This window comes from Gilliamella sp. GillExp13, assembly GCF_001690815.1.
GTDB lineage: Bacteria > Pseudomonadota > Gammaproteobacteria > Enterobacterales > Orbaceae > Gilliamella > Gilliamella bombi.
Map to the genome: position 1 here is coordinate 1 of NZ_LZHJ01000156.1, position 51,206 is coordinate 51,206.

General features: G+C 32.6%; 43 protein-coding genes, 1 pseudogene and 1 other annotated feature. Of the genes and pseudogenes, 19 read left to right on the top strand and 25 right to left on the bottom strand.

What is annotated here, in order from left to right; genetic code table 11:
• The 12 genes from A9G37_RS11040 to A9G37_RS11090 all read left to right on the top strand — a co-directional run.
• Positions 1 to 379 (top strand): IS3 family transposase (locus A9G37_RS11040; RefSeq protein WP_176701910.1); only part of this gene is annotated, 379 nt, incomplete at its 5' end.
• 23 nt (positions 380 to 402) lie between these two features.
• Positions 403 to 987 carry a hypothetical protein gene (locus A9G37_RS11045; RefSeq protein WP_065575527.1) on the top strand — a complete coding sequence of 195 codons (585 nt, stop codon included), beginning with the start codon at positions 403 to 405 and terminating at the stop codon, positions 985 to 987.
• 897 nt (positions 988 to 1,884) lie between these two features.
• Positions 1,885 to 2,604, top strand: a complete 720-nt coding sequence (locus A9G37_RS11050; RefSeq protein ID WP_065575528.1) for an epoxyqueuosine reductase QueH — start codon at positions 1,885 to 1,887, stop codon at positions 2,602 to 2,604.
• Between the two features lie 137 nt (positions 2,605 to 2,741).
• Positions 2,742 to 2,924, top strand: a complete 183-nt coding sequence (locus tag A9G37_RS11055; RefSeq protein WP_065575529.1) for a hypothetical protein — start codon at positions 2,742 to 2,744, stop codon at positions 2,922 to 2,924.
• Between the two features lies 1 nt (position 2,925).
• The gene (locus tag A9G37_RS12935) at positions 2,926 to 3,081 is read left to right on the top strand and encodes a hypothetical protein (protein ID WP_176701911.1); all 156 of its coding nucleotides are present in this window, start codon (positions 2,926 to 2,928) and stop codon (positions 3,079 to 3,081) included.
• A gap of 376 nt (positions 3,082 to 3,457) precedes the next feature.
• Positions 3,458 to 3,673, top strand: a complete 216-nt coding sequence (locus A9G37_RS11060; RefSeq protein WP_065575530.1) for a hypothetical protein — start codon at positions 3,458 to 3,460, stop codon at positions 3,671 to 3,673.
• Positions 3,674 to 3,770: 97 nt separating this feature from the next.
• A complete protein-coding gene (locus A9G37_RS11065; RefSeq protein WP_065575531.1) occupies positions 3,771 to 4,373 on the top strand; it encodes a CDP-alcohol phosphatidyltransferase family protein in 603 nt (200 codons plus the stop codon).
• Between the two features lie 16 nt (positions 4,374 to 4,389).
• Positions 4,390 to 6,141 carry a bifunctional alpha/beta hydrolase/class I SAM-dependent methyltransferase gene (locus tag A9G37_RS11070; RefSeq protein ID WP_065575554.1) on the top strand — a complete coding sequence of 584 codons (1,752 nt, stop codon included), beginning with the start codon at positions 4,390 to 4,392 and terminating at the stop codon, positions 6,139 to 6,141.
• Positions 6,141 to 7,472: a phosphatase PAP2/dual specificity phosphatase family protein gene (locus A9G37_RS11075; protein ID WP_065575532.1), complete on the top strand. Its 1,332-nt coding sequence runs from the start codon at positions 6,141 to 6,143 to the stop codon at positions 7,470 to 7,472. The genes A9G37_RS11070 and A9G37_RS11075 overlap by 1 nt, the downstream gene beginning before the upstream one ends.
• Positions 7,466 to 7,948, top strand: a complete 483-nt coding sequence (locus A9G37_RS11080; RefSeq protein WP_065575533.1) for a hypothetical protein — start codon at positions 7,466 to 7,468, stop codon at positions 7,946 to 7,948. The genes A9G37_RS11075 and A9G37_RS11080 overlap by 7 nt, the downstream gene beginning before the upstream one ends.
• Positions 7,949 to 8,011: 63 nt before the next feature.
• Positions 8,012 to 8,950: a phosphatidate cytidylyltransferase gene (locus A9G37_RS11085; protein ID WP_065575534.1), complete on the top strand. Its 939-nt coding sequence runs from the start codon at positions 8,012 to 8,014 to the stop codon at positions 8,948 to 8,950.
• 138 nt (positions 8,951 to 9,088) lie between these two features.
• A complete protein-coding gene (locus A9G37_RS11090) occupies positions 9,089 to 9,352 on the top strand; it encodes an HPr family phosphocarrier protein (RefSeq protein WP_034913021.1) in 264 nt (87 codons plus the stop codon).
• Between the two features lie 121 nt (positions 9,353 to 9,473).
• Here A9G37_RS11090 and A9G37_RS11095 read toward each other — a convergent pair whose 3' ends face one another.
• Entirely contained in the window at positions 9,474 to 10,850 is a 1,377-nt protein-coding gene (locus A9G37_RS11095) for an APC family permease (RefSeq protein ID WP_065575535.1), read from the bottom strand.
• Positions 10,851 to 11,356: 506 nt separating this feature from the next.
• Entirely contained in the window at positions 11,357 to 13,045 is a 1,689-nt protein-coding gene (locus A9G37_RS11100; RefSeq protein WP_065575536.1) for an amidohydrolase, read from the bottom strand.
• A gap of 147 nt (positions 13,046 to 13,192) precedes the next feature.
• Between A9G37_RS11100 and matP the strand changes: the two genes are divergently transcribed.
• The 3 genes from matP to cysB all read left to right on the top strand — a co-directional run bounded on the left by matP (position 13,193) and on the right by cysB (position 17,435).
• Entirely contained in the window at positions 13,193 to 13,657 is a 465-nt protein-coding gene (gene matP / locus A9G37_RS11105; RefSeq protein ID WP_034913031.1) for a macrodomain Ter protein MatP, read from the top strand.
• Positions 13,658 to 13,686: 29 nt separating this feature from the next.
• Complete coding sequence (gene topA / locus A9G37_RS11110; RefSeq protein ID WP_065575537.1) at positions 13,687 to 16,296, top strand: type I DNA topoisomerase; 2,610 nt, start codon at positions 13,687 to 13,689, stop codon at positions 16,294 to 16,296.
• Between the two features lie 167 nt (positions 16,297 to 16,463).
• Positions 16,464 to 17,435 (top strand): HTH-type transcriptional regulator CysB, encoded by a 972-nt coding sequence (gene cysB / locus A9G37_RS11115; RefSeq protein ID WP_065575538.1) that lies wholly within the window; start codon positions 16,464 to 16,466, stop codon positions 17,433 to 17,435.
• Positions 17,436 to 17,511: 76 nt separating this feature from the next.
• Here cysB and hisIE read toward each other — a convergent pair whose 3' ends face one another.
• Genes hisIE through hisG form a run of 8 tightly spaced genes read right to left on the bottom strand, consistent with a single transcriptional unit; the run spans position 17,512 to position 24,582 of the window.
• Positions 17,512 to 18,138, bottom strand: coding sequence for a bifunctional phosphoribosyl-AMP cyclohydrolase/phosphoribosyl-ATP diphosphatase HisIE (gene hisIE, locus A9G37_RS11120; protein ID WP_065575539.1), 627 nt, complete (start codon positions 18,136 to 18,138; stop codon positions 17,512 to 17,514).
• Positions 18,132 to 18,908, bottom strand: a complete 777-nt coding sequence (gene hisF / locus A9G37_RS11125; RefSeq protein WP_065560084.1) for an imidazole glycerol phosphate synthase subunit HisF — start codon at positions 18,906 to 18,908, stop codon at positions 18,132 to 18,134. Before hisF ends, hisIE begins: the two co-directional genes overlap by 7 nt.
• Positions 18,890 to 19,627, bottom strand: a complete 738-nt coding sequence (hisA, locus tag A9G37_RS11130) for a 1-(5-phosphoribosyl)-5-[(5-phosphoribosylamino)methylideneamino]imidazole-4-carboxamide isomerase (RefSeq protein ID WP_065575555.1) — start codon at positions 19,625 to 19,627, stop codon at positions 18,890 to 18,892. The genes hisF and hisA overlap by 19 nt, the downstream gene beginning before the upstream one ends.
• A 17-nt stretch (positions 19,628 to 19,644) precedes the next feature.
• Positions 19,645 to 20,232 carry an imidazole glycerol phosphate synthase subunit HisH gene (gene hisH / locus A9G37_RS11135; RefSeq protein ID WP_065575540.1) on the bottom strand — a complete coding sequence of 196 codons (588 nt, stop codon included), beginning with the start codon at positions 20,230 to 20,232 and terminating at the stop codon, positions 19,645 to 19,647.
• Positions 20,233 to 21,300: a bifunctional histidinol-phosphatase/imidazoleglycerol-phosphate dehydratase HisB gene (hisB, locus tag A9G37_RS11140; RefSeq protein ID WP_065575541.1), complete on the bottom strand. Its 1,068-nt coding sequence runs from the start codon at positions 21,298 to 21,300 to the stop codon at positions 20,233 to 20,235. It lies immediately after the preceding gene.
• Between the two features lie 8 nt (positions 21,301 to 21,308).
• Positions 21,309 to 22,367 (bottom strand): histidinol-phosphate transaminase, encoded by a 1,059-nt coding sequence (gene hisC, locus A9G37_RS11145; RefSeq protein WP_065575542.1) that lies wholly within the window; start codon positions 22,365 to 22,367, stop codon positions 21,309 to 21,311.
• Between the two features lie 9 nt (positions 22,368 to 22,376).
• Positions 22,377 to 23,678 carry a histidinol dehydrogenase gene (gene hisD / locus A9G37_RS11150; RefSeq protein ID WP_065575543.1) on the bottom strand — a complete coding sequence of 434 codons (1,302 nt, stop codon included), beginning with the start codon at positions 23,676 to 23,678 and terminating at the stop codon, positions 22,377 to 22,379.
• A 4-nt stretch (positions 23,679 to 23,682) separates the two neighbouring features.
• A complete protein-coding gene (hisG, locus tag A9G37_RS11155; RefSeq protein WP_034913062.1) occupies positions 23,683 to 24,582 on the bottom strand; it encodes an ATP phosphoribosyltransferase in 900 nt (299 codons plus the stop codon).
• A 38-nt stretch (positions 24,583 to 24,620) separates the two neighbouring features.
• Positions 24,621 to 24,741: a sequence feature (His leader region), on the bottom strand.
• 862 nt (positions 24,742 to 25,603) lie between these two features.
• Between hisG and A9G37_RS11160 the strand changes: the two genes are divergently transcribed.
• Positions 25,604 to 26,587: an AEC family transporter gene (locus A9G37_RS11160; RefSeq protein WP_065575544.1), complete on the top strand. Its 984-nt coding sequence runs from the start codon at positions 25,604 to 25,606 to the stop codon at positions 26,585 to 26,587.
• Between the two features lie 453 nt (positions 26,588 to 27,040).
• On the opposite strand, the gene A9G37_RS11165 is transcribed toward A9G37_RS11160, so the two are convergent.
• The 5 genes from A9G37_RS11165 to A9G37_RS11185 form a co-directional block, all read right to left on the bottom strand.
• Complete coding sequence (locus A9G37_RS11165) at positions 27,041 to 27,763, bottom strand: outer membrane protein (protein WP_034915625.1); 723 nt, start codon at positions 27,761 to 27,763, stop codon at positions 27,041 to 27,043.
• A gap of 497 nt (positions 27,764 to 28,260) precedes the next feature.
• Positions 28,261 to 29,784 (bottom strand): Ppx/GppA phosphatase family protein, encoded by a 1,524-nt coding sequence (locus A9G37_RS11170; RefSeq protein WP_218059377.1) that lies wholly within the window; start codon positions 29,782 to 29,784, stop codon positions 28,261 to 28,263.
• A 10-nt stretch (positions 29,785 to 29,794) separates the two neighbouring features.
• Positions 29,795 to 31,852, bottom strand: a complete 2,058-nt coding sequence (gene ppk1, locus A9G37_RS11175) for a polyphosphate kinase 1 (RefSeq protein ID WP_034913843.1) — start codon at positions 31,850 to 31,852, stop codon at positions 29,795 to 29,797.
• Positions 31,853 to 31,964: 112 nt separating this feature from the next.
• Entirely contained in the window at positions 31,965 to 33,377 is a 1,413-nt protein-coding gene (gene pykF / locus A9G37_RS11180; RefSeq protein WP_065575546.1) for a pyruvate kinase PykF, read from the bottom strand.
• Positions 33,378 to 33,700: 323 nt separating this feature from the next.
• The gene (locus tag A9G37_RS11185; protein WP_065575547.1) at positions 33,701 to 34,120 is read right to left on the bottom strand and encodes an META domain-containing protein; all 420 of its coding nucleotides are present in this window, start codon (positions 34,118 to 34,120) and stop codon (positions 33,701 to 33,703) included.
• 111 nt (positions 34,121 to 34,231) lie between these two features.
• Between A9G37_RS11185 and hrpA the strand changes: the two genes are divergently transcribed.
• On the top strand, positions 34,232 to 38,071 hold the full coding sequence (gene hrpA, locus A9G37_RS11190; RefSeq protein ID WP_141671197.1) for an ATP-dependent RNA helicase HrpA: 3,840 nt from the start codon (positions 34,232 to 34,234) through the stop codon (positions 38,069 to 38,071).
• Between the two features lie 48 nt (positions 38,072 to 38,119).
• Here hrpA and A9G37_RS11195 read toward each other — a convergent pair whose 3' ends face one another.
• The 3 genes from A9G37_RS11195 to A9G37_RS11205 form a co-directional block, all read right to left on the bottom strand.
• On the bottom strand, positions 38,120 to 39,163 hold the full coding sequence (locus tag A9G37_RS11195; protein ID WP_065575549.1) for a YdgH/BhsA/McbA-like domain containing protein: 1,044 nt from the start codon (positions 39,161 to 39,163) through the stop codon (positions 38,120 to 38,122).
• A gap of 49 nt (positions 39,164 to 39,212) precedes the next feature.
• Positions 39,213 to 39,842 (bottom strand): helix-turn-helix domain-containing protein, encoded by a 630-nt coding sequence (locus A9G37_RS11200; protein ID WP_065575550.1) that lies wholly within the window; start codon positions 39,840 to 39,842, stop codon positions 39,213 to 39,215.
• Positions 39,843 to 40,185: 343 nt separating this feature from the next.
• A complete protein-coding gene (locus A9G37_RS11205; RefSeq protein WP_141671196.1) occupies positions 40,186 to 40,458 on the bottom strand; it encodes a protein L in 273 nt (90 codons plus the stop codon).
• Between the two features lie 72 nt (positions 40,459 to 40,530).
• Here A9G37_RS11205 and A9G37_RS13270 point away from each other — a divergent pair.
• Positions 40,531 to 41,064: pseudogene (locus A9G37_RS13270) on the top strand (phage/plasmid replication protein, II/X family).
• 48 nt (positions 41,065 to 41,112) lie between these two features.
• Positions 41,113 to 41,364: a phage/plasmid replication protein, II/X family gene (locus A9G37_RS13710; protein ID WP_065575552.1), complete on the top strand. Its 252-nt coding sequence runs from the start codon at positions 41,113 to 41,115 to the stop codon at positions 41,362 to 41,364.
• A gap of 238 nt (positions 41,365 to 41,602) precedes the next feature.
• Here the strand turns inward: A9G37_RS13710 and A9G37_RS11220 are convergent, their stop codons facing one another.
• The 7 genes from A9G37_RS11220 to A9G37_RS11250 form a co-directional block, all read right to left on the bottom strand.
• On the bottom strand, positions 41,603 to 43,540 hold the full coding sequence (locus tag A9G37_RS11220) for a peptidase U32 family protein (RefSeq protein WP_065575553.1): 1,938 nt from the start codon (positions 43,538 to 43,540) through the stop codon (positions 41,603 to 41,605).
• Positions 43,541 to 43,668: 128 nt separating this feature from the next.
• The gene (htpX, locus tag A9G37_RS11225; protein ID WP_034913830.1) at positions 43,669 to 44,544 is read right to left on the bottom strand and encodes a protease HtpX; all 876 of its coding nucleotides are present in this window, start codon (positions 44,542 to 44,544) and stop codon (positions 43,669 to 43,671) included.
• Between the two features lie 157 nt (positions 44,545 to 44,701).
• Entirely contained in the window at positions 44,702 to 46,390 is a 1,689-nt protein-coding gene (locus tag A9G37_RS11230) for a Stealth CR1 domain-containing protein (protein ID WP_034913825.1), read from the bottom strand.
• A complete protein-coding gene (locus tag A9G37_RS11235; RefSeq protein ID WP_051634269.1) occupies positions 46,383 to 47,471 on the bottom strand; it encodes a glycosyltransferase family 4 protein in 1,089 nt (362 codons plus the stop codon). Before A9G37_RS11235 ends, A9G37_RS11230 begins: the two co-directional genes overlap by 8 nt.
• A 26-nt stretch (positions 47,472 to 47,497) precedes the next feature.
• Positions 47,498 to 48,586, bottom strand: coding sequence for a stealth family protein (locus tag A9G37_RS11240; RefSeq protein WP_034913823.1), 1,089 nt, complete (start codon positions 48,584 to 48,586; stop codon positions 47,498 to 47,500).
• A 34-nt stretch (positions 48,587 to 48,620) separates the two neighbouring features.
• A complete protein-coding gene (locus tag A9G37_RS11245; protein ID WP_051634268.1) occupies positions 48,621 to 49,847 on the bottom strand; it encodes an acyltransferase in 1,227 nt (408 codons plus the stop codon).
• Positions 49,848 to 49,870: 23 nt separating this feature from the next.
• A complete protein-coding gene (locus A9G37_RS11250) occupies positions 49,871 to 51,019 on the bottom strand; it encodes a capsule biosynthesis protein (RefSeq protein ID WP_162162658.1) in 1,149 nt (382 codons plus the stop codon).
• Between the last annotated feature and the right edge of the window lie 187 nt (positions 51,020 to 51,206).

The following is a 51,206-nucleotide window of genomic DNA, read 5'->3' on the forward strand; positions in this document are numbered from 1 at the left end:
AATAGTGGGGCGAAGTGCTGGCAGGCATAAAACAGCGGCACTGGTCATGCAAGCTATGAGTCAAATTCCAATGAACTTACAGACGATTGAGTTGTTTCATTCTGATAGAGGAAAAGAGTTTGATAATCATTTGATTGATGAATGTTTAACAGCATTTGGAATTAAACGGTCTTTAAGTCGCAAAGGCTGCCCCTATGATAACGCAATTGCAGAAAGCACATTCAAAGCAGTGAAAACAGAATTTGTGTCAAATACTATTTTTGATTCACTGGCGCAACTTAAATTGGAATTTAATCACTATGTGGATTGGTTTAATTATAATCGACTTCATTCAACATTAAATTACCAGTCGCCGATTGAATACAAAAGAAATCGATGACCTTATCTTTTTGGTACTAAAAAGTGTGGACATACCATTTTAATCTATTTATAACAGGGGCATCAACTAACAATATCACTTACAGCAAATCGCCTGAAAGCTCAAAACTCAGTTTAGAAATCACACCAAAAGCTAATAATAATGCACAAATTGTACTACATGGCCCTAAAGATGTCGCCCAAGCAACCACGTTTACCATTTATGCCGATAAAGCAAAAACTCAAGTAATATATCGCTTTAAGATAAAAGATTGGTATGTTTACGTAGCTGAAGATAAGGCGCGCAATGTTTTAAAATCGGATGATAACATTGAGCGCTATTGTCAGAGTAAAGCAGGAAAAGGTTATTCTTTACGTAATGTCTCAAATAATAGTATGCGTAATAAAGGTGGTCGATTTCGTCACAAAATTGATTTCACTTTAATGGGAGAATGGGGCAATTTAGAAAAAGTGATAGGTGGTTCGCCGAATATTTTAATTGCTCATTATTTTGCTGACGAAATCTCGCTGGTTGGCCACTATCGTTTTTATAATAAAACAAATGGAGAAGTCTCTAAAGGTAAGGGGGAAAATTACTCAAATATTGTATGTGCTAAAACGCTAAAATAACATTTATGGTTATGTCAAGATAACCATAAATGTAGGGAAACGCCGAGTTGTTTACACTTCATGGTTAAAATAATCCTTTAAAAACTCATAAGGCGTTTTCCAAAAAACGCTTTATACAGTTTAACGGTATTATAAAAATTAATAAAGCGTTTAAACTTTTGTTTTCTCTTTTTTGAATCGCTAAATATTTGCTGATTATGCCACATCGTAATTCAATGTCGTATCACTCTTTCGGCTTTCCCATTGGTTTGTGGGCAGATGGGTTTGGTGAATTTTTGATTAATACAATGGTTATTACACGTTTTAACAAATAAGTGTTCACTTGAGCCTTGATACTCACAGCCCATTATCGGAATAAATACATTCAATGGTATAAGGACATTGGGCTAATATATCATTTTGTAAAAATGGTGCTGAGCTAAATTGGGGTTTATCGGGGTAATATCGGCATAAAGCTTACGTAAAAAATCATCAATATCGAAAAATAAATATTCTCTAGTTTGCTGTTTCGTTTCATTTTTAAGTAAAGGTAAACATTTGATATCAACGTGTAGCATTTCACTCGGAGATTTTGTTATAGTGTTTAGTTAAATCAGTAACCGTTATTTTTTCTTTATGATATAAACGCCATATCTCTTGCCTGCGATAAGGAGTTAGTTTTGTTTTTTTATGTATATTCATTACTGTCGTTCCTAGATTACTGTAAACAATGCGAGTAAATCCTACATTTAAATTAATACTATAACAAAACTCTACACCGAACTTCCATTAAGAATGGGAGAATTACCAAATGATAAGTGAATTCATTATAGATTACCTTGAATGGTAACGAATATCTCTATATTATGAGCAACATAGAATTTCTAATCAGTAAAAATAATAAATAAAACTATCTCTATGTTAATCAACGCTAAAAATATTCTCGAAAAATTAAATCCACATAATAAAATAAACTACGATTCTGTTTTAAAAGAAGTAATTTATAATTGGCAATCAGAATCAGTTCGACCAAAGTTATTAATTCATAGTTGTTGTGCACCTTGTAGCACCTATGTTTTAGAGTATTTAGCACAATATGCTGATATTACGATTTATTTTGCTAATTCTAATATCCATCCCAGAGTTGAATATGAGCACCGTAGTGTGGTGCAACAGAAATTTATTACTGATTTTAATCAGAAAACAGGTAATAACGTTCAATTCTTAGAAGCACCTTATCAGCCAGCAGAATTTATTAAACAAGTTGGTCATTTACGTGATGCGCCCGAAGGAGGCGAGCGTTGCCATATTTGTTACAAAATGCGATTAGATCTGGCTGCTATTAAAGCACAAGAATTGGGCTTTGACTATTTTGCAAGTGCTTTAACACTAAGCCCTAAAAAGAATAGCCAGAAAATAAACGAACTTGGGTTTGAAATTCAAGAGATCTTTTCGGTCAATTATCTGCCTTCTGATTTCAAAAAGAATAACGGTTATAAACGATCTATTGAATTATGCAAGGAGTATAATGTATATCGTCAATGTTATTGTGGTTGTATTTTTGCTGCCAAAGCACAAGGTGTTGATTTGAAAAATGTGATTGCGATAGCTAAGCAAGGTTTAGAAAAAGGTTTATAACTATTAGGGACATTTAATTATAGACCATACTCAAACGTATAGTTACCTGAAACTTTTTGACACTGTTGCTATCTGCTGAAAGATATTTTTTTTAAACAGAACTATTTGGTATTACTCAGACAGGCGGACAGTGTCGTGTGAGTAGTTATCTGCCATTAATTAAAAAGGCTATGATTAGTAATGGTTTTGAAGATATACCAATAATATCACTTAGCCCTAATAATATGAATCAGCGTGAGCAACCGGTTTTAAAATTAACTGGCTTAAAGCACTGCCAATTTCTTTTTTTTGCTATGCTGTTTGCTGATTCGTTAGCATAAGATGTATTATGCTGTTTCGCCTATAGCAAAGCTAAAACAACAAGTTGATCAACTTAAGGAGTTTTACATTAGAAAGTTAGAACAGCTTATTAGCCAGCATAAAGACCATAAAGCAATTTATATGCTATTAGCCGATGCAGTTAAAGACTTTAACTAAATAGAAATTCTAAACAAAGATTGCCTACAAATTGGTGTTGTAGGAGAAATTTATGTTAAATATAATAATTTTGCTAATCAACAAAGTATTGATTGGCTAGTTGATCAAGGTATTGAGTTGGTGATTCTACCAATGATCGAATTTTTTACTCGATACTTTGTAAATTTTAATAGTAATATTGATAACCATCTTGAATCAAAAAGGTATCTTTCTTATTTATTACACTTTTTTGAGCGGATTGCACAACGTTATATTGATAAGACTAATCAAATTCTGTCTAATTTTAAATATTATCAACCATATTCATAATATTTGTGATATAGCCAAAAAAGCTGAATAGATTCTTAATTTAAGTAATCAATTTGGAGAAGGCTGGTTGATTCCAGCAGGCATCATGAGTTTTGCTGAGTATGATGTTAGCAATGTCATTAGTTTGCAACCTATTGGGTATATTGCTAATCATATGGTTTCAAAAGGTGTTGAAAAACGTATGCGTGACTTGAATTCTAAACTTAATTTATTGTATTTGGATTTTGATGATGAGGCAGGAGAAGTAAACGTGCTAAATCATTTACATTTTATGGTTAGTTAATTAAAGTATACGCATATTGTTTAATAACTATAATGGCATATGGCTATGTGATAATTTAAATTATTCATAGTAGTATATTTACAATGAGGAAAATTACGTGTTGTCAGTTTATCAATTAAAACCCAAGTTTCAAGCATTACTTAAGCCATATGCTAGAGCACTTTATAATGCAAATGTTACTGCCAATCAAGTAACATTAATCGCTGGGTTTGGATCGATTTTTATCGCTTTGATTGTTGGAGCATTAGCCAAATATCAATGGATTTTTTTTCTTATTCCAATATGGATGTTTATCCGTATGGCACTTAATGCCATCGATGGTATGTTAGCTAGAGAATATCAGCAAAAATCAGATTTAGGTACTTATTTAAATGAGATTTGTGATGTTGTGTCAGATAGCGCATTGATACTTATTTTTACTCAAATTGAATGTGTGAATAACTATTTAGTCATTTTAGTGGTTTTATTGTCGTTGTTAACAGAATACAGTGGTGTGCTAGGTGTTATGATTGGTACTTCACGACGGTACGATGGTCCAATGGGTAAGAGTGATCGTGCGTTTGTTTTTGGTGGAATTAGTCTAGCTATTGCGATTTATTTATTACCTCTAAACTGGCTCAATACGTTATTATGGATCATTAGCATTTTGCTTATTTATACCGTAATTAACAGGATACGAAATGGCATTCAAGAAGCCTAAAAATAACGAGGGAAATATGCGTCAACAGCAACAAAAAACATTTATTAGCCATGATGGCTGTCAATTATTCTATCGCTATTGGCCTGTTATTGATAGCAATGCTAATCAACCTAACGCAATAGTCATTTTTCATCGTGGACATGAACATTCGGGACGTGTTGCACATCTTGCTGATGAATTAAATTTACCCGATTATCAAATCTTTGCTTGGGATGCTAGAGGCAATGGTCAATCAGAAGGCGAGCGAGGTGATGCTCCTAATTTTGCAACGTTAATTAAAGATGCTAACTGTTTCATTGAACATATCATGCAGGAGTATAACCTTCGTCAAGAAAATATTGCCATTATAGCCCAAAGTGTTGGTGCTGTTATTGCTTCGGCATGGGTACATGACTATGTGCCAAATATTCGTGCCTTAGTATTAGGCTCACCCGCTTTTAGCGTAAAATTATATGTGCCATTAGCGGTGCCAGGATTGAAATTACTCTATAATTTAAAAGGTAATTTTTTTGTTAATAGTTATGTCAAACCTAATTTATTAACACATGATTCAGAACGAGCAACTTCATTTACAAAAGATCCATTAATCACTAGACCTATTTCTATACGTCTTTTGCTTGATTTGTATTCAGTGTCAGATCGTATTGTTAAAGATGCAAATGCAATCATTGTCCCAACACAATTGTTAGTTTCTGGATCGGATTATGTAGTAAGACGTAAACCACAAAAACAGTTTTACGATAATTTGGGCGCACAACAAAAAGAATTTCACATTCTCCCAGGGTTTTATCATGATATATTTGGCGAAAAAGAGCGAAAATTCGCTATCGATCGTGCAAGACGATTTATTATTGGTTGTTTTGCCAATCAACTTTGTGTACCGTCATTAGTTAATGCTGATCTTGTAGGATATACTAGGCAAGAAGCAGATAATTTAACGATACCTCCATCGGGTTTAATTAAACCCATATACTGGAAATTTATTAAAGCCAATTTAAAATATGCCAGTAAAATATCTTATGGAATTAGGCTTGGTATCGATACAGGATTTGATTCGGGTAGTACGCTTGATTATGTTTATCGTAATGAACCATCGGGAACATCAAAACTAGGGCGTTTTTTTGATTATGTTTATTTACAATCTATTGGTTGGCGAGGAATTCGACAACGAAAAGCACATCTTGAAGAGTTATTAAAACTAGCTATCAATAAATTATATGATCAGAACTATTCTGTCGATCTTGTTGATATAGCAGCAGGGCATGGTCGTTATATTTTAGAAACGATTAATCAAATTGCCAATAAACCCAATTCGATCTTACTACGAGATTATAGTGATATTAATGTGCTTGCAGGTCAAAAATTAATAGAAGAGAAAGGATTAGTAAATATAGCTCGTTTTGAAAAAGGCGATGCTTTTAATCGTGGACAACTAGCCCAATTATCACCTAAACCAACTTTAGCTGTTGTATCTGGTTTGTATGAGCTGTTTAGTGATAATCAGTTGATACGTAACTCGTTATCTGGCCTTGCTGATTCAATACCTGAAGGGGGATATTTAATTTATACTAATCAGCCATGGCATCCTCAATTGGAGTTCATAGCAAGAGCGTTAACATCACATCGTGATGGTCAACCATGGGTTATGCGAAGGCGAACTCAACGTGAAATAGAACAGTTGGTTGCAACTGCTGGGTTTAAAAAAATAACAATGCGTATTGATCAGTGGGGGATTTTTACTGTATCGCTAGCACAACGAATTAGATAATGGATAAAGTAAAACTAGGGTTTAATAAGCTAACTATTTATAAGTTTATATGGTTAATTTTTTTAGCTATTTTCTTTTTTACTAGCTATAATTTTACCAATTGGTTTACCTCTATACGTAGTAATGTAGGAAGTATAGTTTTTAAATGGGAGCATTCAATTCCGTTATGGTCTTGGTCTATCGTACCTTATTGGTCGATAGACCTTATGTATGGACTAGCAATATTACTTGTTTGCTCTCATCGAGCTCTAAAATTACTTTGTCTTCGACTTTTATCCGCTCAGATCATTTGTATTATCTGTTTTTTGACTTTTCCGCTTAAATTTTCTTTTGAGCGACCAACATTAGATGGATTATCGGGATTATTATTTGATATTTTGATGGGATTTGATAAACCCTTTAATCAAGCGCCATCGCTTCACATTACATTATTGGTTATTTTATGGCAATTTTATGCTAGCTATTTTCGTGGTGTATGGCGTTATATTTTACATATTTGGTGTTTATTAATTGCTATATCTGTATTAACAACTTGGCAACATCACTTTTTTGACGTTCCTACTGGGATCGGAGTAGGGTGTTTCTGTATTTGGTTATGGCCAGATGATAGTCTATCACCAATAAAAAATTACCAATTACCTAAGCAGTATTTTTGGAGTATCATTTATTTTTTACTGTTCGCATTTTCCTTTTCTATTGCTATTTACTTTTATTCATGGGCATTGTGGTTATTATGGTTTTCTGTTACATTTTTATTAGTTTCAGTAAACTATTTATTAGTTGGCACAGTCGGTTTTCAAAAACAGACTAATGGAAAATTTAATCTTGCAGTTACTATTTTATATCTGCCTTATTTTGTGATTATATGGATTAATTCACGATTGTGGACATTTAAAGATAAGTCGGTAGATTTGATTTGTGATAATGTCTATTTAGGTAGAATACCTTCCAATAATACTTTGCGCACAAATCATTTTTTCACAATTGTTGATCTTTGTGCTGAATTACCGATTCCTCATTTTAATGGCCATTACAATCTGATCCCTGTATTAGATATGACACCACTGACGATTGAACAATGTCAGCAAGCAGCTGAAATTATTAATCAGCATTACAAAAAAGGCAAATTATTAGTTTGTTGTGCTTTGGGATATTCACGCAGTGCTACTGCTATTATTTCTTGGCTATTATTAACTAAAAGAGCATCGAACTTAGATGAAGCAATAAGTATGGTAAAAGAACACCGTCAAACAATTGTTATTACAGCTAAGCAACGAATAATTTTGTTAGAATGGTTTTTACAAATAACAAAAAGGAAGTCAGTATGCTGAATCATGATGAAACAAAAAAATTAACAACAGATTGTCAAACATCACTTGTGACATTTTGTAGTTTACTGACTATCAGTTTATCTATTGGTTTATTATTGTTAATTTTCACTATTACAGCATTATGTTTTGGATTGATCTCTAATTGGATGATTAACAATGCTTTACTATTAACCTTATTTTGTTTCGCTGCCTTTATTATGGGATTGATTGGGATTTATTACACATTACGAATTCAATTTGATAAACAACTATTTAAATATTTGTCTACTCGCAATAAACAACTCACCAATACACTTATTGAGTTAGATAATGCACTGTTAACTTTTCATTTAATTAAAACCAATCAATTAACAAAACGGACTATCATTGAACGCCAACAAGGTACGTTAATGTTATTTAGAAAACAAATAACATTACTGATTATGCAAATTATATTGTTAACAGGAGCATGGTTTAGTGGCATTCTTCAATCTTAGTAACTCGGTTAAAGCAAAATTGCTTCATATTTAACAGTGGATAAGCAATAAGGAGAAAGGAATATGTCTAATTATCAAAATGATACCTTATTACTATTTGCTGGCATTGGTATTTTACTTGTTATTGCTTCTACTATAGGTTGGTTATTAAAATGGTATCTTAGTAGTCCAAATAGTGTAATTGATAATCTTATCACTCGCATTAATGCATGGTGGGTAATGGTGGCTGTTATAGGTATTGCATTCTTGATAGGAAAATTTGCGGTAGTTTTTTTGTTTTTTGTAGCATCGGGTATTGCATTACGAGAGTTTTTAATTTTAACGCCAGTTAGTCGTTATGATTCTTATGCATTGATATTTGCCTATTTCATTGCTTTACCTTTGCAATATATTTTAGTTGCTATATCGTGGTATGGATTATTTAGCATTTTTATCCCTGTTTATGGCTTTTTATTATTAGCCATTTTGGCGGCAATAACCGGTTCAACTTATAATTTTTTGGAGAGAACGGCTGAAGTACAATGGGGATTAATGATTACAGTATATAATATTTCTTGTGTACCAGCATTATTAATATTACCAATTAATGACTATCAGGAGCGCAATCTTCTTTTGATTGCTTTTTTAGTATTGGTTGTAGAGCTTTCAGATGTGCTGCAATATGTGTTTGGAAAATTATTTGGCAAACATAAAATTAGTCCAAATCTATCACCATCTAAAACGGTTGAAGGGTTTATTGGGGGGACTTTATTAGCAAGTTTTATAGGTGCGTGCCTATTTAAGATAACACCTTTTAGTTTTGTACAAGCAGGTTTAATTTCACTTATGGTTACGTTACTAGGTTTTTTGGGAGGCCTAGTTATGTCAGCCATCAAACGTGATAGAGGTATAAAAGATTGGGGAAATTTGATCAGTGGTCATGGTGGAATGCTTGATCGTTTAGATTCTGTTTGTTTTGCCGCACCGATCTTTTTTCATATTGTACGCTATTTTTGGGGCTAACTTTAATATTAACTTTAGATAAGCAAACTAGTTATATAAATTATACAAATTCACATGCAAAAATAGAGCAAAGTTGTTTAATTTATGATATAAATACAGTTATAGTATTAACTTTAAGATATAAATAAGGACTTTATTATGTTAAAAGAGCAAATGGTAGTAAAAAACTCAACGGGCTTGCATGCTCGCCCTGTAACAACGCTAGTTAAATTAGCTGGTCGTTATAAATCATCAATTGAGCTTGTTTATAATGATAAAGCAATTAAATTAAAAAGTATGATGGGTTTACTTGGTGCTGGCGTTAAAGGTGGTTCAACTGTAGAAATCATCTGTGATGGTGAAGATGAACAAGCAGCAATGGACGAAATCCGCGAATTATTTGCAACTGGTTTTGGAGAATAATTAACTTAGTTAATATAAGTTAGCTTAAAGTATTTTAATAATCCCATCGACTCTAGTCGACGGGATTTTTTTTAGGCATAACTAAATACTTTTAAGTAGACCTGTTTAAAAAGATTTTAAATTAATCTTTAATTATTGAACTTAATTCTTTAGGATCAATTGATGGTAATACTTTAGTAAAACCTTTAGTTAAATAAGTTAAATAAATAAATCCAACAGCTAACCAAACTAAACCAACAATCATCGCTGTTGCATCAAGACTTGTCCACAGCCACAATGAAAGCAAAACGCCAATTGCAGGTAATAGTCCATACTTAAATAGCATTGATGCTGTTTTTGTATTACCACTAAGGTAGCTTTTGATCACACATAGATTGACAAAAGTAAACGCCACTAATGCACCAAAGCTTATCATTGAGAAAACTAAACTAAGATCTAATACTAATGATAGCAATGAAAAACAAGCCACAAAGATAATCGATAAATAAGGCGTTCTAAAGCGTGGGTGAATTTTATAAAAGATCTGTTTAGGTAGCACGCCTTCACGCCCCATTGCATAAAAAATCCGTGATACGCTAGTCTGTGCAGTCATTGCCGATGCAAAGACGCCAGTTAGATATGCCGCTTGAAAGAAATTGTACATAAAATTGTTACTAATTTGTCTAATAAATTCTATACGATTGATTTTATCAAGGTGGTGCATCACATCAAGGCTTGCCGTATCTTGGTTATCAACAAAACTACTCCACATAGGAAAAATCAAATGACCACAGTAAGAGACAACCAAAAAGATACAGCCAGCAATAAGAACTGTCCAAATAATGGCTTTAGGCAGAGATCTTTTTGCATCATTGGATTCTTCTGCCAACGTTGCTATTGCGTCAAAGCCTAAAAAAGCAAGGCAAAGTACTGCGGCTCCTGACATTAATCCGCTAAAATCATCAGCATTGATCTTAAGTGGTTTTATTATCACTTCTGAGGTTAAATGGGTATTTGCAAAAGTGAAAAATATAAATAATCCAATAAAAATCATCTGAACAATAATTAAGGTGAAATTTACCGAATTGATCAACTTAATACCCAGATAATTTAAGAGACTAACCCCAATCAATGATCCAAGTACAAATACATAATCAGGAACGCTAGGAAATGCTTCATTAAGATAAATACCTAATACCAAATAATTTAATATTGGTAAAAATAGGTAATCAAGGATTTGTGCCCAACCCACCAAAAATCCAGCTTTTCCACCAAAAGTACGTTGTACATAAGAATAAGCAGAACCAGCAATAGGCAGTTTATTTGCCATACGACAATAGCTTAATGCAGTGAAAAAAATCATGGCAAGGGTGATGATATAGGCTATAGGCAAGTGTCCATTACTTTTAACAGTTACTTCCCCATAAGTGGTAAAGATCCCTAAAGGAACCATATAAGCTAAACCAAATGCAATTAATGCAGGTGTGGTTAAAACTCGTTTCATTTTTATTGCGGACATGACTTACTTTGCTCCTCTGTCCCAAAAAACAATAAAAAACTACTAAGTATAGTTTTGCCTTTTTACCCGCTTAAAGCGGCAGGGAATTCTGCCATATTATAATAATTATGCAAGCTAATTTTTTGTAAAAAATATTAAAGCGGGCAAATTATAAACTTTAAAGTATATTAGCTGTTAATTAAGGCCTATTTAATTTAAACGGGTTAGTTAAAACTTTGAATTTCTATTTTTACATTTGAGTAGCAACAGAAATACTAATTTAACAAATCAGTTTATAAAATAAGTATAGATTATTGTATTGATCTTTAGTGGAATTAGGAGGTATGGTCAGGAGCTATATGGTATGTGATTGATATGTTTATCGGAGCATTGATTATTGCTGCTATCTTACATTTCACAAAACGACAGCGGGGAAACAGAAAAAGCAATTGAAGTTGATTAAAGCTTGGATAATTATTTATGCTACACCACTAATAATTGTGGTGTAGTAATTTGACATAAAAAATTTAAATTACATCATTTTGATAAACCGTTTTACCGCCAACAATAGTTGTTAACACGTTAACGTTTTGGATATCATTAGTTGGTATGGTAAATGGGTTCCGATCTAAAATAATTAAATCAGCAAATTTACCTTTTTCAATTGAACCAATATATTCATCTTGATTTAATACATATGCAGCATTGATAGTAGCACTACGCAATACTTCAGTAATAGTTAAATTACGATCGCTGTCTAATCGTGGATGATCAGCATCAATTTGTCGAGTCATAGCAATTTGGAAATCATACCATTCGTTTAAAGGATCAATTGGCCAATCGCTACCAAATGCACAGTTTACACCAGCATCAATGTATTGCCCGTGTGCTTCTAATCCATTATAACGTTCTGGACCAAATAGAGTTTGATACTGCTCAACCATTGCTGAACTACAACCAGCCCACTGGAAAGAAAATACTACGCAAGCATTTAATTGTTTATATCTGGCAAACTGGTGTGTTGCGCTTAGTTCGTTATGTGCAGTGCTTGGACGGATATCTGCATCAGGTAAGGCTTTTCGCATTTTTTCAATAGCATCAAGTACCACTTCAATTGCCCCTTCACCAACAGTATGCATATGTGGGTGAAAACCTGCTTTTGCGGATTCAAGTATTAATGTATCTAACATTTCAGTGGAATAATAAAGATCACCGTAACGATCTTTTTCGTTTTCTAACTGATATGGTTTAAGTAATCGTGCAGTCATCAAAGGTGCTTGCATTACGCCATCTACAAATAACTTAGTATGTGATATTTTAATGCCTGGTTTAGGTTGCCAGTTTTTATCATCATAACGAGCGGCAAACTGTTTTACTTTCTCAATGACATTTGGAATATCGGCAATTGATGACACATCATCAGGTGGCAATTCCCGTGCGCCGAACAGGCGGATAGAAAGCCCATCTTGTTGCTGTAGTCTTAAAAAGGCATCGGCTTGAGTTTCAGTAATTCGAGCATCCATAACAGCAGTAACGCCTTGTTTATTTAATTCTGCTTGCGATAATTTAGCAATATTAAGTGCTTGTTCATCAGTTAATTTAGAAATACTATCAAAAGCACGCATGGCTGGAGCATCTTCTAATATACCATTTAATTCACCTTCATCAGTACGACCAATTTTACCATCCGATGGTTCCGGTGTGTTTCTATCTAAACCAAATTTCTCTAATGCTATACTGTTAGCAACCAAAGTATGACAATCATTTGAAAACAAAATAACAGGGCGTTTTGTATTGAGTTTATCAAGATCAAAACGAGTAATATCTGTACCAATTGGTAACACTTCTTGGCGTAACCAACCACGGACTTGCAACCAATTAGCGTTATGATTGGGATTATCTTTATCTAAATAGTCTTGAATAATAGCTAAAGTTTCATCAATAGTTAAACTTTGGTAATTTAAATTACATGATGATAATTGCATGCCACCCCAAAAGGTGTGTAAATGTGAGTCAATAATACCTGGCATCATTGTTTTGCCTTGCAAATCATAAATTATTGTATGATTATCAACATAGTGACTGTTATTTATTTCTTGCGTGGAGCCTGTTGCAATAATATAGCCATTTTCAATTGCGATAGCTTCACACACGCTGTCTTGCTTATCTGCGGTGTAAATATAGCCATTAATATAAATAACATCAGCTTTAGCCATTATGTAGAATTCCTTAAATAAAGATCGAAATGAAAGGCTCACGATAACAGATTTATAAAAAATTTGTCAAACGCAATAATTTTCTTTATTGTGTGAGCAGATTATGCTACAAATAGCTATTTAGTTACAGCGTCACAAGGTGAACGGATGAAATATCAACAGTTAGAAAACCTTGAATGCGGTTGGAAATGGAATTACCTAGTTAAAAGGCACTTAGAAGGCGAGTTAATTACACGCTATATTGAAAAAAGTGCTGCGCAACATGCGGTCAATGAGTTATTGTTGTTGGAACATAACCCAACTGGTGTTGTTGATTGGATAAAACAGCATTTAAATCCTGACTTAGATAATCGCCTGAAGCAAACTATTCGGGCAAGGCGAAAGCGTCATTTTAATGCAGAACAACAAAATACTCGAAAAAAATCCATTGATTTGGAATTTTTAGTTTGGCAACGATTGGCTAATTTAGCTAAACGCCGTGGATGCACGTTGTCACAAACCATTACTCAACTAATTGAAGATGCAGAGCAGAAAGAACAATATGCAACGAAAGTATCAACAATTAAAGATGATTTACTGTCACTCCTAGATGTAAATATTGATAGTAAATAATACAAACAACAGAATAGAAAGGTTTAATTATGGGAAAATCCCTTGTTATTGTGGAATCACCAGCCAAAGCAAAAACGATCAATAAATATCTTGGCAAAGATTTCGTGGTTAAATCAAGTGTAGGTCATATTCGCGATCTACCTGTAAGTGGTAGCAGCCAACGAGCTGAAAAATCAATAAAAGACAAAAAAGATAAAGTTGAGAAAAAAGTTAAACGTTCAGAAAAACAAGTATTGGTTGATCGCATGAGCGTCGATCCATATAACGGTTGGAAAGCGCATTACGAAATTCTACCAGGTAAAGAAAGAGTAGTATCTGAACTGAAAAAACTGGCTAAAGATGCAGACATGATCTATCTTGCAACCGATTTGGATAGAGAAGGAGAAGCCATTGCATGGCATCTTAAAGACGTGATAGGTGGTGAAGATAGCAAATATCGTCGTGTTGTTTTTAACGAAATTACCAAAACGGCGATCAAAAATGCTTTTAATGAACCATCGATGCTTGATATGGATCGGGTTAACGCCCAGCAAGCACGTCGATTTATGGATCGGGTAGTTGGCTTTATGCTATCGCCATTACTTTGGAAAAAGGTTGCTAGGGGCTTATCAGCTGGACGTGTACAATCTGTTGCTGTACGCCTTGTTGTTGAGCGTGAACGCGAAATTCATGCTTTCATTCCTGAAGAATACTGGGATCTGTTTGCTGATTTGAGCACGGCTAAAAATGAGCCATTAAGTTTACAAGTTACTCATTATAAAAACGATGCATTCGAACCTAAAGATAAAGTTGCCATTGATATTGCGCTAGCTGAACTTAATAAAAACCAATATCAAGTAACTAATATTGAACAAAAGCCAACTAAAAGTAATCCAACAGCACCTTTTATTACCTCAACTTTACAGCAAGCAGCAAGTACTCGTCTTGGTTTTGGTGTTAAAAAAACCATGATGTTGGCTCAAAGATTATATGAAGCAGGTTACATTACCTATATGCGTACTGACTCGACCAATTTAAGTCAGGATGCGCTAGCGATGGTACGTGATTATATTGGTAAAAATTTTGGCGATAAATATCTACCAAAATCGGCTAATATATACAGTAGTAAAAAGAACTCGCAAGAAGCGCATGAAGCGATTCGCCCATCAGATGTTACTATCTTAGCTGATAATCTTAGTGATGTTGAAGCTGATGCCGCTAAATTATACCAACTAATTTGGCGCCAATTTGTAGCTTGCCAAATGACATCGGCTGAATATAACTCAACAACAATTACGGTTAATTCAGGTGATTTTACTTTAAAAGCCAAAGGTCGGACATTGCGTTTTGATGGTTGGACTAAAGTGCAGCCACAGCTAGCCAAAAATAATGAAGATAAAATATTACCATCACTATCGATAAACGATAAGCTTGATTTGATTAACTTAAATCCAAATCAACATTTTACCAAACCACCAGCAAGATATAACGAAGCATCTCTTGTTAAAGAGCTTGAAAAGCGAGAAATTGGGCGACCATCGACTTATGCAACCATTATTTCGACAATTCAAGATCGTGGTTATGTGCGTTTAGATAATCGTCGGTTTTATGCTGAAAAAATTGGTGAAATTGTTACCGATAGACTTAGTGAAAACTTTAATGATCTAATGAGTTATGATTTTACAGCACGTATGGAACATGCTCTGGATGAGATTGCTCATAAAAAACAAGAATGGCGTGAAGTGCTTGATCAGTTTTTTAGTGACTTTAGTCAGCATTTTGAGGTTGCTGAACAAGCACCAGATAAAGGTGGAATGCAGCTTAATCCATTGGTGCTAACACCTGAAATTAAATGTCCAAATTGTGGGCGTGAAATGGGTATTAAAACTGCCGGTACCGGTGTATTTTTAGCTTGTTCAGGCTATGCGTTGCCACCTAAGGAGCGTTGTAAACAGACCATTAACTTAATTCCTGAGCACGAAACATTAAATATTCTAGAAGAAGCTGAAACAGCAGAAACTGATGCTTTAAGAGCCCGTAAACGCTGTCCAAAATGTCACACGGCTATGGATAGTTATCTACTTGATAATGAACGAAAACTGCATATCTGTGGCAATAACCCGATTTGTGATGGTTTTATTGTCGAAAAAGGTAACTTTAAGGTTAAAAGTTATGAAGGGCCAATTATTGAATGCGAAAAATGTGGTTCAGAAATGCATTTAAAATCGGGGCGATTTGGCCTATATATGGGCTGTACTAATCCTGATTGTAAAAATACGCGTAAGATCTTAAAAAATGGTGATGTTGCACCACCAAAAGAAGACCCAGTTGATCTGCCAGAACTAAAATGCACCAAGTCAGATGCACATTTTGTATTACGTGACGGTGCTGCGGGTATCTTTTTGGCGGCGCATAATTTTCCAAAATCAAGAGAAACACGCGCACCTTTGATAGAAGAGTTACAACGTTTTAAAGAACGCTTGCCCGAAAAATTCATTTATTTGACCGAAGCACCAAATAAAGATCCTAATGGTAATCCATCAATTGTTCGTTTTAGCCGTAAAAATAAACAACAATATGTTACTTCTGAAGTTAATGGAAAATCGACAGGTTGGGTGATGCAATATGTAGATGGCAAATGGATCAATAGCAAAAAATAGGTAGACACGTTTGAATTTTGTTAAAAACTTTCAGGAAAGCATGTGGTTAAGTATAAAATAATTATTCTTTTGTGCTAGGCTGTGAAATTACTTACCTTAGCAATTTTTCCTTTTGGAGTTTTATAGAAAGGAAGAAGAGCATACAGTTAGAGGAGCGTTTGAGTGTTATGAAATTGCAACAATTACGCTATATTGTTGAGGTCGCAAATAACGACCTCAATGTATCGCTAACATCCGAAAAACTGTATACCTCTCAACCCGGTATAAGCAAACAAATAAAATTATTAGAAGACGAGCTCGGCGTTCAGATATTTACTCGAGTGGGTAAACACCTTTCTCAAATCACACCGGTTGGTGAAAAAATCATTGCTTTTGCCCGAGAGATCCTCAATAAGTCCAATGATATTAAGATTATCGCCAAAGAGTTTAGTCAACCAAATCAAGGCTCATTAACAATTACCACTACCTATACTCAAGCTCGTTATACATTGCCAGTTGTGATTCAACAGTTTATGCAGCAATATCCAAGTATTACATTGCATATGGAGCAAGGATCATCCCCTCAATGTATTTTACAAACTCAAGAAGGTATGGCAGAATTTGCTATTGTGACCGATATCTCACAGCTTAGCGATGATATGATAGCCTTACCTTGTTATCACTGGAACCAAGCTGTGATTGTGATGAAAGATCATCCGCTTGCCAAAAGTAAATTAATTTCTATTGAAGAGCTTTCAAAATATCCGTTAGTTAGTTATGATTTTTCTAATGATGGTTCAGATTTAAATCAAGCTTTCTTGCGTGCTAACCAATCACCTAATATTGTTTTTAGCACAACGGATGCCGAGTTAATTAAAACTTATGTTAAATTAGGTGTCGGCGTTGGTATTGTGGCAAAAATGGCGGTGATCAATACTTCAGATGACGATTTAGTTGTACTTAATGCTGGACATATTTTTCCTTACAGCACGACCTATATCGTTTTTCCTCGCTCATTATATTTACGCAGTTATATGTATGATTTTATCAGTCAGTTTTCGCCTCATTTGAATCGACAAGCTGTAGACAAACTTATGTTATGTGAAAACAATTCCGAAGTATTAACGATGTTTAACGGGGTTAAATTACCGGTTTACTAATTTATTCTATCTTTTTTTATGAGAATAAAAAATTGAAACAAAGTGCGACATAACTCGCACTTTGGATGGGTTATAACTATTTATGTCTTGCTTTTAAAATACCAATGACATCTTGTAAAGACAGATTCTGGTCTTGGAGTAAAACTAATAAATGATAAATTAAATCGGCAGATTCATTTTTTAGTTCCTCGCTGTCATGAACTGTTGCTGCAAGGGCTGTTTCAACGCCTTCTTCTCCCACTTTTTGAGCTATGCGTTTAGTGCCGTCATGATACAGTTTTGCGGTATATGATGATTTAGGATCGGCATTTTTACGCCCTGCAATTATCTGTTCTAATTCAAATAAAAATCCCCATTGAGTTTTAGTCGAAGCAAAACAACTTGTTGAGCCGGTATGGCAAGTTGGGCCAACTGGATCAACTAAAATCAATAACGTATCATTATCACAATCCGTTGAAATACTCACAACATTAAGAAAATTGCCAGAAGTTTCACCCTTTGTCCAAAGGCGCTGTTTGGTTCGTGAATAAAAAGTGACTTTGCCGCTATTTTGTGTTTGTGCTAACGCTTCTTGATTCATATAGCCAAGCATTAACACATCGCCCGAAACATAATGCTGAATAATGACCGGCATTAAATTATCCACTTTTTGCCAATTCAGTTGTTGTAAATCTAATTGGGTATTGCAATTTTGCGTTAACATAATCGAATATTTACTCCATGCTGTGCCAAATATTGTTTAAGTTCACCAATATTAATAATTTGTTTATGAAAAACTGAGGCAGCTAATGCTCCATCAACTTGTGCTTCATTAAATGCCTGTAAAAAATGCTCAATAGTACCAGCACCGCCTGAAGCAATTAGTGGCACGTTGCATACTTCTCGAACGGCGTTTAGTTGAATAATATCATATCCATTACGAACACCGTCTTGGTTCATCATATTAAGAACAATTTCACCTGCACCACGTTTTTGTACCTCCTGTACCCAGTCGAGAGTGTTCCATTTTGTGGCAACGGTACGTTTTTCGTCACCAGTAAATTGATAAACATGATAATTGTTTGACTGTTTGTCATACCAGCTATCAATGCCAACTACAATGCACTGTACTCCGTAACGATCTGCAAGCCGTGTAATTAAACTAGGATCAGCAAGGGCAGGGGAATTAATCGAAATTTTATCAGCTCCAAAGGTTAATATTTGACCTGCATCTTCAACCGTTTTAATACCACCAGCAACACAAAAAGGGATATCAATCACTTCGGCAATTTTTGCGATCCAACTTTTATCGACAACACGGCCATCTGACGAAGCGGTGATATCATAAAAAACGAGCTCATCTGCGCCTTCTTCTGCATATCTTTTTGCTAAGGGGACTATGTCTCCAATAATTTCATGATTACGAAATTGTACACCTTTAACCACTTGTCCATCGCGAACATCTAAACAGGGAATTATTCTTTTGGCCAACATGAAATTGCCTCCTGAACTGTAAATTTTTCCTCAAGTAAAGCACGGCCAACAATGACACCTTTAACACCACTGTCTTTCAGTGCTTTGACATCACTCAATTGACCAATTCCGCCAGACGCTTGAAAAGCAATCTGTGGGTATTTACGACTAATTTCCTGATACAACTTAACGTTTGAGCCACTGAGTGTGCCATCTTTGGAAATATCTGTACACAATACATGCCTTAAGCCATAAGGAAGGTAATCATCAATCACTTGTTCTAGTGTCTGACAGGAATCTTCTTGCCATCCATGAATAGCGACATATTTATTTCCTTGGTTGTCAATGCGGACATCAAGAGCCAATACTAGCCTTTCTGCACCATATTTTGAAAACCACTGTTTGACCAATTCGGGTTGCTTAATAGCTGTCGAACCAATTACTATGCGAGCAGCGCCGGCAGATAGCAATGATTGTATATCTTTTTCAGTACGAATTCCTCCACCAACTTGAACTGGTATTTGCACACCATTAATCAGATTTTGTATTAGTAAAATTTGGCGTTTTTGGGGATCTTTCGCACCTGTTAAATCAACAAGATGTAACAGTTTAGCACCTTGTTTTTCATAATCCTGTAAGCGTAAAAGTGGATCGTTGCCATAATCACGTTTTTGCTTATAATCACCTTGATGTAATCGCACAACGGAACCATCGATTAAATCAAGTGCAGGAATGATTATTGGAAAAGCTGTCATAGTTACATCTCCAAAAAGTTTTTTAGCAATTTTGCACCGGCTAAGCCAGAACGCTCGGGATGAAATTGCACGCCGTAAAAGTTTTCTTTTTGTACGGCTGCGGTAAAGCTTTCGCCGTAATTGGTTTCTGCTATTGTTGCTGAGCATAATGGCATCGCGTATCCATGTACAAAGTAAAAATAAGCATCATCAGGAATATCTCGAAATAGATGATGACCGGCTTTAGGTGAAACCTGATTCCACCCCATATGTGGTAAAGGTAAACTACAATTAGGAATTTCTCTAACTTTTTCGTGAATAATTCCCAATGTGTTAACATGTCCTTCGGTACTATAATCGGCTAAAAGTTGCATACCAAGGCAGATCCCTAATACAGGTTGAGTACAGACTTTGATAAGTTCAACTAAATGACGCTCTTTTAATTTTTCCATTGCTGAACTTGCGGATCCTACTCCAGGTAAAAACAACTTATCTGAGCTGAGCACGATATCAGAGTCAAGGCTAATTATTGGATCATAACCTAATCGTTGCACGGCATATTTGACCGAAGATAGATTAGCACAGCCAGTATCGAGGATGACAATCTTCATTTATAGCACTCCTTTTGAGCTTGGTAATCGGTCACTTTCAATTTTGATGGCTTGTTTTAATGTTCTAGCAAAAGCTTTAAATAAACTTTCTACTTTATGATGATCATTATCGCCATCTGTTTCAATATGCAATGTAATAGCCATAGCATAACTTATTGAGTAAAAGAAATGTTCTACCATTTGCGTGCTCATATCGCCAACTTTAGGGTGAGTAAACTCTGATTTAAATTTTAGATAAGGGCGTCCTGAAATATCTATTGCACATTTGGCCAAACACTCGTCCATAGGGATAACAGAGGCATAACGGGTAATACCACGTTTATCACCGAGTGCTATTTTTAGTGCCTTTCCTAAAGCTAGTCCAGTATCTTCTATGGTATGATGATCATCAATATGTAAATCACCATCAACTTGGATATTGAGTTTAATTCCACCATGAGTCGCAATTTGATCGAGCATATGATCAAAAAAACCAATTCCAGTATTAATTTGACTGCCACCTTGGCGATCAAGCCACACTTCAACAAGTATTTTAGTTTCTTTGGTATTGCGTTCAACTTTTGCATAACGATCTTTAGTGGTTAATCGTTGGGCGATTTCGTCCCAATTTAAATTTTCAGGATGATATCGTAATCCTTGGATTTGCATGTTTTCAGCCAATTGAATATCTGTGACCCTGTCACCAATAACATAACTGTTTTGTTTATCTAATTTACCACTAGTAAGATATGGCAAAACTAATTGGATTTTCGGCTTACGACACTCACAATTATCTTCTGGAAAGTGTGGGCAAATTAAGACATCCTCAAAATTAACACCTTGCGATTTAAAAATCTGCATCATCAAATTGTGTGGACCATCAAAATCAGCCTGTGGATAGCTACTAGTCCCGAGCCCATCTTGATTGGTGACCATCACTAAATGGTATCCCGCAGTTTGTAGCTTGAGTAGGGCTGGGATCACATTAGGTTCAAAAACCAATTTTTCAAACTGATCAACCTGAAAATCAACCGGAGGTTCAGTAATTAGTGTGCCATCTCGATCAATAAATAAGTACTTTTGTAACATTTTTGCTCCTATTTAATTGTTTTGAGCGCAGAAATGACTGCTTCGCAATCGGCTTGGGTACCAATGGTAATACGAATAATATTTTGTTGCCCAATAGATCTACTTTGATCTCGTAAAATAATACCTTGGTGCCATAAAATATTAAATACATCTTTATCATGTTGAAATTTAACACACAAATAGTTGGAATAACTTGGATAAACTTTTTCGACAATAGGCAATTGTCGAAGTAAATTGGCAAATTTTTCCTTTTGATTATTTAAATTTACCACATGTAGCTTCATGGTATTCACACCATCTTTACTCAATGCTTGAGCTGCAATATCAGCAACAGGGGTTGCTAGAGGGTATGGTGCAATAACCTTCTGTAAGGCTTCGATCACAGGTTTATTAGCAATGGTGAAACCGCAACGTAATCCAGCCAAAGCAAAGGCTTTGGATAATGTTCGTAAAATCACCAAGTGAGGATAGTCATTAAGCCAACTAACGACACTAGATTCAGGTGAAAACTCAATATAAGCCTCATCAATAATGACCAAAGCACGATCTTTGGCAATATTAAGTAAAGCTTTGATATCATCAGAATTGATTAAATTACCGGTCGGATTATTTGGTGAACAGACATAAATTAGTTTTACAGTATCAATATTTTGTTTTATACCCTCAAGATCAAGTTGCCAATCAGAAGTGGTTGGCACAGTTTTGGTTTTAATACCTAATGTCTTAGCACTTACTTGGTACATACCATAAGTTGGTGGACAATATAAAATACTATCGTGCTGAGGCTCACAAAATGCACGCATTAAAAGCTCAATGGCCTCATCAGCTCCTCGGCTAACAAGCACTTGTTCAGTTTTAACCCCTGCATATTGTGCATAACGCTGAATTACTTTTTCAGGCTGCGGTTCTGGATAACGGTTTAAGGTTTGATCTGTCAAGTCAAAATGTGGAGCAACGGGGTACTCGTTGGCATTTAGCCACACATCGCCTTGACCACCAATTCGCCGAGCAGATTGATAAGGTGTTAATTGCTGAACATTTTTTCGAACTAATTTATTGATATCCATTTTAGTCACCTATTTTTGATTTGTTGAATTTAATACCGATAGACGAAGACTAACTGCTTGTTTATGAGCGGTTAGTTGTTCAGCCTCTGCCATAAGCTCAACGGCATTACCTATTGCTTTTAATCCTTCTGGTGTTAATTTTTGCACCGTCATACGTTTTTGAAAATCAGCAAGCCCAAGACTAGAATATGTGGCTGTATAACCATAAGTTGGTAATACATGATTGGTTCCTGATGCATAATCACCTGCTGACTCCGGTGACCAATTACCCAAGAAGATCGAGCCAGCACTAGTAATTTGTTCAACTAATTCATCCGCATTCGCAGTTTGAATAATTAAGTGTTCGGGACCATAGCGATTGCTAATAGCAACACATTCATCCAAATCTTTAGTTACAATAAGGCGACTTTCTTGTAATGCTTTTTTAGCGATATTTTGGCGCGATAGTTGCGTAAGTTGTTTATCGACTTCAATCGATACTGCTTGTGCTATTTTTTCATCAGGTGTTAACAAAATAACTTGTGAATCAGGACCATGTTCAGCTTGTGACAAAAGATCGGCAGCAATGAAAGCAGGATTTGCTGAACTATCTGCAATCACTAGTACTTCAGACGGACCAGCTGGCATATCTATGGCTGCGCCATCAAGTCGCTGACTGACTTGTCGTTTGGCTTCGGTAACGTAGGCATTTCCTGGACCAAAAATCTTATCGACTTTAGGAACCGATTTGGTGCCAAGCGCCATTGCGCCAATGGCTTGTGCACCGCCTAATTGATAAACCTCGCTAACACCACATAATTGTGCCGCATATAAAATTTCGTCAGCAATGGGCGGTGGTGAACATAAAATAACTTGACGACAACCCGCAATTTTAGCAGGTGTTGCAAGCATTAACACAGTAGATAATAAAGGGGCAGAACCACCCGGAATATAAAGTCCCACTGAATGAATAGGGCGCGTTACTAACTGACATTTTACGCCCGGCATTGTTTCGACCATAATGGATTGATAGGCTTGTGCTTGGTGGAATTTTTCAATGTTGGCAACCGCTAATTGCATGGCTTGTTTTAATTCAGGATTAACACGATTTGCGGCGGTTTTTATTTCTTCTTGTGTAAGCTTTATTTGCTCAATTTGAATTTTATCAAATTTGTTACTTAATGCTTTTAGAGCCTCATCGCCGTGCTGTTTTACTTGTACCAAAATATCTGCTACTGCTTTGCTAATCGAATCCGAAGTATTAATTGCTGGGCGAGTAAGTAGTTTCCTGCGTTGATCGTCAGTACATTGTTGCCAATAAGAGAGTTTCATATTATTACTCCATCATTTTTTCAATTGGTAATACAAGAATTGAACTTGCGCCTAATGTTTTTAATTTTTCCATGGTTTCCCAAAAAAGAGATTCACTACTCACCATATGTAACGCAACACGATTTTGCTCGCCTGTTAACGGTAAAATGGTTGGGTTTTCGGCACCCGGCAATAGCGCAACAATATCATCTAACACCTCAGTAGGGGCGTGGAGCATAATATATTTGGATTCACGAGCTTGAATAACGCCTTGAATGCGTGTCATGATTTTATCGATTAACGCCTGTTTTATTGGCGACATTTCACCTTGACGTTGAATTAAGCAGGCTTTTGATTTATAAATAACTTCGATCTCTTTTAGTCCATTGGCCTCAAGCGTTGCACCACTCGAAACCAAATCACAAATTACATCGGCAAGCCCAGCCCGAGGGGCAACTTCGACCGAACCATTAAGCAAACATGTTTTAAAGTTAACATTATATTGAGCAAGATAACGGCGGAGCAGGTGAGGGTAAGTGGTGGCAATACGCAAATCATTTAAACATTCTGGTCCTGTATACTCAAAATCACGAGGTGCTGCGATCGACAATCGACAGCCACCAAAATCTAAACTACGCAATTTTTTAAATTGTGGATCTTCGCCTTCGGCCTGCCTATCTAATACTTCCTCCTCTAAAACATTTTCGCCGACAATCCCAATATCGACAACGCCATCAATAACCAGTCCGGGGATATCGTCGTCACGAACACGCAAGATATCAATGGGCATATTTTCAGCAAAAGCAATCAAACGCTGTTCCTGAAGATTAATTTTAATACCACATTGGGCAAGTAACTTTTTTGATTCGTCACTTAATCGACCTGACTTTTGCATAGCAATGCGTAAACGCGAATTATCCAACATATCTTTCTCCAAAGTTATCTAAAAATTTATAAACTACAAACAAAAAACCCTCGGAAGTTTGATCTTCCGAGGGTTTCTGCTTGCTTTTGCGACATCACCGGAAGACCAAAGTCTTCCAGCACCAATTGCCCGAAGACTATTCAGGAATGATGGTGATGATGATGTGTACTAATAGCATTAGTAATAAAAACGCAAAAACAATTCATAAAAATAAAAACCTTTAACTGAGTTGATAATTAAAGCTACTGAACAAAATATAACAGAATTTACATGCTCGCAACTTTTTTTTGTTTTTTATGTAAAAAATCTTTATACAAAAAAGAGTCAAATGTATTACTGATTTTACAATAACACAGAAATGATTTACATTATGCTAGTTATTAATTGATTATTCAGAAACAATCTTTACTATATATTGCTTTCAAGATTTATTGTCATTATATGAATATCAATAATAAGGCTTTGTGGCAGCAATTCTATATAAATAAAGTAAATCAAATTATTATCTATAATAGGTATGTTTTTTTATAATGAATAACACGTTATAAAAAACATCATTTAAGAACTTTTAGTGCAATATTAATTTTTACTATAATTTAACACTCATGATTTATATTTTCTTATTTATTGTTTTTTAAAGAAATAAAACTCTATTATCAACAAGTTTAGAGCAAAGTTTTAATGTTTTTATGAGTTTTTAAGACAGTTAGTAGATCTTGATTTACACAAGATCGAGAAGAATAAGTATAATAATACCTAAGTTACTATATTTTATATTTGAATATAACAAAGGTTTTCATTAAAGAATGTCTTTAATTTTAATTAAGCATACTGAGTGCGAAATAGCAATTAATAATATCAAGTTTCAACAACGAAGAATATCGTTTTACATGTAATAAATATATTCGATTTTGTTACCCACTTATTTTAGCTAGGTCTATAAAGATAATATCTAATCTGAAGTTACCGACCATTTACCGAATTTGTATTTTTAGTAATATTATTTTAGGAGTTTTAAAAAATGAATCTGATCTGGTCAGCAGTTGGACAAGTTATTAGTTCTTGTCTTCCGGTTTTTTTATTAATTTTTCTTGGTTGGTTATGTGTACAACAAGGGATCTTTTCGAAGGATTCTAAAAAATTATTATCAGGACTGGTATCAAACTTTGTCTTTCCTGCTTTACTTTTTGTGCATACGTCTCATGCTAAACCGTCGCAAATATTCAATGGCATTTGGATGATTGCGTTTTTCTGTACTATGTCTTTTTTATGGATAATTTGTTTTTTAACCAATAAATACATTTTGCACAAAGAGTTAAAGTCGACGGCTATGAATGCAATGCTATGTTGCTTTCCCAACATGGGCGGGATGGGAGTTCCTTTCTTGACGTTAATGTTAGGGGCTGCATCAACTATTTCCGTTGCGATTGCTAATTTTGTTGTTGCATTATCATTGATCCCAATGACAATATTTTTATTAGAACTTTGTGATACTAAACTGTCTGGCGGTAAAGTCACCAGTGGTATGATCTTTAGTGCAGTAAAAAATTCACTTATGAAGCCAATGTTTTTGGCCGTTATTTTAGGGTTAATTGTGAGCGTTACCGATGGTACTAAATGGCTACCACATTTTGTGTTTAACACTTTTGATATTATGTCAAATGCCTGTAACTTTATTTCACTTATTGCGGTCGGTGTTGGTATTCATGGTGTTAAATTGAAATTATCTAAACCGTTAATGATCAATGTTGTGTTGAAAAGTTTCATTACACCAATTATTGCACTTATTTCCGTATATCTATTTGGTATCACAGGTATGGAAGCTGAAGAGTTAGTTTTCTTATTGGCAATGCCAACGGCATCAACAGCAGTTATTTTAGCTTACAATTGGAATGTTGAGCAAGAACAAGCATCAAGCATTTTCTTTGCATCAACAGTTTTATCTATTTTCATTTTACCAACCTTATTGCTTATTATGGACTTTACTATTCCAGGTGTTGCTTAATAATAAAGCTAAATATAAATGCTCTCATTTAATTTTAGATAAGGGCATTTATTATCAATTACACATTCTTTAGTAAGTCATGCAGGAATTACTTGTGTTGTTTACAGTAATAATAACTATCGTATTTCAAAAACCAATTAAACTTGTTTGTTCACAAATGAATGGAAAAGTAGAAAGAGTAATACCAACTTTGAATTAATAGTCAGCATAACCAACAAATATTTAGCGATTCAAAAGGTGGAAGACTAAAGCTTAAGCGATTAATTAGTTATTATAATTTTGTTAAACCCCATAAGGCGATTTTAGAAAAAACGCCTTATGGGGTTTTTAGAGGGTTGCTTTAACTATGAAAGGTAAATAACCCAGTTGTTTTTCTACATCTTAACAATAGTAAGAAATGTAGCGATTATATTGATAAACTAAAAAGAGCCATTGTCTTTTTTAGTTTGCTAACTAGAAGCTATAGCGAACACCTGCTAATAAATCAATTGAACTTAGCTCAGCACTAGCATTAGTTCGATAGTATTCATTATGTTTTTTGATGTTTACTTTACCTGCATCCACATAACGAGCAGTGAAATCAACAACCATATTATTATTCAACTTATAAGCTACGCCAGCAGCAACATTCCATGCAAACTTTGTTTTTGTTTTTGATAATGAACGTTCATAATTAGAACCATCAACAGAAACGTTGTATTTTTCCTTATGGCTATTTTCTAGTTTAGTGAAGGCAACACCAAATCCCGCACCAATAAATGGAGTAATTGGTGAGTCAATATCAATATCATAATAACCATTTAACATTAATGTATTCATGCGGGTTTTGACTTTTTGAGTAGTACGAAGACGATATTCTTCATAATCAGTGTATCTATTTTCTTTTTTATCTGTATTGCCACGTAAGGTAAGAGATAATTCTACACGTGCAGGAATATCATAATTAGAAAAGTTGTAACCTAAATTTAAAGCGCCAGCTAATTTAGTTTTATGCATTGAGTCAAAAATACCATCGTTGATAACACCGCCGTGACTATAATGTAAGGTATCCTTAATATTTTTCGCTTTTATTATAGAAGCGCCTAATTGACCTCCTAGGTAAAGTTCATTTGTTTCAGCATAAGCAAAATTTGAAAAACAAGCAAAAGTTGTTAGTGCAATTAATGTCTTCTTCATTTTTATTTCCTTTATTATGGTTGTTTAAGGCTTGCTGATTATAAAGCAAATAAATTAAAAATCAATTTAAGGTATTAGGAAGTTTTTTTAACAAAAAATAAAAGCTGTAACTAACCTTAAAATTGCACAGCAAACAAGTAGAAAATTCTCTACGGTAACAGATGCTTGCCGAGTTAAGTTTAAAATCGCAGTCTCAAGAAGAAATCATAAAAAAGCTGTAGTGCCCACAATGCAACAAAAAACATGGGCAAGAGAGCTACAAACCACTAAATTAATCTCAATTGCCATTAGCTGTCACATTGTGTAATTAAGTCGTTGTGTCTGCTATTATCAACCTCACACAGTATCACCATATTTTATACTTGAATCTTGTACTATTGGGGTATTCACAATAGTTACAAACTTACAAATATACGAAATTTAGGGGGGTAGTTTTCTATGAAGTGTAAACTAAACGTTTTTTCTACATATAAATTGATTTACAAGGGCTTTTACAATTAACATACTACAACCGATAGTTTCCAATCCTCAATTTCTTTCCAATATTTTTTTTCTTGTTCTAAATCAAATAATATCAATTTATTATTTTCAACAAATTCCCGATTAATTTCTATAGTCACTTTAGTTAGTTTATTTTTTAATAATTTTAAACGAAATGCTTGTAAATTAATTTCTGTATTTCGTTGGTTATTGATGAGTATAGATAATCTTAGAATTTGCATTAGCGGTATTATATGTTTGTATTCGAACAAACTAAAATAGGGTAGTGTATCTATATTGATAGTTTTTCTATGGTAACGTACAAGAGTAGACAAAAGTAATTGCTGCTCTTCGTTAAATCCAGGTAAATTACTATTTTGTAAAATATAGCTTGAATGTTTATGAACTGAAGAAAAGTTAATTTTTAATCCTACCTCATGTAACAAAGCAGCCCAATATAAAATAGATTCAAGGCTTGCTGGAATAGATGTCGGTGCTTGTTGTTGCCATTGAGAAAATAAATATTTTGCAGTTTTAACAACTTGCGTAGCATGGCATTGGTCTATATTGTAATGTTCAGACAGAGTTTGTGCGGTATTTTGTCTAATATCTCGGAAATTAAGACCTCCAACCAACTCATAAAGCACCCCTTCACGTAATGCGCATGGGCTAAATTGTAAAGTATTTAACCCAAATGCGTTAAAAACCCCACTAAATATAGCTAGCCCGCTGACAAATACACTTTTTCTTTCACTAGAAAGTGAAGGGTAGTCAATATCTTGAAAAGAGTTGAATTCTAAAACATAACTAATTAAATCATCGAGCCTTTTTTGGGTAATAATTCCATCACAAACACCAATATCTAATAAGATACGATAAATAGACTTGATGGTGCCAGATGTACCAAATGCAACAGTAATATTTTGTTTTTTCATAATATTGATCAGACATTCAATTTGTTGTTCGGCGGCAAGCTTTGCTTGTTCGAATGAAATAGCGTTAATTTTATTTTCATGAAAAAACTGTTTAGCATAAGTTATGCATCCCATAGGGCGACTAGCAACAATCAACGGTTTTAGATCATTTCCTCTACCTATTGCAATTTCTGTAGATCCTCCACCGATATCTATTACAAATTTAGTATCATTTGACGATGTTGGTTCTGATGTCATAGTACCTAAATAAATAAGACGTGCTTCTTCTTGTCCCGATATGATTTCTATAGGAAATGGAAATACTTTAGCCGCAGCCATTAAAAATTTATATCTATTTTTTGCAACCCGCAATGTATGAGTTGCTATAACCCGAACATTTTCGGGAGGAAAGCCAATTAATCTTTCGGAAAATAGTGTAAGGCATTCAACGCCTCGCATAATGCTTGATTCACTTAGATGGTTATTAGCATTAAGCCCTGTGGCAAGATGGATATTTTTTTTATTTTTATAAATGATCTGTATAGCACCATCTATAATACGAGCAATAACCATGTGAAAACTATTTGAACCAAGATCAACTACCGCATATTCATTGAATTTATTCACTTTAAATCTCTTATTCAACCGTTTCTAACTGATTCAAATAATCATAAATGGCATATTGTGCTCTAATTTTTTTCTTATTACCTCTTTGTACATAATTATTAGTTGCATCTTTATCAATAATACGAGCCTTTACATTATCATTGCATTGAATATTAAAAATATTATGGATAGTTGATTTTATTATTGGATCGAAGATTTTTACTCCCACTTCAATACGATTATCTAGGTTACGAGGCATCCAATCAGCAGAAGAAATATAAGTATCTTTTTTTCCTTCATTTTCAAAAATATACACACGAGCATGTTCTAAAAACTGATCAACAATACTTGTGACAGTAATATTTTCGCTTAAATTAGGAATTTGTGGTACCAAGACACAAGTTCCTCTTACTACAATTCTGATTTTTACACCAGCACAAGATGCACGATATAATTGATCTATCATATCTTTGTCGGTTATTGCATTAAGCTTTAAATAGATACCTGCTACTTTACCTGTTTTGGCATTATTTATTTCTCGTTGGATAAATTCATAGAATCTCAATCGGGTATTTTGTGGAGACACAAGTAAATGATGGAACGAAACTGGTTTAAAAGGGTTTTCAATGAAATTAAATACATTTTTAACTTCATCTGTAATTACAGGATCTGCAGTTAATAACGAAAAATCGGTATAAATTCTTGCAGTCCTTTCATTAAAATTACCTGAACCAATATGGGCATAACGAACAATTTCGCCATTTTCTTTACGATCAATCAAAAATAATTTGGCGTGGATCTTTAGTTTTGGTTGTGAATAGATAACTTTAATTCCACTACTAATTAATCGTTTTGCCCATTTTATATTTGCCTCTTCATCAAATCTTGCTTGTAATTCAACAACTACAGTGACCTTTTTACCATTATTGGCAGCATTAATGGCCGCATGAATAAAGCGGGAATCTTTTGCAACTCGGTAAATATTCATGCGAATATGTGTAACAGATGGATCAAACGAAGCTTGGCGCATAATTTCTAATACGTGTCCAAAAGAGTAGTAGGGATAATAAAGCAACACATCTCGATCTTTAATCGCATCAAACGAATTACGGAATTGTTTAAATCGATTATAACTTAAACCAGGAATTTTTTTATTTAATAGCTTTTTTTGTCCAAAGTCTGGAAATTTCACAAGATCTTTAAAATTAGGATAGCGCCCACTTGGCATTGCATCTTGTTCAGTTAATAACAATTTATTAATTAATAACTCAAATAATGCTTTTGGCATATCTTTTTGATAAGTAAAACGAACTGGCTGAGCAGTCAAACGTTGTTTTAACCCTTGTGACATAAGTTCAAGCAAACTGTCTAATTCTGTGTTTAATTCGTATTCAGCATCTCTATTAATATTAATAGAATAGGCATTTAATTCTTTGGCATCAAAAAACACTTTAAAAATATCGGGTAAACAGTAACGTAATATGTTATCCAAAAAAATGATCGATTTATTTTTAGTTGAAACTTCTGACGGTAATAAAACAAAACGAGGAATATTATCCGTCGGTAACTCAAGTAACGCATAATTGGTTTTATCTTCACAAATAATTTCTACAGCCAAATAGGCATGATCATCTTTTAAAAATTGAATAAGTTCGGTATGACTATCGAGTAGAATAGGGGTGATGTATTGCCTAAGGTTTTGTTTATAATAGTTTTTTATCCAACCTTCTTGATAAGAAGAAAGCTGTCTTTCGTTAATCAAAAAGATTTGATTTCTTGCCATTTCTAATAATAGTTCATTATAAAGCTGGTCAAACTGTAATTCTAGTTGAATAACTTTTTGGTTTACTTGACGTAATAAGTTTTTAGAGTTAGAAGATGAGTTGGCTTGCTCTTGTTCAATAAGTACATATTTTTTTAAGTTGGCAAACTGTACTTTATAAAATTCATCAAGATTACTTGAGTATATACCTAAAAAATGTATCCTCTCTATAAGTGGATTACTTTTATCAGCAGCTTCTTGTAAAACTCGCTGATTGAAAGATAACCAACTGAGTTCCTTAGGTAAATATACTTTTTCTTCAATCATTTTAATCTTTCAAATTCTATTAATAGTATTTTATACAGGATATCTTATGTAAAAAAAAAAGCTAGCATGTAGCTAACTTTTTTATTGCAGGACAAATAATAAGTATGCCGTTTTAAATACGGTGAACAGATGTTGTGTTAGTAGTTCCACTTGGTACTAAAGCACCAGATACCATCACAATAATATCACCTTGTTGTAAACCGCATACTTCCACAGCCATCTCTTTACCTAAACGATAAAAATCGTCAGTTGAGTTAATTGAATCAATTAAAATAGGCTCTACACCTTTTGTCACGGCTAACTGATTAACTGTCTTTTGACTTGAAGATAATGCTAAAATACGAGCTCTAGGGAAATAATGACGAACTTCCCTAGCCGATTTACCGCTACGAGTTGCAACAACAATTAATGGAGCATTTAAACGCTCAGCAATTTCTACAGCACCACAGCAAACAGCTGAAGTTATACTCAACTTTTCTTCTTTTGATGTCAATTCTAACGATGCTGGAATTGTGCTATCAGTTCGGTTACAGATAGTCGCCATAACATTAACTGTTTCGAGCGGATATTTACCTTTAGCACTTTCACCCGAAAGCATAACTGCATCTGTACCATCAATAATTGCATTAGCTACATCTCCAGCTTCCGCACGAGTAGGGCGAGGGTTTTTTATCATTGAATCAAGCATTTGTGTTGCCGTAATAACTGGTTTAGATGCTTTATTACATTTCTTAATCATCATTTTTTGAGCGAAAATAACTTCTTCAACAGCGATCTCAACCCCTAAATCACCACGCGCAACCATAATGCCGTCAGAAGCGTCAAGAATTTCATCAAAATTATCTAAACCTTCTTGGTTCTCAATTTTAGATATAATTTTAATGTTTTCACCACCATGAGCTTTTAAGTGAGCACGAATATCTTCTACATCAGAACGTTTTCGAATGAATGATGCAGCAATAAAGTCAACACCTTGTTCACAACCAAAAATGAGGTCATTTTTATCTTTTTCTGCTAGTGCTGGCAATTTAATTGAAACACCAGGTAAATTAATACCTTTATTTTCACCAAGTTCACCATTATTTAAAACAGTACAGATAACTTCATTACCTTTAATTTCTTTAACGTCCATAGCAATTAAGCCGTCATCAACTAAAACACGATTACCGGGTTTAAGATCATGCGCAAAACCATCGTAAGTTACGGCTACACGGTCTTTGTTTCCGATAACATTTTTGTCTGTGGTAAACGTGAATGTTTGACCAGCAACTAGGGATACATCATTACCGCCTTCTAATTTGATAGTGCGAATTTCTGGGCCTTTGGTGTCTAGCATAATAGCGGCTTTTAAACCGGTTTCTTGCATTACTTCACGTAAATTTTTGATACGGTTACCATGTTCTTCGTAATCACCATGCGAAAAATTTAAACGCATAACATTCATGCCTGCATTTAATAATTTTGCTAACATTTCTTTTGATTCAGATTTTGGTCCGATCGTACAAACAATTTTTGTCTTTTTCATAATAGTATCTACTTAGTAATATATTTAATGTTAAGGTTAATGTTTTAATTCAATTTAAAAAATTCGATAAACCAACTTTTTGCAAAAAAAAAACCAATGGCAAAGCATTGGTAGTTTTATTGGTTAAAAAAGGTATTTGTAGCTCAATATGGCTACCAAAATCACATAAAATCTTTGAAGAATATAATAATTTCATCAATAAGTTAAACCCTTTAAAATTCTTCTTATTATATTCTTAACAGTATTTTAAATAAAGTACTTTATCTTTAATATATTTTGTTATTTATAATAACATACTAAATTATAGCAACTAAACATTTGGCTTACATTAAGTCTTTAAGTTGATAAATTAGTTCATTATTGTTACTTTTTAAAGTTAGTTGATTATTTTTTAAATTGATCTTTGTACCTTCAGTAATTAAGTTCTCAATAATATAATCTAATTGATTTAATTGGTCATCATTACAAAGCATTTTAGTCATCACTATACCACTACCTTTTATGCTACCGTTGTCTAAAGTAACTGTACCAGAAAAATGGTTACACATTTTACCTGTAATTGTCATGTTTTCACCAAATATAATTTCAGCTTGATCACCTAATGAAATATCTTGACCGTTTGCTTTAGTGAGCACAAAACGATGATGCATAAGATCGACTTCTTGTAGAGTTTTTGGTCCCTCACATCCAGAGAGAACCAATGAAGCTGTAAATAAAGCAGTTAACAAGGACGTTTTTTTCATTTGAACTCCTAATAATAGGTTAAGTTTGTTATAATTAGGCATTAATGAGACTTTAATTAAAATATTTGACACGCTATGCTATCTCAACAGCAATTAAAAAATCTTGACTCAATGACTTTCCTAAATAAGCATAAAATAATAAAATTAGCTAAGAAAAGTCAAACTATAGCTGATATAGATTCTGCCATACAAGATGCTAACTTACATTATCAAAGCAGAATAGAATCGTTACCGAAAAATATTGTTTTTCCCCAAAATTTGCCTGTAATTGAAAAAAAACAAGAAATTTATGATGCTATTAAACATAATCAAGTGGTTATAATTGCTGGTGAAACTGGCTCGGGAAAAACAACACAAATTCCCAAAATCTGTTTAGAATTAGGCTTAGGCGTGAAAGGCTATATTGGTCATACTCAACCAAGACGATTAGCGGCACGTTCAGTAGCTAATCGTATCGCTGAAGAGCTAAAAACAGAAATAGGGCAGTTAATTGGTTTTAAAGTAAGATTTTCCGATCATGTCAGTGACACAACCCTGATTAAATTAATGACCGACGGTATATTGCTTGCTGAAATTCAGAAAGATAAACTCTTACTACAATATGATACTATTATTATTGACGAAGCTCATGAACGCAGTTTGAATATTGATTTTATTTTAGGCTATCTTAAGCAATTATTATCTAAACGCCCAGACTTAAAAGTCATAATAACATCAGCGACTATTGATGTGGAACGTTTTTCTAAACACTTCAATGAGGCTCCGATTATTGAAGTATCGGGTCGTACCTATCCAGTCGAGGTTAGATATCGTCCCCCAATCCTGAAAGAAGATGATAATAATGATAAAAGTTTTGATTTTCAACCGATTATAGATGCCATTGATGAATTATCAACTGAAAGTCTTGGGGATATATTAATCTTTTTAACAGGAGAACGAGAAATTCGAGATCTTGCCGATACACTTAATAAGTTAGAACTTCGTCATACGGATATTTTGCCATTATATGCAAGGTTATCAGTATCAGAACAAAATCGAATTTTTCAATCACATACTAAACGTCGAATTGTCCTTGCTACTAATGTGGCAGAAACATCGTTAACCGTTCCGGGCATTAAATATGTGATTGATTCGGGGTTAGCCAGAATTAGTCGCTATAGTTACCGAACTAAAGTTCAACGTTTACCAATTGAACCAATATCACAGGCCTCTGCCAATCAGCGTAAAGGACGTTGTGGACGAACATCTAATGGTATCTGCATACGTTTATATGATGAACAAGATTTTTTATCTCGCCCCAAATTTACCGAACCCGAAATATTGCGGACCAATTTGGCTTCAGTAATATTACAAATGACATCATTAGGCTTAGGCGATATCGCCGCTTTTCCTTTTGTTGAAAAACCTGATTCAAAATACATTCGTGATGGACTTCGCTTACTAGAGGAACTTGGCGCAATTCATACCATACAGAATAGATACCATTTAACTGAAATAGGTAAAATTTTAGCACAACTACCAATTGATCCTAGATTAGCTAGGATGTTGGTTGAAGCAAGGCGCTTAGGGTGCGTTAAAGAATTAATGATAATTACTGCTGCTTTATCGATTCAAGATCCAAGAGAAAGACCTTATGATAAACAACAAGCTTCTGATGAGAAACATCGTCGTTTTGTTGATAAAGAGTCAGATTTTATTTCTTTCATTAATTTATGGAACTACATTAAAGAACAGCAGAACGTATTATCAGGGAATCAATTTAGACGATTATGCCAAAAAGAGTTTTTAAATTATCTTCGAATTCGAGAATGGCAAGATGTCTATACGCAAATTAGACAAACAATTAAGCAATTAGCATTTCCGATTAATAGTAAAGAGGCTGATTATAATTCATTACATATCTCGTTACTGAGCGGTTTACTATCTCATATTGGAATGAAAGAGCTTGAAAAGCGTGAGTATATAGGTGCGCGTAATATCAAATTTGCAATTTTTCCTAATTCAGCACTTTTTAAAAACCAACCCAAATGGTGTATTGCTAGTGAACTTGTTGAAACAAATAGATTATGGGGAAGAACAGCAGCAAAAATTGAAGCTGAATGGATTGAACCCATAGCTAAACATTTAGTGAAATATAACTATAACGAACCTAGATGGTCTAAAAGGCAGGGCACAACAATAGCAAACGAAAAAGTAACTTTATTTGGGTTACCAATTGTTACTAATAGAATAGTAAATTACAGTAAAATTGATCCTATTTTAAGTCGCACTTTGTTTATTCGACATGCATTAGTTGAAGGTGATTGGTTCACAAGTCATAAATTTTACAAGCAAAATCAAAAATTGATTAATGAAGTTGAAGATTTAGAACATAAATCACGTCGTCAGGATATTTTAATTGATGATGGTGAATTATTTGATTTCTATGATAAACGCATAGATAAATCCGTTATTTCGTCTAGACATTTTGATAAATGGTGGATGCATAAACAAAAATCTGATCCTGATTATCTTAGTGTACAAAAAGAGATGCTGATCAGGCAATCAGCACAATTAATTAACTTAAATGATTTTCCTGATTTCTGGTATCAAGATCATTTTAAGCTAGCACTTAGTTATCAATTTGATATTGGTCATAACCGTGACGGTGTCACTATAAAAATTCCACTTGATATCTTAAACCAAATTAAAAACAGGGGATTCGATTGGCAAGTGCCAGGTTTTAGAAAAGATTTAATAATTGCATTAATCAAATCATTGCCAAAATCATTACGACGTAATCTTGTCCCAGCACCAAATTATGCGGATGCATTTTTAGGTAGGGTGGATACCACAGAAAAACCGCTTCTTGAATGCTTAGAAAATGAATTTCATAAAATGACTGGTGTGAAAATTACATCAGAAAATTGGCAATTAGAACAAGTTCCTGAATACTTAAAAATGAATTTTAGTATTATTGATAGTAATAATAGCGAAATAGCTTCAAGTAAAGATCTTGATATGCTAAAACAGCAACTCAAAACTCAACTTCAACAAGCTTTATCATCTATTACTATCAATAAAAAAGATAACTCAATTGAGCAAAATAATTTGACAGATTGGACATTTGGAAAACTTCTTGGTGTTTATGAAGAAAAACAAAAAAACTATACTGTTAAGGCTTATCCAGCAATTATTGATAATCAAAATTCCGTAAGTATAAAGTTAGTTGATAATCAATCAGAGCAACAAAGATTAACTAAATTAGGTTTAAGACGCTTATTAATGCTTAATATTCCCTCTCCAATCAAGTATTTACATGAAAAATTACCCAATAAATCGAAATTAAGTTTATATTTTAATTCATTTGGTAACGTTTTAATGCTTATTGATGATTGTATTGCTTGTGGTATTGATTATTTAATTGAAACAAATAATAAAACAATACATTCAACTGATGATTATCAGCAATTACTTGATTATACAAAAACTCATATTAATGAAATAGTTGTTGATATTGCTAAGCAAGTCGAATCAATACTAACTTTGCATTTTAGCATTAATAAAAAGGTAAAAGGGCGCGTTGATTTATCTTTAGCATTTGCCTTATCAGATATCAAACAACAACTTAATAAGTTAGTTTATAAAGGATTTGTTGCTCAATCAAGTTATAAAAGATTGAATGATATCTCTCGATATTTATCGGCAATTGAGAAAAGAATTGAAAAATTATTTCAAAATATGGCAAGAGATAGACAATCAATGAGTATTATAGAAGATGTTCAAAATCAGTATGATAATTGGATTAATAGTTTACCAAACAATCAACAATCAGACACTAAAGTGACAGATATTCGTTGGATGATTGAAGAATTAAGAGTAAATTTATTTGCGCAACAGCTTGGTACATCATATCCAATTTCAGCAAAACGCATCAAGCAGCAAATTGATGTGGTTAAATCACAACTATAGGTTCATACAAAAAAATAGGGCGCTTTTGCGCCCGATTGTCTATATAAACTATCGATACAGATCTACAAAAACAGTTATATTTGGACCATTTGAATCATGGGCGATTCTAGCAATATGATAATACTTGGCCCCAGCATCAATAGCTCGTTTACCCGCTTGATAAGAAATTTCCTGATCAGTTACATAGTAACCTCTGAATTTAATTGTATCAAATGCAACCATTTTTACTGCAGTTGCATCATTCAATTCTTGGATCTTTCGTTTATCGGGCAAAGTGACGGTGTAACGTACAATTCGTTGTGGCTCAGTTGTTACCGTCGTAAATTGAGATGTAGAAGCACTAGTTGTTACAGACGTTGCTGCTTTGTGAGTAGTTTGATCAATGACTTTTACTTTATTATTAAATTTATCCGCATAAAACTTTTCATTGAAAGCTGAAGGAGAATAATAGCCAGGTTTCTCTACCAGCATTGCAGCATCACCACCTTTCGCTAAAGCTTGTTGGCCAGCTTCAGAGTCATATGGAATTGCATCCTCAGGTTGAAGTTTACGTTCAGGAGCATCTTTCTTAAACAAATAAGCAGCAACTTGAATATTACTACCTAATTCACTGCGTGAATCAATATAATAAGCATAAGCACCTTTTGTTGATGCTTCCTTAGCAATTGCTTGGTTAATATCATATTCATTAGGAAAATAACCACGAATACGCACAATATTGAAAGGTTCTAAACGTATGGCTTTAGATTTTGGATATTCATAAATACCTTCAAATTTACGAAGACTTTCAGCTTGTTCTTCTGATTTAAGAGCATCGGCTTTATATAATTTCGCATACACAATTCTTAAAGTATCATTTGAAGGACTAATATTAGTTGTGGTTATATAAAAAGAAGCTGCTCCTTCTTTATCAGCAGCTCTTGACATTGCCATAACATAATCACTATCAGTATAAAAAGCTCCACGGATGGTTATGCTCTTAAATGATTGTAAACCTTTAGCTTGTTGTTCCGTTAATTGCTGAGCAGCAAACGAAGAAAAAGAGGTTATGACCAAACTTGTAAAAATGATCGTTTTCTTTAAACTTGTCATATATTAAGACCTTACAAAAATTATTCTAATTATTTTAACATAAATAAATCTAATTACCTAAATCTATTAAACCTTTTAAATTTTTGATAAATAAATATTTTCCTCTAGCTAATAAAATATTTTGTTCTTGCAACTTTGATAAATTTCTGCTAACTGTTTCAATCGTTAAACCTAAATAGTTAGCAATATCGGCTCGACTCATCATGAGCTTAATATTCAATGAAGAATGACCTTTCTTTTTATAACGCTGATAAAGTGAATAAACAAAAGTTGCTATTCGTTCATCAGCTTTTTTTTGAGAATAACATAATACTAATTTTTGGTAATTATAAATATCAGAACTTAACAAGTTAAATACTAGGTCCCTAATATTTTTTTTTGTATCAACTAACGACATCAACTCATCATAATAAAGTTCACAAACTAATGTATCACTAAGCGCTTGAATATTATTGTTATATAATTGAGTTGCAATTGAATCTAAGCCTACAATATCTCCTGGTAAATAAAAGCCATTAATTTTTAGATGATTATCAGGAGTTGCAATAAAAGTTTTTAATGCACCCGAATGAATAATATAAAATTTAGTAAAGGGTGTATTAGATTTTGCTAGGATTTCATTTTTAGCATAAGATATTTTCCGTTCTAATATACTGTCTAATTTATTGTTAAGCAACATGGGAATGCAGAAAGATCCCATACTACATAATTCACATGGAACGGAATAACTTTTTGAATGTAATGTCTTAAAAATATTTTGCATATTAACTAAAGAAAATAATTAAACTTTATCAAGCTATTAGAATAGCATATTTTATAATAAAACAAAAATTGTTCATTAATTAATATTTATATTTAAAAGTTCGTAAAAAGGATTATTTAACATATTTTATTGTAAAATATTGATTTTAAATGTTTATTTGTTTTTATTGCTCGTTAAATATATATAATAAATTGAATAATATAGGTATTTTATAAATATAAGTACGCATAATACCATTATGCGTACTTAAAATAAATATTTAATAAGAACCTTTACCTTTTGTATCTGCTTCAACTATTAGTTTCCACTTAGTCTCTTTTATATGTTCGTGATCCTTCGGTGGTGGAAAGGGATCGTCTTTATTGCAAGTAACTTCTTTATTACATTCAGTACATTTATATATTCCTGATACTTGAACTGTCGTTCCTGGTGAATATTTAGTGAGCCAAATTTTTTTTTCATCTGTTAGTGAATTATAACAAGTTATTAGTGACTTAATAAAAATACGATTTGTTGATATAGAGAAGGCCATAATTTACTCCTTAAAGTTGTAAAAAGTAGGGCGGTTGTATTTAGCAGTGAAAATTCATGCTGGCTCTATACGATGAAGCCGTGCATTGAGATAAATGCAAGTCCTGCAAAACTGTTACAGGGTCACAATGTTTTTGGTACTGAAAATCTAGAATTGTGTGCTACTGCTACTGAGTTATTGAGCGGTTTAGTTTATGGTATGCCCAAGTTATTTGATTTATTAGATATTTCTAACACTAATTTAGACTGGATCGATGTTACTTATTCGGCTCATGTTGATAACGAATTAATAGCTCAACAAGTAATTGATTAATTAAAAAATGTTACTAATGGACAAACTAAAAAATCACGTTATAACCGAGAATATCAAACAACTGTAGAATGGAATACAGGCAGTCAATTAAAATCTTTAAAGGTTTATCTTAAGTTTTATGAAGTGATCAATCAGTTATCCGAATTAGAAAAGTTATCATTATCTAAATCTAGAGATCAGTTATTACAACGAAAAATCAAAATCTTATCAAATCCAGAATTAATTAACTGGGCTAAAAAATGTGTCCGATTTGAAGCCCGATTAAAGCATAGCTATTTAGAAAAACATATTTAAATGATAGTTATTTTACTATGACTAGAACATCAAAAGCTAATTGAATTTATGCGTTACGACGGTTATCAATTTGTTAAAAATTCAATGCCTTGTAATACATTTTTTAGATATGAAAAAGATTTGTTATCAATCAGTTTAAGTAAAATGCAATTACAAAACTTACAACAACAAAAAAATAACGTAATTCCGATGTGCAGGGTTATTAATATTGATTTTAGTCATCAGCGTCCGAGTTGGTACATAGAACCGACATCATTTTATGATGATGTGAGGAATTTAGAATATTTAAAAGCTGTGTGACTGTATTTATATACAGTTAATTTAACATAATATACATTATGCGTACCAATATTTATAAAATACCTATATTATTCAATTGGTTAAATTGTTTTAATGAACAAAAACAAATAAACATTAAAAATCAACACGTTACAATAATGTATATTATGTTAAATAATCTTTGTTATTATTAACTTTTAAACTACTACCTTCGTTCATTTATAAACCCAATTTCATTAAATATTTTTATTTAAGTACCTTATTTCTTTGCCATAAATATAATCTCACTTCCAGGAAGTGGCATTTTTAAAATATGTTTTTTTATTTTACCCCATACTTGCATTTCACAAGCTTTACAATTGAACTTTAGCAATAATTCGTTATTATTTTGAATTAATTTCATTGGCATAACTTTAGTTTTAACACCTTGAATTCCTTTTGCTTGTTTTGGACATAAATTAAACGCAAATCGTAAGCAATGTTTGGTTATCATTAAGGGAGCATCTTCTTTAACTTCATGTGCTTCATAGGCACTTTCAATTAATTCAACCCCATGATGTGTATAAAATTCTCTTGCTTTGTGATTATAAACATTTGCCAAAAAGCTCAAATGATTTTCAGGATAAAACGGAACTGGGTTTTGTTCTGGTTTACGTTTTTGGCGAGAATAACTTGTTAATCTTTTAGCCGTCAATTTATTAATTGCATTCCTTCGAAGCTCATTTAGTTGGCTATTTGGAATAAAATAAATTTTTGATAAATTTAAATCAAAATCAGTAAGATAATATATAGTTTTTCCTAATTTAGATAAATTATCTCTAATGTTTTTTAATGATTTATCTGGTTGATCCGCAAGTTCAAATTCCCCATTAAGTTCTAACTTAACACAAATGCCCTCTTCACTTTTTGCAATTAGCTCTATACTTTTTTCAATATTATATAGTTTTAATGACACACCAATTCTACGATTACTTGATTCTTTCAATAAATTTTGTTGCCACACATGATCAAGATTTCGATTCACTCTATAAGGTAATTTTATTGAAAAAAGCGGCTTAGGAATTTCATTTGGGTGAATTCGATATTGATTAGCCGAAAGTTTCTCCGCCTTATCAGCTCTAAATCCAAAAATCTCTCGTTTTATTAGTACATTTAGGCCATCTCCATTAGTTAATATTTTTTCAGATTTAATATCGATAGTTTTAGGTGTAATTTGAGTTATCTCACCAATTTGCAAACCGATGAATTTAGGTGAATCGAATGCACCTATATTGGATTTTCTTCCATGTACAAAATAATCTGTACTTCCTCGATGAAATGTTTGGTATGGATCTGGTATAAAAAAGTGCTCAGTTCTGCCACTTGACCCTGATTGTAAGTCAGGCGAATTTGACAAAATAGTATCTAATTTTTGACGATAAAAGGCTGTAATATTTTTAACATAACTTAGATCTTTATAACGTCCTTCTATTTTAAAGGATCGAACGCCTGATTGAATTAATTCGTTCAAATTATCTGATTGGTTATTATCTTTCATTGATAATAAATGTTTTTCATAAGCAACAATGCGCCCTTGATCATCTTTTAAGGTAAAAGGAAGTCGACAAGCTTGGGAGCAATCTCCTCGATTTGCACTACGTCCTGTCTGTGCATGTGAGATATAACACTGTCCTGAAAATGCCACACAAAGTGCACCATGAATAAAAAACTCTATTTTGGCATCAATTTGTTCATAAATTTTAGCTATCTCAGTTAAATTAAGCTCACGAGCTAATACTATTTGTGAAAAACCAACATCAGATAAAAATTTAGCTTTTTCAGGTGTTCTTATATCCATTTGAGTGCTAGCATGTAAATCAATAGGCGGAATATCCATCCTCAAAATGCCCATATCTTGCACAATTAATGCATCAACACCTGCATCATAAAATTGCCATATAAGTTGTCTTGCTGGTTCAAGTTCATTATCGTGAAGAATGGTATTTAAAGTTACAAATACTTTTGCATAATAATGATGAGAAAATTCAACTAACTGAGCAATATCACTAACCGAATTACCAGCATTATGCCTAGCACCAAAATTTGGCCCGCCAATATATACGGCATCTGCGCCATGTAAAATAGCTTGTTGTGCAATCTCAATATTTTTAGCAGGACTAAGCAATTCTAATTTATTATTGGTAACAAGATATGACATTATAAACTCTTTGAAAATCTAAATAGCGAGTAATTTGGTTTTTATTTTACAAGTATTATTATAAAATTAATAATACTTGTAAAAAACTTTCAGGAAAGTATGTGTTGAATATAAATTTGATATAGATCCTAACCTTCGTTTCGATAAGTTTCATTCCTTAAAGCCTCTATACGTTTTTCTAATGGTGGATGAGACATAAACAATTCAGAAAATTTTGCTTTTTTCGCACCATTAATGCAGAATGCTAAAATTGAAGTATCCTCACTTGGTTCATGGCTAGTTTTTAGTTTTTCTAAAGCGGCAATCATTTTTGTACTGCCTACTAATTTAGCCGAACCAGCATCAGCGTGGAATTCTCGATAACGAGAAAACCACATCGCTATAAGGCTTGCTAAAATACCAAATACGGTTTCAAAAACCATAACTATTAAGAAATAGGTTAACTGTGATAAACCACGATTACGATCATCCAATGCTTGAGCTACAACAGATGCTAACATTCTTGAAATAAAAATAACAAAAGTATTAAGAACTCCTTGTAATAAAGTCATTGTGACCATATCACCATTAGCAACATGACTCATTTCATGACCGATTACCGCTTCAGCTTCATCTTGAGTCATAGTATTTAATAAACCAGAACTTACTGCAACAAGAGAACTATTTTTAGTTGCACCAGTTGCAAAAGCATTAACATCTTGAGCATGATAGATGGCAACATCTGGCATTTTTATATTAAGTTCCGTTGATAATCGACGAACAACATCAAGTAACCATTGCTCTTGACCATTACTAGGTTGAGTTATGATTTGTCCTTCAACTGACCTTAAAGCCATTTTCTTAGATAATAGAAGTGATATAAAAGATCCTCCAAAACCGAAGATTGCTGCAAATATAAGTAATCCTAAAGTACTATGCGCATCAACGCCTAAAATACTTAGAATGATTCCAAATACAAACATAACGGCTAAGTTAGTTAGAATAAATAATCCAATTCGCATTATGAAAGTGTCCTTATTTTATTTAGGTGCTAAGATTTTAATAAAAATTAATTATAATCCAGTTTATTTTCAAAATAACTTTTTCTGCAATGTTACTGATGGAATATGCTTACTATAATTTTCTTCCATCAGAATTTTAATCAATATAAGAGCCAAACAATTATATTGTTTTATCTAACTCCCATTCAGCAGCAATTGGAAATGCACTCATCATAAAACTAGCTACTTTTGATATTTGTTCGTCAGTAATAGTTCGGTGATCATTTAAACAAAATACTTCGCATTTGCCTTCTTTAATTTTTAACAATAAATTAGATAATTTAGAATCTAAATTAGGATCATCAGAGCTAACATATTCATATCTAATTGAAGATAAGACACTATTTCCTTGTATATATGAGAAATATGATGACATAAGATATAAAGGAGAAATGGTTTCAGTTTCTCTAAATCTAGAACGACTTGTTTTATCTATTTGTTTTTGAAAATGATTAATCATTTTATCAATAACATGAATATTTTTAATCATTGGCGCATGCAAAGGCCAAAATGAAGGCCAAGTATTGAATTTTTCATAAAAACACTGAGCTGTGAATAAAGATAGTTGGTTTGTAGGTTCACTATCTGCAAAGACTTCCCCATAAGCATTAGGGATGGGCTCAAGAAATAATTTTGCTATACCATTAGGATGAATAAAATGTTGCTTATTAACTGGAGAACCAAAAAAATAATCATCATTTGCATATATGAAATTATCCGATAATCCTTCTATTTTATGAATCCAAGATTCGATAGCAACAGAATTAAATACAGGTAAACACGTTTTATCATTACATATATCACTATGATTAACCATTACGATTTGTTCATGATCAGTATCCAACCAATATGGTACTTGATGATCTGTAACTATAAATATTTTTCTTATAAACTTAGCATACGAAGCAACACTACGTAAAGAGTACCTCAATTGTTCATAATCAACAAAACGTGTATCTTGATTCTGAGGATTTTCACCTGAATATTGACTCTTTTTTTCCAACCATTCTGGATCATTATCACTTACCCAAGTGTATACTATATCAATCGGGCCTTCATATTCATCGAAAAGAAATGAATTTAATTCTAACATTGACTTAGTATTATCAATATTCTGAATATCTTTTCCCAACCTAATTGGAGCAAATGAATGTACTGTTTTGTTAACATGGGCTTTGGGAATAAATTGAATTTGAGTATTTTTGTTTCTTGTCATAACACCATGTGGAGTCATATACCAAGGATCAAATTGAAATATTGTATTTTTATATACATATTTATCATCATGAAAATATAATCTAACTAAATCATACCTATTGTTTCCTTCAACAATATATACACTTTTAGTAAATTTTTCGCTATTCTTAATTAATTCTATAATATTTTTAACAAATTGATCTTGTATCGCAATTCTAATAATGTGATTCCAGCAAGTATGGACTATATGATAATTAATACCAGCTTTATCTAAAAGGCTAAATAGTATTTTATCTTGACCGTGCGGTGTAATAAAGTTTTCAATTAAATTCGATAATCTTACCACTGTTGTATTATTTTGTTTTACTTTTTCTGAAGAATTTTTAATATTTAAATTAGGTTGTTGCATTTTTTTATCTCGAACTTGAGGAATAACAATATTTTCAGCTAAATTTGATTTCTGTTTTACTTTTTCTGAAGAATTTTTGATATTTAAATTAGGTGTTTGTAGCAAGTTTTTTTTGTCATTTTGTTTGTAAAATAAAAATGAATCTCTAAAAAAAGCTTTAGGATTTTTTATTAGTTTTCGAGTTTTTCTAATTATTTTAGACATCATAATTATCCTCAATAGCGGAATTTTTAATCATGTCGCATTTTATATTGTTAGAAAAATATGCCAAGTCTAGTTTACTTATAGCATTAGATAATGAATATTGCTCGATTTTTTTCTTATCAACAAATCCTAATGACGGATTATTTGTATATTCTTTTATTTTATTTGATAATGAATTAACACTTTCATTATCAAATAGGTAATTATCTGACTCCAGTATTTCTTTAAATGATGGAATATTTGTGGCAATAATTCGACATCCAGAATTTATTGCTTCTAACAAGACAAGACCAAATGATTCAAAACGCGAAGGGATTACACATATATCTGCTATGTCCAGCATATATGCTGCATTAAATATTTTTCCAGTAAATATTACGTTCTTTGATGCAATTGTTTTTAAATACGAACTTTCAGCACCATCACCAACAATAATTAATTTATATCCTTCAGGATTAGCTTTATTGAACGCTCTAATAAGTATGTCTGCCCCTTTTACCAAATCTAATCGACCAATATATATGATATATTTGTAATTATTTTTAATATAAAATTTTCTTTTTAATAAAAATAATTTTTTTATATATGAATGAGTTGTATTGCAAATAAAATTTTCTACGGTAAACACTTCTCCAGAATAATCATCTGGAATTTCTTGTTTCTGCCATTTCGCAACAGTAAATAATTTATCTGCAAAATAATACAACGGATGAAACCTAACATGCATTGTTACACAAATATTAAATTTTAGTCCAAGTTTTTCTTTTATAAGCTTTCCAAGTAAACATCCATAAGGTAAATGAGCATGCAATATATCAATATAAGTAATTTTATTAATGAATAACTCATTTTTCATTAAGTTTTTCATTTGATTATCTGGATGTGTTTCATTTTGTTCTACCCAAAATATATTTACGGCCGGTAAAAAATTATTTCGAATATCTTTATCTTTAAATGCATTATGACGTCTAAGTATAACAGTAACATTATCTCCTCTTGCGGCTTGTTCATTAGCAATGCTTGCAGCAATTGATTCTGAACCAGCCCATCCACCGTGTGTTATCACATGAAGTATATTCATAAAATTAAAGTCCTTATTAATTAGCGTTAAGTATAAAATTGTTTTAAAAATATCATTAAGTTATTCTTATATTTTGATGAAGTATCTTTTTTTGATTGAAAATCATTTGCACAAAAAGAATGAGGTAACAATTGATTTTTCATTTTTGTACTTAAAAAATTATAATTGGTATTAGCAAAAGCAGATCGGATATTGAAGTAATAACAGATATCTCTCGCTAATACTGATTGTTGTTCAAAATACATAATCCATGGAACTAAAAATGTGGCTAAATTAAGATCATTATCATCTCTAAATCGATTATTAATAAAAGAGTTAACTTCAAAATTAAAATGTGACCATGCAAAAGTAAAATAAGATTTTTTTAATGGAATATATGTATGTACCAAGGGAGTACATACATTTTTTTGATACTTTTTAAGTAATAATTTTCTTGAGTTCAAACAGGCTGTTAGTGTTGGAGTTGTTACACCTTTTTGCAACATTTCATCTAAATTTCTTTTATTTAAAAAAAGAGAAGATATATTATTTCCTGACAAAAAGTGGGATTTTGGTAAATATCTAGCAACAAATACATCATCATTAAAGTAAATAAAATTTTCAGATAGTTCTGGAATATTATGTAAATGAGCCTCAATAACATGAGAATTGAAAGTAGGAAGATATTTTTTATCTATAATTTGGCTATGATCAATAATCTTAACTTTGCTAGGGAGATCAAAGGCGGGTATTTGATTATCTGTAATTAAAAAAATTGTTCTTACCCATGACATATGTAGTTGAATACTTCTAATTACGTAAAATAACTCACCATGGTCTTCAAACCTTGCATTATCTATAGACATAGGATTAATGTCATGAATTTTTTCATTTTTATAATATTCAAATTTTGCTAACCAATCAGGATTTTGATTATTTACCCATGTAATAACTACATCAACAGGTTCATTACTTTCATTTTCAGTAATATCATATAATCTCAAATCATTTTCAATTAAAATATTTTCATGTAATAAACTATGGCGTTGTTCATCTAAGGACAATGGATATTTTTTTATAAAATAATCTCTAAAAAATATTCCTGGATTTTTTAAAAGTTTATTAAGTTTACTCATATTATGAATCTAATGTATATTAGTAATAAATTTATTATATTAGAGTTTTGGTTGTTTTTTCGAAATAAACAATATCTTGAATAACATATAGTTTTAATATCAATTCATCATTTTGATAAAACGATTCTTTAAAATCCTCACTTTTAAGATCACTATAATATTCTAATTTATTGAAAGTTAATTTTATCTCCAATTTATAAGTCCCATCAGGAATATCATTAATTGATAAACCTTCATTTCTAAAAGTGGACATGCCTGCTTTATCATAGCTAATATAATCACCATTAAATAACTTCCTACTAATATTTGGATCTGAAAATTTTGCTAATTGCTTTGAATAACATGAATTTTCATTGATAAATAATAAATAGTTGTTTATACATGGACTATATTCAGGGCAAGGAATACCAATAATGGCCGCAATTCCCTTTAAATAAATTTTATTTTCCTGAAGAAATATATTATATAATTCAACATAAGGATGATGTTTTGTTTTATCAATAGGATCTTCAAAAGGATTTAATTTGTGTATATTATGAAATACGCCTTGACCTACATATATAGGTTTGCTTTTAATTGTCTTATTCCAATATTCCTTTTTTGATTTTATTTGATTTTGATGGTTTCTAATCCAAGGTTCACAGAGCATTACATTAGGCCTTTCCCAAGCAATGTTATGCTTAGTAGATCGTGCGGGAGAACCTACAATTATACAATTATTTAGGTATTTCCCTTTTACTATGCTAGCAAACCCTACAACTGAACCTTCTCCAATTTGACCTCCAGATAAAACTACTGAATTAAAAGCAAACCATACATGCTCACCAATAATAATATCTTTAGATTTATTTACTCGTTTTCCTGTATTAACATCATAAATTGCATGAGCATCATCTGAACGAATTTGGTTACCTGTAGAAAACATACAATCATCTCCAATGATGATTTTTGTTTTTTCTGCTGATGTGATATATATTTTATTTGTACAAGTTACATTATCGCCAATGTTAATGTAACAATGATAGCCAGCTCTTATTTGTCCTGATAAATTTCCATTCTCTCCAATAAGAATAACTGCATTATGTGATGGAAAATCAAAGTTGATATTATGAATATTACTTGTATCTGCAATAATTAACTTATTATTATTGCCAACAAAATTTACTGTTACATTATGCAAATTTTTTGGTGCAAAAACCAAATTTCCTTTATTATCTGAATAATAACCATCCACATTGATATTTTTTACTGTATATTCCATTTATGTTTTCTCGTATGAATAAATTACTCAATATTTAAATTAAAATCAGCATAATAAATGGATCCCTTAATTTGGGATTTATTATACAGATAGCTACGATACCTTTCAAACAACTGCGTATCAGGTTTCTGTCCTTCTTTCCAAAAACGGTTGAGCCCATTTTGAAAAGTTAACCCTTTTATATCATAATGTGCTTTACCGAGAGCAATAACAGGTAATCCATGAATCAAAGCTGAAAGTCCACAAGTACTGTTAACTGTTACCAATCCAATTGCTTTTCTAAGTATAATTGGCATAGAAACGCCATGGATATATATCACCCGTTTACTAACACCGTAACGGTTAGCCAATTTTTTGATTAATCGATTATAATTATTGAAACCTTCATCCATTGGATGATGCTTGATTAGTAAATAGCTTTTTTCATCAGCAAATAAAGAAAATGAACATATCACTCTGAAAATATATGATTTCATAGAGTGATAGGGGCTATGCTCTTGAATTTGAAAATCTTGATTGCATTGCAAAGGAAAAATATAGAATGGTTTATGCTCATTGTTAATAACATTTTTTATCAGTCTAGGTTCTATTAATTTTGATTTCAATCTTCTAATTAAAGCTAAAACCCAATGGGAAGCATAAAAAGATAATGATGTTTTTCTATGGTGTATATAATTAGAATATTTATATTTCTTTAATAGCATAAAAATATAATAAATAACACTGTAGCGAATCATTGAATAATAATGAGACTTCCCATTACTTTTATCTATAGAGGTAATTCCAATATTTTCATAAAAATCATGATTTTTGGGTAATAGAGAAAAACCATTAACCCCATCTTTCTCAAAAGTAATATAATGAGGTCTAAGATAACCCTCTTCAAACACCCAAAATGATAAATTTGGATTAGAATCTGCTATCGACTTAGCTATTTTGTGGTATATCCGACAATCACCAAAAACAATAATCGCATCGATAGAATGTTGATAGATATAATCTTGTAAAAATTGTGGGAACTTTTCAACTGATTTACAGAAAGAAACACTATTTTTTGAATAAAAATACTCATCACCTCCATTTAAATTTATTTTATAGACGTTACATCCTGATTTTTTCAGCCATTCTGCAACCTTTTTAAAAAAAGGTCCAACAGGGCCTTGTAGAAACAATATGTTTTTTTGAGTATGAATTAGTTCGTGTAAATAATGGTTCATTGCTTTATTAAAAGTAACAAATTATACATTAAAAACTATTTACTACTTGAATAATTTATTTTTATTGTAATAAAAAGTATTTATGAAAATTTAATTTATTAGTCTATTCCTACAATATTTATTTTCAATTAACCAACAAAAT

Excerpts from the sequence above, each read along its gene's own strand:
- A9G37_RS11095 (WP_065575535.1), bottom strand. The coding sequence starts at position 10,850 with ATGTCCGCAATAAAAATGAAACGAGTTTTAACCACACCTGCATTAATT.
- A9G37_RS11070 (WP_065575554.1), top strand. The coding sequence starts at position 4,390 with ATGCGTCAACAGCAACAAAAAACATTTATTAGCCATGATGGCTGTCAA.
- hisD (WP_065575543.1), bottom strand. The coding sequence starts at position 23,678 with ATGAAACTCTCTTATTGGCAACAATGTACTGACGATCAACGCAGGAAA.
- A9G37_RS11165 (WP_034915625.1), bottom strand. The coding sequence starts at position 27,763 with ATGAAGAAGACATTAATTGCACTAACAACTTTTGCTTGTTTTTCAAAT.
- A9G37_RS11050 (WP_065575528.1), top strand. The coding sequence starts at position 1,885 with ATGTTAATCAACGCTAAAAATATTCTCGAAAAATTAAATCCACATAAT.
- ppk1 (WP_034913843.1), bottom strand. The coding sequence starts at position 31,852 with ATGATTGAAGAAAAAGTATATTTACCTAAGGAACTCAGTTGGTTATCT.
- A9G37_RS11195 (WP_065575549.1), bottom strand. The coding sequence starts at position 39,163 with ATGACAAGTTTAAAGAAAACGATCATTTTTACAAGTTTGGTCATAACC.
- A9G37_RS11245 (WP_051634268.1), bottom strand. The coding sequence starts at position 49,847 with ATGGAATATACAGTAAAAAATATCAATGTGGATGGTTATTATTCAGAT.
- topA (WP_065575537.1), top strand. The coding sequence starts at position 13,687 with ATGGGAAAATCCCTTGTTATTGTGGAATCACCAGCCAAAGCAAAAACG.
- A9G37_RS11235 (WP_051634269.1), bottom strand. The coding sequence starts at position 47,471 with ATGAATATACTTCATGTGATAACACACGGTGGATGGGCTGGTTCAGAA.
- A9G37_RS11100 (WP_065575536.1), bottom strand. The coding sequence starts at position 13,045 with ATGGCTAAAGCTGATGTTATTTATATTAATGGCTATATTTACACCGCA.
- hisG (WP_034913062.1), bottom strand. The coding sequence starts at position 24,582 with ATGTTGGATAATTCGCGTTTACGCATTGCTATGCAAAAGTCAGGTCGA.
- hrpA (WP_141671197.1), top strand. The coding sequence starts at position 34,232 with ATGACTTTCCTAAATAAGCATAAAATAATAAAATTAGCTAAGAAAAGT.
- hisC (WP_065575542.1), bottom strand. The coding sequence starts at position 22,367 with ATGGATATCAATAAATTAGTTCGAAAAAATGTTCAGCAATTAACACCT.
- A9G37_RS11160 (WP_065575544.1), top strand. The coding sequence starts at position 25,604 with ATGAATCTGATCTGGTCAGCAGTTGGACAAGTTATTAGTTCTTGTCTT.
- A9G37_RS11220 (WP_065575553.1), bottom strand. The coding sequence starts at position 43,540 with ATGTCATATCTTGTTACCAATAATAAATTAGAATTGCTTAGTCCTGCT.
- A9G37_RS11240 (WP_034913823.1), bottom strand. The coding sequence starts at position 48,586 with ATGAGTAAACTTAATAAACTTTTAAAAAATCCAGGAATATTTTTTAGA.
- cysB (WP_065575538.1), top strand. The coding sequence starts at position 16,464 with ATGAAATTGCAACAATTACGCTATATTGTTGAGGTCGCAAATAACGAC.
- hisB (WP_065575541.1), bottom strand. The coding sequence starts at position 21,300 with ATGTTACAAAAGTACTTATTTATTGATCGAGATGGCACACTAATTACT.
- A9G37_RS11080 (WP_065575533.1), top strand. The coding sequence starts at position 7,466 with ATGCTGAATCATGATGAAACAAAAAAATTAACAACAGATTGTCAAACA.
- A9G37_RS12935 (WP_176701911.1), top strand. The coding sequence starts at position 2,926 with ATGTATTATGCTGTTTCGCCTATAGCAAAGCTAAAACAACAAGTTGAT.
- A9G37_RS11090 (WP_034913021.1), top strand. The coding sequence starts at position 9,089 with ATGTTAAAAGAGCAAATGGTAGTAAAAAACTCAACGGGCTTGCATGCT.
- hisF (WP_065560084.1), bottom strand. The coding sequence starts at position 18,908 with ATGTTGGCCAAAAGAATAATTCCCTGTTTAGATGTTCGCGATGGACAA.
- A9G37_RS11185 (WP_065575547.1), bottom strand. The coding sequence starts at position 34,120 with ATGAAAAAAACGTCCTTGTTAACTGCTTTATTTACAGCTTCATTGGTT.
- A9G37_RS11200 (WP_065575550.1), bottom strand. The coding sequence starts at position 39,842 with ATGTTGCTTAACAATAAATTAGACAGTATATTAGAACGGAAAATATCT.
- A9G37_RS11075 (WP_065575532.1), top strand. The coding sequence starts at position 6,141 with ATGGATAAAGTAAAACTAGGGTTTAATAAGCTAACTATTTATAAGTTT.
- A9G37_RS11205 (WP_141671196.1), bottom strand. The coding sequence starts at position 40,458 with ATGGCCTTCTCTATATCAACAAATCGTATTTTTATTAAGTCACTAATA.
- A9G37_RS13710 (WP_065575552.1), top strand. The coding sequence starts at position 41,113 with ATGCGTTACGACGGTTATCAATTTGTTAAAAATTCAATGCCTTGTAAT.
- matP (WP_034913031.1), top strand. The coding sequence starts at position 13,193 with ATGAAATATCAACAGTTAGAAAACCTTGAATGCGGTTGGAAATGGAAT.
- hisH (WP_065575540.1), bottom strand. The coding sequence starts at position 20,232 with ATGAAGATTGTCATCCTCGATACTGGCTGTGCTAATCTATCTTCGGTC.
- A9G37_RS11085 (WP_065575534.1), top strand. The coding sequence starts at position 8,012 with ATGTCTAATTATCAAAATGATACCTTATTACTATTTGCTGGCATTGGT.
- hisIE (WP_065575539.1), bottom strand. The coding sequence starts at position 18,138 with ATGTTAACGCAAAATTGCAATACCCAATTAGATTTACAACAACTGAAT.
- pykF (WP_065575546.1), bottom strand. The coding sequence starts at position 33,377 with ATGAAAAAGACAAAAATTGTTTGTACGATCGGACCAAAATCTGAATCA.
- A9G37_RS11230 (WP_034913825.1), bottom strand. The coding sequence starts at position 46,390 with ATGTCTAAAATAATTAGAAAAACTCGAAAACTAATAAAAAATCCTAAA.